The following is a 57,671-nucleotide window of genomic DNA, read 5'->3' on the forward strand; positions in this document are numbered from 1 at the left end:
GTTATGATTTAATTCACTTTTTTATAAAAATACAATGAGGAATGATGATGAAAAATATGCAAGGAAGAACAGTTTTTATTACAGGTGGTAGCCGTGGAATTGGCAGAGCGATTGCCATAAAAGCTGCTCAAGCGGGAGCAAATGTTGTGATCGCGGCTAAAACAGCAGTGGAAACGGCGAAGCTATCTGGAACAATTTATAGTGTTGCTGAAGAAATTGAAGCAGCAGGCGGCAAAGCACTTCCTTTAATTTTAGATGTGCGTGATGAACAACAAATTCAGCTCGCCATCCAACAAGCAGCATCAACTTTCGATGGCATTGACGTACTCATCAATAATGCAGGTGCAATTGCTCTCACTGATATCGAATCAACTTCGTTAAAACAATATGATCTAATTCAGAATATTAACCATCGCGCGACATTCATTTGTGCGCAAGCGGCTTTGCCCTTCTTAAAACAATCGGAAAATCCACATATTCTTAGTCTATCTCCACCCGTAAATATGTCACCCAAATGGTTAGGTATGTTATCCCCTTATGCACTGTCAAAATATGGAATGACGATTCTCACTCTAGGCATGGCTGAGGAATTTCGCCAATATGGGATTTCTTGTAATACCTTATGGCCAGAAACCTATATTGCAACGGCAGCTGTATCAAAGAATTTAGGTAAGGAAAATACACAACACGTCAGTCGTAAACCCGAAATTATGGCTGATGCAGCCTATACAATTTACACCACGGCAAAAGGTGAGCTTAGTGGACATAGTTTGACTGATGAACAAGCATTATCTAGAGTCGGTATCACTGATTTTGGACATTATGCTTGTATTGAGGGAAATACTAATCTACAGAAAGATTTTTTCCTTGATTAAAAATAAAAACGACCTTAAAACACTGGTTTTAAGGTCGCCGAATCGTGTTCAGATTAAACCAATTAACCTGGGAAAATACCACGTTCTTTACGCGCTTTTAAGATACGCTCACAACCTAAAATGAAGGCTGCAGTTCTCAACGTACATGCTTTTTCACTTGAAGTGTGCCATACGTCATTGATCGCTTGGATCATTAACTTATCAAGTCTTTCGTTAATTTCTTCTTCAGACCAGAAGTAGCTCGACATATCTTGTACCCACTCGAAGTAAGATACAGTTACACCGCCAGCATTACAGATTACGTCTGGAACAATCGTTACACCACGTTGAACTAAAATATCGTCAGCTTCAGGGTAAGTTGGACCATTTGCACCCTCAAGGACTAACTTCGCAGTTAATTTTTGAGCGCGCTCTACAGTAATCTGACCTTCTAATGCAGCTGGAATTAAGATATCCATCTCCACATCCCAGAATGCTTCATCACTGATTGCTTGCGCACCAGCAAATCCACCAACACCAGGATTGTTTTCAAGATAGGTTTTCAATGCAGCTACATCAATGCCTTCAGGGTTTGAAATCGTACCCGTATGATCTTGGATCGCAACAATTTTAGATTTTGAATCAGCAAATAAATAAGCTGCTTCACTACCTACGTTACCAAAACCTTGAACTGCAACCTTAGCACCTTCTAAAGGCAATTTAATTTTTTCAGCAACTTGTTGACCCGTGATAAATACACCACGACCAGTCGCTTTAATACGGCCTAAAGAACCACCTAAATGAACTGGTTTACCTGTTACAACGCCAGTCACAGTGTGACCTTGACCAGATGAATAAGTATCCATGATCCAACCCATTACGTTTGGATTTGTACCTACGTCTGGTGCTGGAATATCTTTTTGAGGGCCAATAATGTGACCAATTTCACTAGTATAACGACGTGTTAAACGCTCTAACTCACGAGGAGATAGTTGACGTGGGTCAACACGAATACCACCTTTTGCACCACCAAATGGTAAGTTTACAACAGCAGTTTTAATCGTCATCCACGCAGAAAGCGCCATGACTTCATTTAAATCCACATCAGGATGGTAGCGAATACCGCCTTTACCCGGACCACGAGATAAGTTGTGCTGAACACGATAACCTTCAAAATGACGAATCGAACCATCATCCATTACGATTGGCACATCAACGATTAAAGCACGCTTAGGACGTTTCAGTGTGTCAATGTAGTCTTTGAGATCATCTAAATATGGCGCAACACGATCGATTTGTTCGAGGTAAGTTTGCCATGGACCGTCATTTTGGGAGACATAAGATAAATTAGACATTGTCTATCCTTATAAAACTAAAATTGATGGATCAACGCAGCCGATCCATCAATCGAATAAGTAATTAAAAATAATATACGCGGCTAATTTGGCTGTACGATTGTCCAAATCAAACCGTGGATTGCATTCAGCCACATCAAAAACACGAATTTTTCCTGTTTTCTTAATGGCTTGTAACAATGGTTCAAAGACTGTTAGATCAATTCCTTTGACCGCTGGCGCACTGACACCGGGAGCAATGCAGGCACTAAATACATCCATATCTACTGTAATGTATAAGTGGTCGATTTTTTCTATAAAACTGTTAATTTTTTTGTTCAAATGATCAATATTTAGTAAGTGAAGTTGCTGATCGTATATATATTCGCAATTCAGTCGATCAGCGGTTTCAAACAGCACTTTTGTGTTTGAATGTTTTGCTACACCGATACATAAATAATGAAAATCTTGCTGATGTTGTTCGGACAATTTTGCAGCGTTTAAGAATGGTGTACCTGAAGTAACTTGTTCAGCTTCACGTAAATCAAAATGCGCATCAAAGTTGATAATTCCAATTTTTGCATTTGGCTCGTTGTTACGAATATATTGAAACAATCCTGAGAAACTTCCAAATGCAACTTCATGACCACCACCTAACACCACAGGTTTAATGCCTTGTTGCAGCGTTCTTTCTACGCAATCAGCTAATTCAGCTTGAGCTTGTTCTAATTTACCCTGATCACAAACTACTGTGCCCAGATCAGCAATACTAATCGACTGATGAACTGGAAGATTAGCGAGTTGTGCACGAATCATATCAGGCGCATCTGCCGCACCGATTCGCCCTTTGTTACGCTTTACCCCTTCATCCGAACTAAAGCCAATCAATGCATATGAAGGATGCTGGCTTGTATTGACCACTTGATGTAGGCGTAAGTGAGCTTCACCCTCGCCATCATTTCGACCTTGCCACTTAAATGAATGGTTCATAATGCTTCACTATTTTAAATTGTGTTAGACCTTAAACTGAGATTTCATTGCCATGACGAACAATACGCTTAGATAAATCGCCACCGAGCCAATAAACAACCTCAGAAGGATGTTCAATATCCCAAGCAATAAAATCAGCGACCTTACCCTGTTCCAACGAACCATGCGTGTTTTGCAATCCAAGCGCACATGCGGCATGAAGCGTGACACCAGCTAAGGCTTGTTCAGGCGTTAAACGAAATAAAGTGCTGCCCATATTCAACATAAGACGCAGCGATAGTGTTGGCGAAGTCCCCGGATTTAAATCCGTTGATAGTGCAATACGTACCCCATGCTGATGCAAAAGATCTAATGGTGGGAACTGCGTTTCACGTAATAAATAAAATGCACCTGGTAATAACACCGCAACTGTACCCGCAGCAGCCATCGCCTTGACATCATCTTCAGTCATATATTCCAAATGATCGGCTGACAATGCATGGTAACGCGCAGCTAGACTCGAACCACCTAACGATGAAAGTTGTTCGGCATGAAGCTTCACAGGTAAATGAAGCGTTTGAGCTGTCTGAAATACACGTTCAACTTGCGCTGGAGAAAATGCCAAATGTTCACAGAATGCATCTACCGCATCAACTAAACCTTCCTGATGCAGTTTAGGCAGCATTTCTGTACAGATATGCTCAATATATGCATCGCTCTGATCTTTATATTCAGGCGGTAAAGCATGTGCAGCTAAACAAGTACTTTTCACTGTCATCGGTAGCGTATCAGCGATTTGGCGAATCACACGGAGCATTTTTCGCTCGTTGGTGTAATCCAAACCGTAACCGGATTTAATCCCGATGGTTGTTACACCATCTTGAAGTAAACAGCGAATTCGTTTCAATGCAGATGCAAGTAATTGTTCTTCGCTCGCCTCGCGCGTTGCACGCACTGTACTGGCAATCCCGCCCCCACTCGCAGCAATTTCAGCATAGCTCACACCTTGCAAGCGTTTTTCAAATTCAACGCTACGATTGCCACCAAAGACACTATGCGTATGGCAATCAATAAAACCCGGTGTTACCCAAGCACCAGCTAAATCTACTATCTCTGCATAATCATTAGGTGGAATATCTTGTTGCGAACCTATCCAGTGAATGATTTCACTATCAGTAACGATTGCAGCATTTTCGATACTGGAATATTGTCCATTTTGCATGGTTGCAATATGACAGTTTTTCCAAAGCTTTTTCATTGACTATTCCTCAAATGACTCAAGCGCAATCTGCGCTCAAGTCATTCTGTTATTAGCTTTCCATTTTGATACTTGGTGATAGATGATCATCAACTTTGACAGCATTCGGTTTAGGTTTGACCCAAATGTTGTATGCAATACAAAGTAAGATTAACCACGTAATGCCCACATAAATTGCTGGTCGTGAATCAGGGAAATATCCCATCATTGCCAAGATAAACACCATAAATGCAATTGCAAATGCAGGCGCATATGGCCAACCAATCACAGGGAAATCGAGCGCTTTGATTTGAGCAGATGATAATTTACGGCGCATCGCAACTTGTGAAAGTAAGATCATCAGCCATACCCAAACTGTGGCAAATGTAGCGATTGAGGCAATGATGATAAATACATTTTCTGGGATCAGATAGTTCAATACCACGCCAATCAACAATACACCCGCCATCACCACAACAGTCATCCAAGGTACCCCATTACGAGAAAGCTTTTGGAAAACTTGTGGCGCTTGACCACGATTTGCCATACCGAACAGCATACGACCTGCACCAAACACATCACTATTAATGGCAGATACAGCTGCTGTAATCACCACAATATTTAAAATCGTTGCTGCTGAACCAATACCTAAATTTTCAAAAATTTGTACAAATGGGCTGCCTTGGCTACCAATTTGATTCCACGGGAAAATCGACATTAAGACAAAAATTGTTAGTACATAGAACAATAAGATACGTACTGGAACTGCATTGATCGCTTTAGGAATAGAGGTTTTCGGATCTTGAGATTCACCAGCAGTAATCCCAATGATTTCAATACCACCGAATGCAAACACCACGACTGATAAACACGCAACTAAACCTGCGATACCATTCGGCATAAAACCTTCATGTACCCATAAATTTTGAATACCTGTAGTGAAACCGCTGTGATCCGCATGGAATCCGTAGAACATGAGTCCTAAACCACCTAAAATCATCGCAACAATCGCAGTGACTTTGACAATCGATAACCAAAACTCGAGTTCACCAAATACTTTGACATGTATAAGATTGATCGCTCCTAGGAACATAATCAGCGATAAAATCCAAATCCATCGAGGTACATCGGGATACCAGAATCCCATATAGATCCCGAAAGCAGTGACATCAGCCAAAGCGACAATGATCATTTCAAAAACATAAGTCCAACCCGTAGTAAAACCTGCCAATGGGCCAATGTATTGAGAAGCATATTCACTAAATGAACCAGAAACTGGATTTTGAACAGCCATTTCACCTAATGCACGCATCACGATATAAATTGCAATCCCTGCAACGATATATGCGAGCAAAACTGAAGGGCCTGCCATTTTTATTGCTGTTGCAGAACCGTAAAAAAGTCCCGTTCCAATCGCTGAACCTAAAGCCAAGAAACGGATATGACGGGTGTTTAAACCCCGCTGTAATGTGGAGCTCTGTGACATTATTATCTCCAATCCTTAGGAAATTTAGTTAGATACGACCACTCCTAGTGGTCGTTTTATAGATCACATTTCAGTTAAGCTAAGCTTGGAAGTAGCTTTTCGATCAGTAATTCGTTTAAGCAGCCACTAGCTAACAATTCACTTGCTTGCTCAATATCAGGTGCAAAGAAACGATCTTCACTGTAGTAAGGAACTTGATCACGTAGCACTTTGCGCGCACGTTCAAGTTTAGGAGAGCTTTTTAAACCTTCACGGAAATCTAGACCTTGGCATGCACCAAGCCACTCTACCGCTAAAATCCCGCGCACATTATCAGCCATGTACCACAAGCGTTTACCCGCATTCGGCGCCATCGAAACATGATCTTCTTGGTTTGCAGAAGTTGGTAAGCTGTCAACACTTGCTGGATGCGCCAGTGCTTTGTTATCACTTGCCAAAGCTGCCGCTGTCACTTGCGCAATCATAAAGCCCGAATTCACACCACCATTTGCCACCAAGAATGGTGGGAGTTGTGACATATGGCGATCCATCATCATTGAGATACGACGCTCAGATAAAGAACCAATTTCAGCCAAAGCCAAAGCCAAGTTATCCGCTGCCATTGCGACAGGTTCAGCGTGGAAGTTACCACCTGAAATCACATCGCCTTCAGCTGCAAATACCAATGGGTTATCTGATACAGCATTGGCTTCGATTTCCAATACTTCTGCGGCTTGACGAATTTGAGTTAAACAAGCACCCATCACTTGTGGTTGACAACGTAATGAATAAGGGTCTTGAACTTTGCTACAATCTTCATGTGAATGTGCAATTTCACTAGACTCAGTGAGTAAGTCACGATAAGCAGCTGCCACATCAATTTGACCACGTTGACCACGGACTGCATGGATACGTGCATCAAATGGCGCGCGTGAACCCAACATTGCCTCTACACTTAAGCCGCCACATACTGTCGCAGCAGCAAAAAGATCTTCTGACTCAAATAGACCACGTAATGCATAAGCAGTGGAAACTTGCGTACCATTAAGTAATGCCAAGCCTTCTTTTGCAGCAAGTGAAATCGGCTCTAAACCTGCTTTTTTCAAAGCTTCAACCGCAGGCAACCATTCACCTTTGTAACGTGCTTTACTTTCACCAAGTAATACCAAAGACATATGCGCCAAAGGTGCTAAATCACCAGAAGCACCAACAGAACCTTTTAATGGGATATGCGGATAAACTTCTGCATTAATCAATGCAAGAATGGCATCAATCACTTTACGGCGAATACCTGAAAAACCACGCGCCAAGCTATTTGCTTTGAGTAGCATAATTAAACGTACCATCGCATCATCCAATGCTTCACCAACACCAGCTGCATGCGAAAGAACCAAAGAGCGTTGTAATTTTTCTAAATCTTCAGGTGCAATTTTAGTCGATGCAAGTAAACCAAAACCAGTGTTGATACCGTAGGCAGTACGCCCTTCATTTACGATTTTTTCGACGCAAGCGACACTGGCATTGATCGCATCCGATGCGCTGTCATCTAACTTAACTTTGATCGGATTTAAATATGCTTTGCGGAGATCAGCTAGCGTAAGTTTGCCGGGTTGAATAAGAAGTTCCATGTTGGCGTCCTGTTTTGCACTCTATTGTTCTCTTACGATGCTGCTTGCACAATTGCAAAAAGCACCGTAATCGTTATCCATGTATTTTTATTGCGTGATCATTGGCAAGTTCAAACCTTGCTCTTTCGCGCAATCAATCGCGATGTCATAACCTGCATCAGCATGACGCATGACCCCTGTTGCTGGATCATTGGTGAGTACACGAGCAATACGTGCTGCTGCTTCATCGGTACCATCACATACAATCACAACACCAGAGTGTTGAGAAAAGCCCATCCCTACACCACCACCGTGATGTAATGACACCCAAGTTGCGCCGCCAGCTGTATTTAATAAAGCATTGAGTAATGGCCAATCCGAAACGGCATCTGAACCATCTTGCATTGACTCAGTTTCACGGTTAGGACTCGCAACCGAACCTGAGTCCAAGTGGTCACGGCCGATCACGATTGGTGCTGAAAGTTCACCACTACGTACCATTTCATTGAATGCTAAACCTAATTTTGCACGTAATCCTAGACCAACCCAGCAAATACGCGCTGGTAGACCTTGGAAGCTAATACGTTCACGTGCCATATCTAACCAACGATGCAAATGCTCATCATCAGGAATTAACTCTTTTACTTTTGCATCTGTTTTATAGATGTCTTCTGGATCACCTGAAAGTGCAACCCAACGGAATGGACCTACACCGCGACAAAATAATGGACGAATATAAGCAGGAACAAAGCCTGGGAAATCAAATGCGTTTTCCACGCCTTCTTCTTGCGCCATTTGACGAATGTTGTTGCCATAATCAAATGTAGGTACACCCATTTTTTGGAAATCCAACATTGCTTGAACATGCTTCGCCATAGATTGTTTAGCAGCTTTAACAACTGCTTCAGGCTCAGTTTTCGCGCGTTGGCGATATTCTTCCCATGTCCAACCAATTGGCAGGTAACCATTCAATGGATCATGTGCGCTGGTTTGATCCGTAACCATATCAGGATGGACACCACGACGAACCAGTTCAGGTAAGATTTCAGCAGCATTGCCATGCAGTGCAATCGAAATCGCCTTGCCTTCTTTTGTATATTTTTCAATACGCGCTAAAGCATCATCTAAATCAGTCGCTTGCTCATCGACATAACGGGTACGTAAACGGAAATCAATACTGGCTTGTTGGCATTCGATATTCAGTGAACATGCACCAGCAAGTGTTGCAGCCAAAGGTTGAGCACCGCCCATACCACCTAAACCAGCAGTAAGTACCCAACGACCAGTTAAATTACCATTGTAATGTTGGCGACCAGCTTCGACAAAAGTCTCGTAAGTTCCTTGAACGATGCCTTGACTACCGATATAAATCCAAGAACCCGCTGTCATTTGACCATACATTGCAAGACCTTTGGCATCCAATTCGTTGAAATGCTCCCAGTTTCCCCAATGCGGTACTAAGTTCGAGTTTGCAATTAAAACGCGTGGCGCGTCTTTATGTGTTTTAAATACACCAACAGGCTTTCCAGATTGAACCAATAAGGTTTCATCAGTTTCTAAGTTTTTCAGTGTTTCAACAATCTTGTCAAAGCATTCCCAGTTACGTGCAGCACGACCAATCCCACCGTAAACAACAAGCTCTTTCGGATTCTCTGCAACGTCAGGGTCAAGATTATTCATCAACATGCGTAACGGTGCTTCGGTCAACCAGCTTTTCGCATTGAGCTTTGTACCGCGTGGTGCGCGAATTTCTATGTCACGAAATTTTGTTGTCATTGTAGTCACGATCGGACTCCTTCCTTTGAGATTTGAACCGCAAATTAAACTGCTTTTACTGTATAGCAATGTATTAACTTGTATATACATCCATATACTACACAAATCTTTTATCTTGAAAAGATGCATTTCATTCCATTCTTAAAAATAAATTTCAAAGCAATGAAATAAAAAGATTTATTTTTTAAATCTCAATAAAAAACCCATACAACTACAAATTGTATGGGTTTCAAAAAAGTAAGGAAAAGTTAAATTTTTGTGAGTTCGATTAGACAAGTTTGCTTTAATTGCTGTTCAATTAAAACAATACTTTTCAATCGTTTTTCTTGGTCAATCAAGAGACTTTCTTGATGTTTAAGATGGAAGATTTGTTGATCAATTATAATTTCCAATGCTTCAAGACTTTGATTAAAAATGAAAACCAGATCAGCCGAGCTGAAAATCTCAGTTGTTGGAGTTTGAGTAATCCAGTGATAGCGAGCAAGCAATTTTTGCGGATCATAAATCAAATTAAAATCACGGACTATTCCTGCAATTAACTCACAACTCACGGCACTACTTCCGCTGAATTGCGCGGACTGCAAAGTATTGAGTTGTCTAGCCTCACCGTCAATATGCAACACAAGTCCCTGACCCTCTAGCACCGTCAAGATACGTTGTAGACCAGAAAATTTAGAAAAGTCACCCGATGTTTTGACATCAGCCATCGAAATACGCCAGTCAAATGCGTCTAAGTCATCACCTGCACTTCGGGCAAGCTCAAATGTATAGCCAGCACCATTTTTCCATCGCATCTTTTTATAATGAGTTAAGTCTCGATGCTCAATCATTGGGTAAACTTGCCTTCAAGGTAATAGCGGCTACCCGGATAAATCAATCGTGCACTAGAGATGAGTTGTTTGTTCGACCATGTACGACGACGAATCAACAAACAAGGTTCAGTTTTATTGATCTTTAACCATTTACTTTCTTGAGCAGAAGCCAAAATTGCCGTGACTACATGCTCACCCTCCGTAACAGGCGCTTTTGACATGAGATATGCATTGGGAGTAATCGCAGTAAAATCTTGTGCCAAATATTCAGGAATCAAAACAGGATCAACCAAACGATCCTCTATTTGCACAGGCACGTCATTTTCATAATGCACAATGATTGAATGGAATAACTTTTGTCCCTCTCGTATTTGCATCAAAACACTTTGTTCAGTATTCGCTTGAATTTTCTCTAAAATCAAAACCTCTGCACGATGCTTATGATTACGCGCAATAATTTCTTCAGCAATATTATTCACATGAAATAAAGCAGTTCGTCCTTGCCCTTCGGCAACAAAAGAACCTACGCCTTGGATGCGTACAAGCAAACCTTCACTGGTGAGTTCACGTAACGCACGATTGACAGTCATACGACTACAACCCAGTAACTTTACCAATTCACTTTCAGAAGGAATCTTTTTATTTACCGTCCACGTTCCTTCGTAGATCTTCTGTGAAATCATTTGTTTCACACGTAAATACAAAGGAACAGGACTGTCTTCAGCTAAAGACAAGTCCAGATCAGTCTGCTTGGAAGCTGTTGACATCGACTAAAACTCATACAAAAATACCCGAAGTCATTGTAAATGAATTTTTAAATATTTGTATATACAAGCTTATACAAATAAATCATCTGGATTGTGTGTTAAATCGTAAATCTCCCATTGATGAATGAGGGATTGTTGCAAATAAATAAGCGCTTTTTGATGCGAATCGAAAATGATTTCTATAAAGTAAATGATTGATCGTTAAACCGTATAGCGTTTACTTAGCCCCCATTCAGCCAAAATACGACGATACATTGTTGATGAGCGATCGGCTTCAAAATGTGCTTCCATACTAATATCTAAAGGCAACTCTTCAGGCTTCTGAGCTTCCACCATTTCTTGATCTTCAGCAAAAATCTGTGCATTAAAATCATAGACGGCTTGTAAATCCCCTGTCTTATCAAAATTACGGGTCAAAGGCACAAATAAACGCGTTTTGTTGTGCGACATCGGGCAACAAGCATTTAATATTTTTAATACACCATCATTTGGGAAATGAATCGTCAGCACTGCTGAAAACGGCGGATACACGTCAAAAATACGCTCCCATAAAAAATTATCGGGTGCTAGATGCTGCATCCCATGTGGGTAATTACTCACATTACTGACATATTCAGTGTGTAAACCATAATCGGTACGTTCTGTCGAATATTTCGGAACAACTGGATTTTCACGGTCTGCAAAAGCTTCATGATGCACCCATGCAAAATGTGCTACATCGATAAATCCCTCTAATTGACGACCACTTGAACCCGCAATATCAACATAAGGTGGCAAAATCGCTTGATGCTGATCGCTGTCCCACGTTTCTAGTGCTGGGAAATTCGCAGCGCTTTCATCTCGACCTAAAATGCTCGTCCACACCAAGCCATATTTTATAACGACAGGAAACTTGGTTAGGGTGAAACGATCTGAAATTTTAGTGAGATCAGGTTGCGCAGGAATCTTGGTACATTTGCCTTCTTCATTGAAATGTAGTCCATGATAGGGACAAATTATCGTTTCCCCATTCACCCAGCCTTTGCTTAATGGCACACCTCGATGTGGACAAATATCTCGAACTAAATGGATATTGCCTGACTCAGTTTTATAAATTGCCATATTCAGATCAAGCAGTGTGACTTGACGAGGCTTCGTGGTCACATCTTCAACACGAGCAACAGGATACCAATGTTGCGCCAAGATTTGCCAATCTTGATCATCAAATTGACTATGGCATGGCTTATTTGGCAGGTTAATCAGAGGAATCGCATTCATGTTGTGCTCACACTATTTTTTCTGTAGATCATTGATCTCTTTGTCTAAAAATAGTTTGGAGGATATCTTATTTTTCGTCTATTAGAATGATCTCAATGAAGCATTCTAAAAATTAGAACAGATCGGCACTAAAATTGCTTTTCTCTCCGCAATGCTTTTATCTAAAGAGAATGTGCAATGGCATTACCATTTTCACGTTTTGCTGAATATTTTATTGCGGTCGCTAAAACAGGAAGCCTGCGAAAAGCTGCCGATCAACTTTATATTTCAGTTTCAGCGGTACACAGACAAATTGTTCTCGCGGAAGAAGAGCTTGGCGTTGCATTATTTGAACGGCTGCCGAATGGTTTAAAACTCACATTAGCTGGTGAGCTTCTCTATGCTGATTTACGCAGTTGGCAAAAAGATTTTCAAATGACACAAAAGCGTTTGAATGAAATTCAGGGGCTACAGCGTGGCACGATTGAGTTTGGAATGATTTCTGCTTTAAGTGAAAGCTTTGTGACGCAAGTCATTCAATCCATACATCAACAATATGCATGGATCAATTTCAATATCCGCATTTTGGATAGCGATCACGTGGCTGAAATGGTGATGAATGCCGAACTTGATTTTGGATTAATCCTAAATCCTAAACATCAACACCAATTACATGTGAATGCTTTTATTGAAATGCCACTTGGAATTGTCATGTCCAAACAACATCCTCTTGCTACAAAAGAGCACATCTATTTTTCAGATACACTTGAATCTAATCACATTATTCCAGCTGCACCTTTAATTATCCATGATCATGTCACTGCTTTATATAAGAAACATGACTTTAATCCAAGACATCAAATTGAATGTAATGATATTCGGATGATGATTTCTTTACTCAAGCAAAACTTGGGGATTAGCATCATGAGTTATCTTGATATTTACCCATTTATAGAAAGTGGCGAGTTTGAGTTTAGAACAATTAAAGAAAATGGATTGCACCCCATCACCCTTGCATTATGTGTTGCACCAAAACGGCAACTTTCAAGAATTTCTCAAATCATGATGAATCAAATCATTGAAGAAATGGAAGCACTAAAATCGGGCATGATGAAATATTCCACTTGAATAAAGCAAGATATTTGCACCAAATTAAATCAAATAAGCATATGATTTAAATAAATTTATTATTTGACACCAAAATAGATCATCGAGTAATTTGATGTGAAGTTTCACGTACTATGAATCATCAGGCATCCACATGACTATCTCAGAAAAATCGCCTCATTTCACTGCTCAATACCCTCGGGATATGCTCGGATATGCCAATCACCCTCCTCATGCGCAGTGGCCAAATCAAGCTAAAATTGCGGTTCAATTTGTTTTAAATTATGAAGAAGGCGGTGAAAAACATATTCTGCATGGTGATGATGGTTCAGAGCAGTTCCTCTCTGAAATCAGTGGGGCTGATAGTTATCCTGCTCGTCATCTTTCGATGGATTCCATCTACGAGTATGGTTCACGTGTTGGGTTTTGGCGAATTCAACAGGAGTTTGCTAAACGTCATTTACCGATGACGATTTTTGCTGTTGCGATGGCATTACAACGAAATCCTTTAGTGGTTGAAGCAATCAAACAAAATCACTATGACGTTGTTTCTCATGGCTTGCGTTGGATTCATTATCAAAATATAGATGTTGAAACAGAGAAAGCGCACATGGCTGAGGCGATGCAAATTTTAAGAGATTTATTCGGTGAGTATCCGACAGGTTGGTACACAGGTCGTGATAGCCCTAATACGCGTCAACTGTTAGCAGATTATGATCAGATTCAATACGACAGTGACTATTATGGCGATGACCTACCTTTTTGGTCATCATTGACGAAAGAGAATGGTCAAACTCGTCCACATCTTATTATTCCCTATACCCTCGATACCAATGATATGAAATTCGCGTCTCCAACTGGCTTTAATCGGAGTGAGGACTTTTTTGAATATTTAAAAGATGCTTTTGATGTGTTGTATGCAGAAGGCGCAACATCCCCAAAAATGTTATCGATTGGGATGCATTGCCGTATTTTAGGTCGTCCTGCGCGTTTTAAGGCATTGCAACGCTTTTTGGATTATGTTCAAAGCCATGATCAGGTTTGGATATGTACGCGTCAGCAAATTGCAGATCATTGGTATAAACATCATCCTTATCAAGGGTAAATCTATTGTTAGACTGGCGGCATCATTGCCGCCCCAAAAGATAGTAATCAACGATATAAATTCAAAAAGCTTAAGCTCTACCAGGGTCTGTTGGCATTTCACCTTGCGAGCTTTCAGCTCTCATTGCGACAGTGGGTGTTTTTTAGACGATACAAGGCATGTTTTGCGAAATTTAGTCATTCTAAATAATGAGAAACACTGTTTCGCAAGATAACGCAGTATGAGGAACAACGTTCCGCAAGTAAAATACCCCTGTCCTCGAGCTTCGCCTTGCGCTGCGATCAAAGCAGTGCTTTGCTCTTGCTCAGGGTTATGGCTAAAACTTCCTCAAACTTCGTTACGAAACTTGACAAGGGGGATACCATTGCCTGCGTTTCATGCCTTGTTTGTGTCGTTTTAACCTATAACGCAATGCATGTCTGAAATGTCAACAGACCCTAAAGCAAATCATAGCCTAGTAATATTACATAACTGCTTAGGCTATTTTCGCCATTTCCACACTCCTCTGTTGCAAGAGTTTTACTGCATCCTTAGCTTGTGCAGCCAATTCCATCATATCTAAATCAGGAATTTGATCATTTTCCATCACCATTTTCCCTGCGATAAACATTGCTTGGATATGTGCCCGACCACTACTTGCAACAGGGCCAATTGCCATATCATGTAAGCCGAAATAACGAGGATCATCTAAACGATACAGCACTAAATCAGCTTGTTGACCTACTTCAATCGTACCCACTTGATCTAGGCCTAAGATTTTAGCGCCTCCAACTGTGCCCCAACGTACAATATCTTCAATAGTCGCAGCATCAGCCCCGCCTTCAAATTGCCCACCCTCGTACTGTGGGACAGCCAACATCCCTTTTCGAGCACGTTGCAATAACCACGCTGCATGTGTTTCTGACAACATATCAGCAGCCTCATTTGATGCTGCTCCATCCACACCAATCGAAATGGTCATGCCAGCTTTTTCTAAAGTCACTAAATCAGCAATACCACTGCCCAAACGCGCATTACTTTGTGGGCAATGTGCAATACCTGTATGGGTTTGCCCCAAGATTTGAATTTCTTCTGGTAATAGCTTCACGAGATGCGCAAACCAAACATCATCTCCCACCCAATCATTTTCGGCACAATATTGCACAGGCGTCATGTTAAATTTGGCTTTTGCCGCATCCAGATAATCTACCGTTTCAGATAAATGACTATGCATTCGGATACCTAGTTGACGCGCGATCTTGGCACTTTCCCGAAACTGTTGCGCTGTCGTTGAGTGCAAAGTCGATGTCGGCGCCATCACAATTTTACGAAAAGCATGACCATCTGGTTGATGATATAAATGCACTAAGCGCTCAATATCCACCATATAGTCATCGAACTTTTCAGGCCGCAACGCCTGTGGTAATTCACTTTCTAAACCTCGCGTGAGTGTTGCACCACCTCGACACAACACAAAACGCATGCCCAACTTTTCTGCTTCATCAAATAAGATCGCAGCGCCATCAAACGGCATTTTTGGCCAATATAAATAATGATGATCGGCGACTGTTGCACAGCCTGAACGTAATAGTTCAATTAAGCCAATACGAACTGCAACTCTAAATGTTTCTTCATCAAATGCACCACGAAAACGATATGGGGTACTAGCAAGCCAAGCTGTTAAGCTTTGATTTAAGCCTTGTGGTTCACCTTTCAGTAAAGATTGAAACAAATGATGATGTGTATTGACCCACGCTGGATAAATAACGCAATCTTTTGCACTCACCACCTGTTCATGTGGTTGTTGCGTAAGCTGACCTATTTCCTTAATTTTGCCATCTTGAATCCGAATATCAGTGGCGGAAGACCGCGCGGCATTCGCTGATAAACCTGTCAAAATCGCATGGGCATTTTTAATCAAATAACTGTGGTTCATCATACTTGTTCACTCTCATGCCATTTATTTAAGAAAATACGACTCAACAAAGACATGACGACAAATAATCCTAGACCTGTACAAGTAATTAAAAATAAAGCGGCAAACATTAATGGTAAATCTAACTGGAAACCCGCTTGTAAAATTTGATACGCCAAGCCAGCACTAGTACCACCTGCTCCTGCAACAAACTCAGATACCACTGCACCGATCAAAGCCAAACCACAGGAAATTCGTAAACCACCAAAGAAATAAGGCAATGCATTTGGTACACGTAAGCGCATTAAAATTTGCCAACGGCTTGCTTTATTAATCTGAAATAAGTTGAGCAAGCCTTTATTTACGCTGCGTAAACCGAGAGTTGTATTGGTTAAAATTGGAAAAATTGCCACTAACATTGCACACACAACCAAAGCCAGAGTTGTATTTTGAATCCAAATAATTACCAATGGCGCAATTGCAACAATCGGCGTAACCTGAAATAAAATTGCATACGGCATAAAACATGCCTCAAGCACACGACTTTGTACAAATACGAAAGCAACCAAAGTTCCAATGATGACTGCACACGCAAACGCCAACATCGTAATTTTCAAAGTGACCCATAAACTACCAAATAGCAAACCAGATTGATTGATCATGCTCATTGCAATGTCACTCGGTTTCGGCACGATATAAACAGGAATATTCATCTGTTGAAAACTCAGTTGCCAAACTAGAAGTAACAACAAGCCTAAACTCAGTGGTGCAGCAATACGTTGGATCGCAGGATTTTGCAATAAAGGTTTAATCATGATCATGACCTCCACTTGCTTCGGCTAATAATTCAGAAAGATGAGAGCATTGTTTGATAAAGCCTTCAGAGGTTCTAAAGGATTCATCGCGTTGATACGGTCCATCCACAGTTAGATCTGCAACCACTCGCCCTGGGCGTGCACCCATCACAATCACACGTGAAGACAAATAAACGGCTTCATAAATACTATGGGTAACGAACACGACCGTTAGATCACGCTCTGACCAAAGTTTGCGAATGTCACTATCTAATTTATGCCGCGTAAACTCATCTAAAGCGCCAAAGGGTTCATCCATCAGTAATAAATCAGGTTCTGTAACCAATGCTCTTGCAAGTGAAGCACGCATTTGCATACCGCCAGATAGTTCTCTTGGATAGGCTTTAGCAAATTTATCCAAACCAACAGCTTTTAAAGCTTCGTGGACTTTTGGCGTACTTTCTGATTTGGCAACATGCCTTAAATCCAAAGGTAAACGAACATTATCTTCAATATTTGACCACGGCATTAAGGTGGCTTCCTGAAATACCATCGCCATTTTGCATTGTGACTGAATATCGGCCTTGCCGTTCCAACGTACATGACCCGCAGAAGGCTGCTCAAGGTCGGCAAACATTTTTAATAAGGTACTTTTGCCGCACCCCGATGGTCCAAGTAAAGAGACAATTTCACCACGCGCAATATTGAGGTCTAGACGTTGTAACGCATGTGTGCCATTTGGATAAGTTTTTTCTGCGCCTCTGACCATAATCATTGGCGTTACGAAATTTGATGATTCTTTGACTGGAATATCAACAGATAAAGCTGAATTCATATGGTTTCCCCTTCATGCAAATGCCCTATTTTCTTAACCGATTCAAAACAGCTTATTTCTTCGCAGTATTGACGAACTGTGTTGTATAAGCCGATTTCCAATTGGTTTTGGCATTGAGTAAACCTGCACCCACCATAAAGTCACGCGTTGCTTTCCAACGGGCATCGGTCATCACACCAACACCCATTTTTTTTGCATCGCCACCGTCAATTAAATTGCGTTTACGCATTTGATCTACAGCAAAAGCCAGTAGCTCATCATTCATATTTGGATTTTCTTTTTTAATTACTGCATTTCCTAATTTCGGATCTGCTAAATAATTTTTCCAACCCTCCATCGAGGCTTGAACAAAACGGCGCAGCACATCTGGCTTTGCTTGAATCACATCATTGCGTGTAACCAAAATACCGCCATAAGCAGGATAACCAGCATCGGCAAATAAGAAGAAATTACTTGAAGGTTCAGCTTTTTTCGCTTGTAACACTTCTGAAGTCGCATAGGCTTGTTGCGCAACATTTTTCCCTGCAAGGAATGGCTGCATGTTAAATGTATATGGACGTGCTTGAGCTGCATTTAAATGATATTTGCCTTTCAACCAAGGCCACCAACTTGCTTGACCGCTCGTCGAGACAAGAATCGTTTTTCCTTTCAGATCAGCTAAAGATTTAACATCGCTATGTGTGAGTATGCCTTGTGGATCAAATTGAAATGGTGCAGCAATCGCTTTGATTGGGAAATTGCTTTCAATTCCTTTAAGAACTTGTAAATCGTAATTAATAATAAGGTCTGCACGTTTTGAGAGTAATAAAGTCATATTGTTGACTTGTGGCCCGCCGATTTTAATATCGACATCTAGACCATATTTTTTATAAATCCCTTGTGCTAAAGCTTGATAGTAACCACCTTGTTCAGCTTGTGCATACCATGTGGTTTGTAGAACCAATTTATCGGCAGCTTGAGTAAATGAACTGAATAATAATGCGCTTGCAATGACAGTTAATCGTCCTTTGCCTACATAGTGCTGAATTTTCATAAGTAAGACCCCTAAATATGTATGAACTCATTTCGCTATTCTTTTAGGGGAATCAAAACCAAATGTATAAAAGCACACAGATTCTCTCAAAGCCAAATAATGACTTTGTCCCCAAAAGAGGAACAGCTAACGCTGTAGAGCAATGTCCCATGTGTAATACACACTAACCGCTTATACTCACTTATGATTTAGCAAACACCATGCCAGTATTTATTTAATAGATATTTTTCATATAGATAGATTAACAGACTAGATTGCATATTGATGTTAGCTATTCATTCTTCACTAACATCTGCGCTTTATTCTGAATTATTTTAGATAAAAAAATAAAATGCACCATTTTAAGTCCATGCCATGCGCAAAAAAGAATCAAATATTAAATTAGCCACCAAACCTATTGATTTATTTTTAGCTAAACAGTCGAAAATCTAAGACTTTTTATATAGCAATCTCGTTCATGACTTATTTATAAACATTGGTATAGAAAATGCTTATATAGATTTGTCAGAGTAGAAGCGTTCAGCATATATCTAAAAATATATGTGGGTCATTGCTCAGAAATAAGCTCACTTTCTATTGATTTAGAAAGTGTTGCTCTTTTTTGAAATAATGACCCAGTCACCTTCCATTCAATTTGATTGGGTCATGGTCTATCCAAAAATTGAGGTGAAATATGAATGCAAACATGACCAACTTAGCCGAAGAAAATAACTACAACCTCGAAGAACTCCAGAAAGAATCTCGCATGGGCGCTTTAGGTCAAGAAACATTTGAACGTGAAGTTCGCGTGATTGATTTATCTGACTTCGAACAACGTAAGTATGACATAGCAGATCAGCTCTGGTCAGCCGCAACAGATATTGGTTTTTTTCAAGTTTCAAATCATGGCATTGATTTAGATCAAATCAAAAATGCCTTTGAAATGACTGAAAATTTTTTCAATCTTCCTGAACACATCAAAGCACAATACCCATTGAACCGTAATGCGGGCTGGGAAAGTAAAGCGCAAATTCGACCATCCACCAGTACGCCTGATCAAAAAGAATCTTATCAAATTACTCGTCCACGCATGGCAGGCTTATATCCAAGTGAACAAGAATTACCGACATTTAAAACAACCATGCTAGAGTTTGAAAAATCTTGCTGGCAAGTCGGTATGAAAATATTATCTTGCTTCGCCTACAAACTTGGCTTTGCAGATAATTTCTTTGCGCTTGCGCATGACCCCGACCAAGAAACCTATCAAAGTACCCTGCGGATGTTGCACTACTATGCAATCGACCCAGCCATTAAAGATCAACTTGGTTTATGGCGTGCAGGTGCACACACTGATTTTGATTGCTTAACTTTATTGTTCCAGCGTAAAGGTCAAGGCGGCTTGCAAGTCTGTCCTGGTAAAGATATGGAACAACAACAATGGACTAGCATTGAACCGAGAGATGATGTCATTACCTGTAATATCGGCGATATGCTGATGCGTTGGAGCGATGATCAATTGCCATCTAATTTCCATCGTGTAAAAAATCCTGAAGCTCATGAATATCAAGGCGCACGTTATAGTTTAGCTTTCTTCTGCCAAGCCAATGAAGATGTGGTGATTGAAAGTCCTAAAAAGAAATACCCTGTGATCACGGCTAAGGAATATTTAAAGCAAAGAATTAGTGCAAATTTTGAAGGAAAATACTGAGTAAATTTGCGGTCAGAGACTCACTATCTCTGACTGCAACTGTTGTTCAATAATCCAACATGACTGAGCCAAATGATGCACATCACAATTTTTGCCCTCACCGATACGATCCACCACTAAAAAATCACTTTTGGCTTCTAAAGTAATGAGTGGATGGTGCCAAATCCCTTGGTGATAAGTCACACCCTGCTTACCGTTGGTGAGAAATGCATAGATTTTTTGTTCATTCGGTTGCGTTTGATCTAAAGGAAGCGCCACGATGACTATAAATTTTTGCTGCTGTAGTGGGATAAACGACTGTGAACCATAAGGATGACGCTCCAGCATGTCGATTTTAAATGGAATCTCTGTTGCAGATAAATTATGGAAAACACTGATCCCCACAGCAACATTGTCGCCAAACACTTGTGCAATAGATAATGCATGATAGCGCTCTGTTAAACCTTGATTAATCGGAAAAAAATCATGATTTTCTTTTTCAATCACATCGCCAAAAGCTGCGAAGTTGGCTTGAGTTAATGGCTGAATCTGGATACTTTTCTTCATAGATTGATTTTCACTTTAATACCTTGAATTTAATTTAAAAGTTATCTAATTCTTGAAAAATGATTAGCAGAGTCATTCTGAGATATCATCAAATCTCAGGATAAACCTGCGGTTCGCCCTACCTTACGAAACGTTGTTTCTCATTTCGGGAAAAGTAGGCAAAACCATTTGTTAGAATGACATTACGTCCATGTAATGCAGTCCAACGGGTGGCATCCATGCCGCCTACGCGATAGTAAATAAATACCTAAATTTCATATCTAATACTACTTAATAATTTTTCCCCATAAACGAATGCGACTAATCCCACCATCAGGAATCATATTTACACGGATATAATTCACTTTTTGATGCTGTAAAACTTCTGCAAGATATTCATGAATTGCATCCATGGATAAAGGTTGCTGCTCCAATAAAAAAGACCAAAACATACTTTGAGGAATCAATTGCGCATCGGTTGCATCCTTAACATACGCAGCTTGGATTGAACAAAATGCAGGATAATTTCCTTTAAAATAAGCGGTATCAACTTCAATTTTTTCAACATGACCTGCCTGCCCTAAAGCAATAATGCACCAATCAAATCCGGGTTCACGGCGACGCTTGGTTTCCCATCCATCACCCATATTGATGCCACGATCAGGACTTAATAAGTTATCGGGATGACCAAAATGTGCATCACTATAGGCAACAATTCGCCCACCATTTTTCAATCCAATTAGATCCATTTGCTGAGTCGTATCTACATGCTCTAAAATGACATTTCCATAGACACGTAAACGGGCAATTCCCCCGTCTGGAAAAATATTGATGCGGATATGCGTAATCTTTTGAGGATGACACTCAAAAAAATGATGATGATCAGGTGACAATACTGAGTTTTCTAATAATGAAATCCACTCCACCTGATCGAGTTGCTCATCAGGTGCATAACATCCTTCAATTGACGCCGATGCAGGATAATTTCCTGTGAAAAATGAAGTATCAATGTCAAAACCAGAGACTGTTCCAGTAACTCCTAAACGGACAACACACCAGTCATAGCCTGCTTCGCGTTTACGTCGTGTTTCCCAACCATCCATCCATTTACCATTGTCATCATATTTACCTTCGATGAATTTGGCTAGTTCAGTTTGAAGCATTCTTTTGGCTTCTGCGAAAAAATCATCTGAACAAGACACAATGGTTGCACCAATTCGGGTATCAGCCAAATTCGTTAAACCCTGTAAATGATCTGGTAAAGTTACTGTTTTCGCTATATGCACCGTCATTGATCAATCCTAAATATTTTTACTTCAATTCAATTATGCAAAATCCAGTCCAACTGGTCTGACCTGTTATAAAAATATTCCTAATTTTTAATTGAGTCACTAAAAAAATCGTAATTTTTGTGTAGAATCAAACTGTTTATTATTTTTGGATGCGTCGCCAATGAACCCACAAGCTGTGCTCAATGGAAAATCATCTCAGGTGACTGAGCAAGCTGTGGAAGTGATTCATCAACGCATTCAACAAGGCAGCTATGCGATTGGATCAGCCTTGCCCTCGCAACGTGATTTAGCGGCACAACTCGGCATAAGCCGCGCCTCTTTACGTGAAGCCCTGACTCGTCTTGCAGCCTTAGGTCTCTTAGAAATCAAAGCAGGTAAAGGCGTTTATGTCATCTCACAACATAGCCAAGCGGCTGAACAATGGGATGGAGAACATCGAGTTTCATTAAAAGACTTTTATCAATTACGCTATGTACTTGAAGGCTTTTGTGCCCTACTTGCATGTGAATATTTAACTGAACAAGATAAAACAATATTGCAGCAATATTATGAAAATCTAGCACATGCAATCAAAGAACAGGACTGGCAAGCCGCTTCTGAATTTGACTATGCGTTTCATCAACATGTGATCGAGTTGAGTCACAATCAATCTATTATTCAAACTCTTAAAATGCATACTGAATGGATTAAAAAGAGTCAAATTCTTCCATTTGTTCAACCAAACTTAGCATTCAAGACCATTCAAGAACATGATTTGATATTGCAAGCACTTTTCCAACAAGACGCACCTGCTGCTGAAAAAGCCATGCGCGCACATATTATTGGTGCTGCACAAAGAGCTGGTGTTTATTTTTCTCGACATGATAGCTAAACGTACGCAAATTAACTTTGAATATGTCTAGCCGATAAGATCAGTACAAGTTGCACCACTTTATTTCACGTTCTGAACAATGATATTGCGCCTCACCCTATCTTGCATTTTAATGATGCAAAACAACTGGTATGACCAGTAAAACCAGTTTATAAAATTGGCACGCTTCTCGCTTAATACTCCTTAGAAATTTTTGATGTATTGATAAAATATTTAAGGTCTTAAAAATGAATATTGCGATTGTTGGTGCAGGTATGGGCGGTTTAACGGCTGGTATCGCTTTAAAAAAGTTTGGTCATCAAGTCACGATCTACGAACAAGCTGCTGAGATTCTACCTGTTGGAGCTGCGATTTCACTTTGGTCAAATGGTGTAAAGTGCCTTAACTATTTAGGGCTGACTGATCAGATTCAAGCATTGGGCGGAGATATGCAATCTCTTGCCTATGTTGATGGACTGAATCAGCACACCATGACTCAATTCAGCTTAACTCCACTCTATAAAGAAGTTGGGCAACGAGCCTATCCTGTTGCTCGTGCTGATTTACAACAATTATTGATGCAGCAATTTGGTCTGGAAGATATCAAACTCGGTATGAAAATGATGGCAATTGAAGATCATGCTAATCATGTCTGTTTGCATTTTCACGATGGTTCTCAAGTCCAAGCTGATCTTTTAATTGGTGCAGATGGCACACATTCAATTACACGTAAATTTGTTCTTGGCTATCAAGTGGAACGCCGCTACGCAGGCTATGTAAACTGGAATGGTTTGATTGAAATTAATGAGGCTATTGCACCAGCACAACAATGGACAACTTATGTAGGTGAAGGAAAACGTGTATCTCTCATGCCTGTCGCGGAAAATCGATTCTATTTCTTCTTTGATGTACCCATAGAGGTCGGTTTACCTAACCAACGTGATCAATATAAAACTGAATTAAAAGAGCATTTTCAAGACTGGTGTGCACCTGTGCATCAATTGATTGATTGCTTAGATGAGCAAAGAACCAATCGTGTCGAAATTCATGACATTGAACCTTTTATGAATTTTTATAAAGGTCGCGTGGTGTTATTAGGCGATGCGGCGCACAGTACGACTCCTGATATAGGTCAAGGTGGTTGTCAAGCGATGGAAGATGCGATTTACTTGGCACGCGCTTTGCAAATAAATACTTTCGGATTGGATGATGCGCTTGAGCGTTATCAAAATAAACGTAATGATCGCACCAAAGAAATGGTACTACGTGCGCGTAAACGTTGCGATGTAACACATATGAAAGATCAAAAAGTGACTGAAGAATGGTATCAATCACTCTATACAGAACAAGGATCACACATCATGCAAGGAATTATTAGCAATATTGTGGGAAATCCTTTAGATTGATAACAACAAGTTTTAACTCCCCCCTTCAATGGGGGCTTTTTTTGTCTAAATAATTCTAAAATATCATTTTCACTAAAACTCCATCGCAAGTAGAAACTACTCACTATTTCACCTCAATATCCATCATCATAAGATATATTGGAAGCAAACAAGTCGACTTCTTCTTTTAAAATAAGTGGTTTTAGTCGTTTAACTTCATTGTTATCTATGATTGCTATTGCATCCATAGCTTTTTTTAGTTTGGGTGATCTTATCCAATCATTATTCCATAATTTGATACTATTCTTTCCTAGAACTAAATCACAAATTGGCTCGTTATAAGAAATATTCTGATCAATAGGTAATGTTGCTCTCTGAATCCATATTTCCATGTGACCAGTATTTGGAATCTTAGAAAATTTAGCCTGTATCTTTAAAATTAACATTTTCTTTTCTTTTTTATCATTGATGAAACTAATTAATAGACTTAAAATTGCGACACTTATTGAATAAGTACGGGGGTTTTTATATGCAATATCTATGATTATTGAAATCAACACTAAAGGTTGATGTATCACTTTTGTTCTAACAAGTCTACTATGAAAATAATTTAATGCTGCGCTAAGGCTCCCTGAGTTTGGAAATTCAAGTGCATGATCATATATAATTAATAAATGTTTCTGTATATTCTTATCAATCTGTTTTTTCTTTATCCACGATAATTTATCTAACTTTATAGAAGAATAAATAACATTGTCATTTGACCTTGTCTTAGACTGATTTAATTTCAAACCTAAATCAATCATTATTTCAGTCAAAAACTTGACAATTTTTTCACCATCCTGTGGATTATTTACAAAAATACGGTAATCATCTCTATAACGTAAAATTGAATAATCTTTTATTTCTTTACCATCTTTTTTAATTCGATCGGTTAACTCACTATCAGCAAAACCTAAAACAATCTCTGCTATAAAATCCATTAATACAGAACCCTGAGGTATACCATTGGTTTGACCATGACGCATGTCTTGAATATGACCATCAATAATATTACCTATTAAGGTTTTGTCTAACCTCTTAGCTTTTGCAACTTCTTTCTTATGCAATGCCCATGCAATTGAATGAGTATAAATAGAGCTATAGCAATCAGTTAAGTCCGTTTCTAACATATACTCATAATCTAAAGATTGCTCTATTGAATGCTGTTCAATCTCCTGCCACCAATTTAATATTTGCTCTGCTTTATCTACTTTATTTGATAAAGATTGTACAGGTATACTTAGGCATTGGATTTTTTCATTTTTTCTAAAAAAGTTAAATCTTCCTTTTATCTCATCCCACACATCTTCTTCTGTTATCTTATGTACAAGTGATACATACAATGCAGGGTGGATAAGTTGTAATGGTCTCCATGCATATCTTCCATCTTTATTATTCAATATAGAGTAATTTACATCATCATAATCTCTAGGATTTTTAGATTGCATATCCTTTAAATTTTTTCCAATTAATATTTTATTGACTTTAGTTAATAGCTTTTCAAAGCATATATACTTAGGAAAGTCAATATTACAATAACTTTCTTGTTTTAGAAAAAATTTTCTAGCCTCAATATGATCTAAATTAAGAACTGATTCGCTTCTCAAAGAACTCATAAAAATAATCTGTTTCAATTTATTTGTTCTTAAAATATCAAATTTCGAATAAATCTAATAGAAATATAATCAATTTAACTTTTCTAATAATTCTAAAAGCCCATTTCATAGCTGAAATAGGCTCTTGTGATTTCAGAAAAAATTAAAACTTATAGCTCAATGTAAAGCGGTTTTGTAAAAAGTCTTTTTCATAACGTGGTGAAGTTTGGATACCAAAGAAATTACTCACACTGAAACCTTTTAAAGCACCTGTAAAATTATAGATCCCGAAAATCATATATTCAGATTGATTTCGACTTGCTACATTCTCTTTTTCTTTCAAATCCATAAATGAATAACGTGCCCCTGCGATTACTTGATCAGTTACTTTACCTTCAAGTGAAAGCATAAATGCATTTCCTGCACCGAGATCTTGTGTGCTGGTAAAAAATGGTTGTGCGAAGATTTCCCCTGAAGAAGTTTTGGTTGCGTACGGCGTTAATAAAGCACCATTTAAATAACTTTCGCTGTCTGGTTTGATGTAGTTATAGGCCACTTTCAAACTCGCTTTAGACAATACTTTCAACGCAGCTTGTGCACCAAAAATTTGACTATTCACCTCACCTGCCAATGCTTTGCCTTGATCTTTACCTGAAATATATTGCACAGAAAACTCTGGCGAATAATTTAATTTGGGAAAAGATAGATCGGCTTGAGTATAGATCAAACGCGTGTAATCATCATAATCTTGATACCAAAGCTGCGCCTTTAATTTTTTATCACTGGCTAAATCAAAACTTTTACCCAGACCAAATGACCATAAACCATCTGTTTCGATATTTGAGTTTTGACGAGATGTCTTGGTAAATTCATCTTCGCCATAGCTTTTGTATTTATTCACCTTAGTTAGACGTAAAAAGTCAGTATTATTGCCGACCTGAACATCTGCGGCTTGGTATAAATACATCAAAACACGACGGTCTGCATAATCTCCCATAAACGGTAAATTCAAACGTTGATTACCAATGGTGACTCGCGCAAGATCATTTTTCCAAGTCAAATATGCTTCAGCTAAACCATCACGATCTTCTTTTAACTCGTCAACTTCATCATTTTGATTTTTATCATCTAAACGACGTTGTAAGTCATAACCAACCGCTGCTTGTACACCGAGAAATGGCGCTGTTTCATATCGAACATAACCACCAATGGCGACCGTATCTTGGTTCAAATTATTGACAAAATAACCATTATTTAACGAGTAATAGGTCGATTTCACTACACCATGTAGCGTTCCACATCCCAACATTGCTTGTACGGATTGCACTGAATTATCTTGGACTTTACAGTCCTGTCCTAAATTAAAGAGTCCATTTAAGCTGGTATCCGCAGCCCAAACCTGATTCATACTCCCCATTGCAATCAGCAAAGTTGCAGATTTCAAAGTAAAATTTTTCATAAAGTTCCCCGAATGATGCATTTAAAAATCAACTCAATCCATTTTTTAAGTTGTCAAAACCCCAACTTTTAACTTTTTTGAAGTCAAAAGCTCCCCAAGACCTATTCAAAATTGAATAAGCGATTTTTAAATGGTTGATGATTAAAATTAAAAACGTTGCTTGTTAAAAACTGAGGTCGTTAAGATTGAAATTAATGACCTGAATTTACAGGTAGTGTTGCAACTTCCGAAGACTTCTTGGTAAACGGTAAGTGGTTAAACACAATATTTAAGAAAATTGCAGTAAGACAAGCGGAGCTAATGCCTGAATGAAGAAGTGTTTGTACTCAAATCGGAAACTGTGCATAGAACTCATGATTTACGATTGGAATCATCCCGATAGCTAACGAAGTCGCCACAATAATTAAGTTCTTGTGATCGTTATAATCAACTTTCGCCAAAGTACGAATACCACTCGCCGCCACTGTACCAAATAACACGATTCCCGCGCCCCCAAGTACTGGCATTGGTATCGAAGCCACTAAACGACCTACGATTGGCAATAATCCCAACACGATTAAGATTCCACCCGCAGTTGCAACTACAAAACGACTTTTGATGCCTGTAATCGCAACCAGTCCTACATTTTGGGCAAATGCGGTTTGCATAAATGAACCAAAGATCGGTGAAACTGCACTCGACAACATATCTGCACGCAAACCATCGCCGATACGTTTTGAATCAACTTTAGTGCCCACGATCTCTCCGATCGCAATAATATCCGCTGTTGTTTCCGTCATGATGACTAAAGTCACGATAGTCATAGATAGAATTGCAGAGAATTCAAAAACTGGAGAACCAAAGTGGAAAAAGCTAGGTAAAGCAAAAATAGAACCTGATGCAACTTTTGAAAAATCTGCAAAGCCAGCGAAATAAGCCAGAATCGTACCCAATACAATAGCAATTAAAATTGCCAGTCGACGTAGAATTTGACTGCGTAACATACTAAAGATGATCACGATTGCCAAAGTCATAACAGCAAGTCCGACATTTGCTGGATCACCCCAATTTTCTGCCTTTGGATTTCCCCCCATAATCCAACGAATCGCTACAGGTGTTAGAGATATACCGATCATGGTAATCACACAACCCGTCACGACGGGCGGAAAGAATCGAATGATCTTGGCAAAAAAAGGAGTCAGAAATAATCCGATAATCGAAGCCACAATGACAGCACCAAATGCAGATGGTAGCCCACCACCAGTACTGACAATGGCAAGAATCGTGGCAACCCCTGCAAACGATACCCCTTGCACAATAGGTAATTTCGCCCCGAAATGTTTAAAACCAATGGTTTGTAAAACTGTGGCAATTCCCCCGACAAACAGTGCTGCAGCAACCAATAATGCGATTTCCGAACCGTCTAAACCTGCAGCTGCACCAATAATCAGTGGTGGAGCGATAATTCCGCCATACATGGTCAACACATGTTGCAAACCATAGATGATATTTTTGTTCATCCCCAAATATTGATGTTCTGCTGAAACATCCATATCGACATCACTGTGCACTTTGTCTTGATGCATGAAGTTATTCCTCAAATAAGATTAATCATGTCTACATCGGTTAATTTCTAAATTAGCTGCCACGGTAGGTTGAGTAAGAAAATGGACTGATTAATAGCGGTACGTGATAATGCTGTTGTGTATCAAGCACTTTAAAATCAATGCACACTCTCGGATAAAAACTCTCTGTATTTAACGATTGAAAATAGTCTGAAATTTCAAAAATCAGTTGGTAATTCCCTTGCGTAAAAGACTCAAACTCAAATGCTTTAATACGTCCATCAGCATCCGTCTGTTGCTCATCAGATAGCATGTATTGTTGCTCTACTTTTCGAAACAATTTGACAGTAACTCCAACTGCTGGTTTTCCGAGTGAAGCATTTAGAATGTGTGTACTAATACCAGCCATTATTGAATCTCCTGTTTTAAGCGAATAAGTGCAATCTCAGCCAATTGTTGCTGAACTTCTTGCTGCTCCTGCACCACACTATTGTTTAAACGGCGTTGTAGCTCAGCTAACATTTCTGCGCCAGTTCGCCCTGCCGCACGAATTAAAAATATATGTCCAAATTTAGATTCGTAATCTAAATTGCCCTGATACAGTGCTTGTTGAAGCTCTTCATCTGTCCCAAGTTGCCCTTGCTCTTTGGCTGAAAAGCGCTGTTCTTTTTCAGACAATGCACTCGCTGCTTTTTTCTCACCGATCCGAGGGTGCTGCGCTAAAGCATTTGCTATCTCAGACCATTGCCAAGTTTGAGCTTGAACTTTGGCAGTCTGATACAATGCATCACGAGTCGAATACGGACGATGTTGAACTAAATGCTCAATCCATGAATGAATATGGACACATGGGCTTAATGCCGCTTCGGCATGCGCTGTATCCAATTGATTGAATTGTTCCAAGTCCATTTTTGCTCCAATTTATTGCATTGTCTGACTGGTCTGACCAGATGTGTTTATATTAAGCAATGAATATGCCAATTTTATAGTTTGGTTTCATCTTTTTGATTATCAATTATGAGATTTTATAAAATACATGGCTTGCATGATTTAAATAAAAAAGCCTGCAAAAATAAAATTTTGCAGGCTTTAGAACAGATCAATTAAACGCTTAATTTAAGCTATAAGCAATCACATAATCACCATGATCTGGCGATTGACGTGCACCACCAGCGGTAATCAATACATATTGCTTCCCTGATTTAGGGGAAACATAACTAATCGGTGTTGCTTGGCTACCCACTGGTAAACGAGACTTCCATAAGACTTTACCTGTAGATGAATCTAAGGCACGTAAATAGTAGTCTTGTGTCGCAGCAAAGAAGACTAAACCACCTTGCGTTGCCATCGGCCCACCGATCGTTGGCATCCCAATTGGTGCTTTAAGCCCCATTTTGATTCCCATTGGACCAGTATCTTCTACAGTACCCATTGGAACTTGCCATGCAATTTGACGCGTTTTCATATCGATTGCAGTCATTGTTCCATACGGCGGTTTTTGGCATGGAATATTCAACTTGGACCAAAAGCGATCTTTGTTAACTTTATATGGTGTACCTTTCATTGGTACTGCACCCATACCTGTATTCACTTTCTCACCACCATTGGCTTCAAGCGCTAAATCTTCAGGTGTCTGTTCAATTAACTGAATCCATAAACCTAAACGCATGTCATTCACAAACATGTATTGATGACTTGGATCAAACGCAATACTGCCCCAATTCATACCACCCAAGGAGCCTGGGAAACTTAAAGATTTGTCTTTGCCAGGTGCTGTATATAAGCCTTCGTAACGCATCGATTTAAAATTGATACGACACATCAGCTGATCAAAAGGTGTCGCACCCCACATATCAGACTCAGTCAAGGCTGCATTACCAATTTGTGGCATTTCAACTGATCGAGGTTGCGTTGGGCTATATTGTTCACCTTCGATGTCCGCTGGCTTGACAGGTTGTTCAATCACTTTTGTCAAAGGCTGACCTGTTAAGCGATTTAAGACAAAGAATTGACCTGATTTAGTTCCAATTACAACAGCAGGTTTATTGCTGCCATCTTTCATCGGGAAGTTCACCAAACTTGGCTGCATCGGTAAATCAAAATCCCATAAGTCATTATGAACCGTTTGATAAACCCATTTTTCTTTACCTGTTGTCGCATCTAAAGCTAAAACAGATGAATTGTATTTATGATCTAAAGGTTGACGATTGCCACCCCAGACATCGACAGATGAGCTACCCATTGGTAAAAACACAGTATTCATTTGCGGATCATATGACATCGCTGCCCAAGAGTTCGCTGAACTACGTTTGTATGTTTCACCTTCTTTAAGCATATAGTTTGGATCAGGATTTCGTGGATCAAACACCCAACGCAATTCACCTGTAATGACATCGTATGCACGAATTACCCCACCCGGCATATCTGCTGCAAAGTTATCTGCAATTCGGCTTCCAACGACGAGCACTGTTCCCGCAATCGTTGGCGCTGAAGTTACTTCAAAACGTGGCGCTTTGGTACCCTCGCCTAAACCTTTGAGTAAGTCCACCGTACCGTTTACACCGAAGTCTTTGCAGCGTTCACCTGTATCCGCATTTACTGCAATTAATCGCCCATCTGGTGTATTGGTATACACACGTCTTAAACATGCTGTATCTGTTGCAACCGTTTTAACGGGTGTCGCACCAGCTAATATTGGCTGGGCTAAAGGTTGAGTCGAATCAAAATAAGCAACACCACGACAACGTTCCCACGCATCCGCTTTTGAATTAACTTCTGCTTTCCACAATTGCTTGCCAGAGTCAGCCTCTAAAGCAAAAATATTGTTATGTGGTGTACACAAGAAAATCTTATTGCCGACTTGTAAAGGTGTCATTTGATCCTCTGCACCATTGCCTGTACCCGTCGTAAAATCACCTGTACGAAAACGCCATACTTCTTTTAACTGATGAACATTATCTCGAGTAATTTGATCTAATGCGGCAAAGCGACTACCTCCCGAATCCTGTCCATAATGCTGCCAATTGGTTTGCTTCATGTCTGTTTTAACTGGAACTAATGGTAGCTCCTGACCTGAAGCCGAAACTGTCGCATGAGGTTGGAACATTTGGTAGAGACCGACGCACATGCCTAGAACAGTCAGCATACCAAAGCCATAAGCAGCTAAATCAGCACTCGGTTGAATTTGATAACGACGAATCGAGGGTAATGTAAACATCAACGCCGCAAACAAACCCGCTGGGAACATCAAACGTGAAAATAAGGGCCAAAATTCCCAACCCGCATCAAGAAGTGACCAAATAATCGTACCGATGAACACTAAGCTAAATAGCCAAACGCCAACTGCTTTCTTTTTAAAAATGAAAATTGCTGATGCTAACGTAAATACACCAGAGATCACGAAATACCATGATCCTCCTAATGTTACTAGCTTAGCGCCACCGACTGTAAAAAACAGTCCTGTGAGCAATAATACTAAGCCTAAAATCAGACACCATATCTTCAGTATGGTATGTGAGCTTGAAGATTCAGACATACGTCATACTCCTATATTAGAAATTCACTCGCATGCTCAATCCAGCAACCCAAGCATCATCTACCTCTTTTACACCCGCAGGTTGATGAATATATTGTAGGTTTGGTCTTAACATGACTGCTGGTGACCATTGATAGCTATAGTTCAGCTCAACATTGAGTTCATCTCGTTGAACTGGGACATAATCTGTTGCGAATGCATCATATTCGTCATAACCACGACTCGTATTCGTTGCGATTTGACGATCTTTATAACGGTCATTGACTAAATAATTTGCAATACCAAAACCAATCGAATCATTTGGACGACTATCAAAAGCCCCTTTGTACCAAAGTGCGAGTTGCTGAGTGCTTTGAACTGCCGTAGTGGCTTTATCATTCACAACGACATTAAAACTGGCGTATAAACCGCGTTTTGTATCGTCGCCTTTCTGCGTGAGTTGCTGCTGAGTATTCAACCAAAAACTATGCTTGCCATCATGGACTTTATCGGTCGTCGCAATATCATTTGCTTCAGCAGTCGAATACAACGCACCAACCTTATATTCTCCCGGCAAACCATTAAATATCGTAAGTTTAGGTCGCCACGCTAGTTCTACTGGAATCGTTGCGCCTTTCACGTTATCCATATCCAAATTAAAACCGTCACTGTCTTTTTCGGTTTTTACATTGTCAGGATTTACTTCATAGACACCGACTCCAAGCGTCCATTCAGGGGAAAACTGATACTTGAAATTGGTTCCCCAAATCCCTACAGGCCAGTTGTACCAAATAGATCCTATTGATTTTCCAAGCTGGCCACCGCATAGCAGTAGATTTTGGAATTCACATTGCGAACTATTAAAGTCATCAGACATGCCCATACGTCCAATCTTGAATTGAACCGTATTATCAGCAAAACCTTTTTTTACCCATGCTTGGGTTAAACGCCAGATTTTGCCTCGACCATAAATTTCTTGTGAGTTACCTAATGCACTTGAGCGTGGGTCTTTAATCTGCTCAAGAGTCAGCGCATTACCATCACGTTTTGTAATGACAATATTGGCTGTTGTATCTTTCCATCCTGCAATTTTTTCTAAATCAAAATTTGCACCCAGCGCTAACTGTGCTGCATTTTTAAATGTGTTGGTATCGCTATATCCGCCATCTAGATTGGTCGCCCCTTGGCTCATAATCGATGCAGTAAACTTATAACCTTCTTGTTCAAGTTGTTGGCGTTGACCATTCCAATCACCAAGTAGCCATTGACGATCTTGTGACCACGGTTCATTCGCAAAGCTGCTTTGCGCTGTACAGATAGCAACTGCCAAACAGCTTAATTTAATCAATAACTTATTTGAGTTCATAAAAAGCCTCCGTGCTTTCTTATTTCATTTTTAGCGCTGTACTAAGTTCAGATGTTGCACCGAGTTGATCCGTTACATTTGCAGTTAGAGATGCTACTTTTGTTGTTGGTTTCCATGAAACATTAGCCTCACCTTGTGCATTGGTCGCAGCAACGATTGAACCTAAGTAAATCTCTGCTTCATTTGAACTCGTTAAACGATTGCCAAATAATTCAACTTGATAGCGCTGGTTTGGTTGCCCTATTACAACCACATTCACTTGTCCTTTTGAGAAACTCAATTTCGGTGCTTGAATTGCTTGGTTAGGCTGCGCATTACAGCCTTGCTCATTTGGCTGTTGGCAAGTTTTCTGTAAATTTGCAGGATCAATCTTCACACCATGCCCACGAGAACCCACAAAATGCGCATGTTCTAAGCCCGGAACATCAAAAACTATCGCGCCTAAACGTTGATTTGGAACACAACTCCCACCTGCCTCACAGCGTTTAATATCTTTGGCGTTATCCCAAATTAGATTTTTAGTCAGTGTGATATGTGCATTTGCATCTTTTTCTGAACGAATGGCGATTCCTATACGATTGCCATGCACTTTGTTGCTATCCAAAATATTGCCATCACCCGTCAAGTTAAAACCATTTGAGTTATTGGTGAGTTCGTTGTAGGCGATATAGTTACGTTTACCCCAGTTGATTTGTAAACCATCTGAATAATTCTCAAATTTATTCCCAACCACAGCATTATCATTCCCCCAAAGAATTTCTATGCCTTGTGACGGCTCTGGGTTTGCTGAAGTTGAAATAAAATGATTATTTGCGACTAAGTTAAATGCCGCACCACGTGTTAACTCAAGCCCATCACCATTGTCTTGGAAATAGTTATCGAGCACTTTATTGTTATTGGTCGTCGTTGCAGTTGGATTGCCTTTGCCATCATCACCCGTCAGCATTACTCCTGCACCACCATAGTTATGCATAATGCGGTTGTTTTGAATGACGTTATTACTCGCACGATTCATCAAAATACCAATACAGAAATGACGAATCTCTAAACCTTGGATAGTTACGCCATTAATGTCACGTAAAACAATTCCCGGTAAAGTTGTCGTTCTAACATTAGTACCAAATTGCCCTGCAACTGCTCCTGGACAAGCTTCTACTCCTGTGCCTTTAATATAGTTTGAACCATCAATCGCGATATGCTCACCAGTTTTGGCCCACTGTGTACCAATAATTTTTACTGGTGCTTTAATTTCTGGAAGCGGACTACTGACCTTAATTGCATAAGGTGCTTTTCCTACCGCTTGGATCAAAATTTCACTGCTTACAGTCGGCTGAGTATTTGCCTGCTCTATCGCCCAACGTAATGAGCCTTTTTCAGCATCATCTTGATAACGATCAACCACATACGTTTCTGCTGTAGCCAAACTAGATATAGCCAAACCCATCGCTAAAGTACTTAAACGTAAAGAAGTCAATTTCATGTCTAACAAATCCTTTTCAATTATTGTGTCGGTTGAACCGTTTTTAAAAACTGCTTTAGTTGAGTTACATCAATTTGACCTGGTGCTGAAGCTTCGCCAATCATGCCAAAACTAAAGCTACCGCCCATATTTGCTGTTGCAATTCGGGAAATCGTTCCAAGTCTTCCCATTGACATTGTGAGTAGTGGCTTCTTGGACAACTCACTCACTTTTAAAGTTGCATTCATCAAAGTGAAGACATCTTGTTTGCTTTGTGGCATGACTGCGATTTTTAAAATATCTGCCCCGAGTTCATCTTGTTTTAATAAGCGTTTAACGATCTCATCTTCACTTGGCGTTTTTTGGAAATCATGATTCGACATGACGATCAGTACATTTTTATCATGCGCCAATTTCACGATATTTTTGAGAATCTGTTGGTCACGAAACATTTCAACATCCAACATGTCCATAAGAGGATGTTTTAAATAAGCTTGGTAAGTTTTTCCATAATCAACATCGCTAATCGTTAGCTTGCCACCTTCGTTATGCGTACGAATCGTCGCAATCATAGGCTTATTGCCTAGAATCTGTTTTAGCTCCTGACCCAATGCAATCACTTGTTTAGTTTCATTCGCAAAATCAAGTAAATCGATACGAAACTCAGCCAAATCTACATCTGGATTTGCCGCAATCACTTTTGCTTGTGCCAAAGCCTGATCTTTAGTTTTCGCTGTGATCGGTACAATTGTTTTAACAGGTGATTTCACCAACTCAGCCAATTGAACTGGGCTGTGCGCATTTTCTTGTGCCTGTACCATTTGAACCGCAAAAAAAGGGCTTACAAGCAGTATAAACGCTGCCAGTGTTTTCATTTTCATTTTCATCTTCATCATCCTTAATGGATTGCCCGTCTTTCCCAAGACAAAGCAATCTTTCGTTATTAACTCTTAAATATCAAAAAACACAGTTTCATCTTCACCTTGAATACGGATATCAAAGCGATAAACAATTTCACCATCGACTTCTGTACGTTTTGCAATCAGTGTCTGCCGACGTGTAGCCCACTCGATGCTATTTAAAACAGGATCGTTCGCATTGGCATCTGCTTCATCTTCAAAATAAATACGCGTATGCAAACCAATGTTGATACCACGAGCAAATAAAGCCACTGCGATATGCGGTGCTTGGATCGTACCTTTACGTCCTGAAACTGAACCCGGTTTTACGGTGTTAAAACTCCAGAAACCAGTTTCAAAATTTGCGCCTGTGCGTCCCCATCCATGAAAATTTGGATCAGCAGTTTTTGCTTGTGTATCAGCCTGACTTGGATAAACCCCATTGGCATCTGCTTGCCAGATTTCCAGTAATACATCTCTTAATGGCAAACCAAGCCCATCAAACACTTGACCTTCAAGACGAATACGCTCGCCCTGAGTTTGATCATTTACCAACTGATTATTGAAGTTATGTTCAAAGACTTCGATATTGGCTTGTTGAGGTAATAAACCGATATGAACATAAGGACCACCTGTCTGTGATGGTGTCTCTTTAAGTTCCTGAAAATTCCACGCGTTCATTCTGTCACTCCATTAAGTCAAATCATTTTCAAAATAAGTCGCACGACGACCACGAAGATGAATATCAAAGCGGTAGCAACGGCTATCTGATTCAATGAAATTATTTTTGTCTTCCAACGCGATCAAAGCACGACGTTGATCCTCAGATGGAATGGTTTTTAAAATTGGGCATGAGTCAATTAAGGTATCGCCTTCAAAATAGAACTGCGAAATCAAACGTTGTGCCCAACCATCAGCTATAAGAGAAAAATGGATATGTGCAGGTCGCCATTCATTGATACGGTTACGCCAAGGATATGGGCCGGGCTTAATGGTACGGAAAATATAGAATCCATTTTCATCAGTTAATGTACGACCACACCCACCAAAGTTAGGGTCCATTGCACCAATAAACTTGTCATTTGGATGACGATAGCGACCCGATGCATTGGCCTGCCAAACTTCTAATAAGGCATTTTTTACAGGGCGACCAAACTGATCACGCACATAGCCATGAACGATGATTCGCTCACCAATCGGCAGACCTTCTTTGGCATAATTCAAAATCAAATCATTGTCTTTAGGCCCAAAAATACTTGGCTTAAAATGCGGTGAAGTCACCTCAGTCAATGTTTCATTAATCGAAATCAATGCATTATTTGGCGAGCGTAATACACTGGTTTTATAGCCCGGTGTATATGCTGGCGGATGATCCTCTGTATCGCGTTGCGGATATGCACCCAATGTGTGATTTAACATGACAGTCTCCTTAATCTTTAGCTTGTACTGAAACGGGTTGCACATCTATTCCAAGCTCTTTGAACACTTCTTCAGCCATATGCATGGCCGCATTTGCGGCTGGTAACCCTGCATACAATGAGCTATGTAAAATCAGTTCTTTAAGCTCATCCTTGGTCACCCCGTTGTTAAAGCAAGCACGTAAATGCATTCTCAATTCATCTTCTCGTCCCAAGGCCAATAAAATGGCGATGGTGACTAAACTACGGGTATGGCGTGGTAAACCTTCCCGTGACCACACTTCCCCCCAAGCAAACCGACTAATAAAATTCTGGAAATCTTGATTAAAATCATTCAGGTTCTCTAAAGAACGACCGACATGTTTTTCACCAAGTACTTCTGTACGGACTTTGAGTCCTTGTTGATAACGCTGCTCATCATTCATTGGCGTTGTCCTGATATCGAGAGATTTAAAGTTAGGTTGCATCTGTATGAGCAACTAAAGATTTCACAAAGATCGCGACCGCAGCTGCTGTTGCAGGGATCATTAAGAGGCTTAAAATCGCGGTAAATGACCAATCATTACCTAATAAAACTGCGCCAATCCAAGCTCCAAATACTGCTCCAAAGCGACCAATACCTGTCATCCATGCCACGCCTGTTGCACGGCATTGAGTAGGATAAAAGCGAGCACTTAAGGCAGGCATAGACGATTGCGCACCATTGATTGCAATACCTGCGCACAATACGAGAATGGCCAATAATGTTGGATTGCTAAGGCTTTGCCCAACCGCCACTGCAAACAATCCAGCAATAAAATAGAAACCTGAAATAATCCGATTTGGATTAAAGCGATCCATTGCCCAACCAATAAACAAGGCACTCAACACGCCACCAAATTGGAATAAGCCACCAATAAATGCTGCACGCTCCATAGTCGCACCTGTTTCACGCATCAAAGTTGGCAACCAACTGGTGAGTAGGTAAATCACCACTAATCCCATGAAATAAGTTGACCACAACAAAACTGTGCCTTTGGCATATTGCTTAGAAAACAGCATGCCAAATACATTTTTCTTTTCTGCAACAGCAGATTGCTCTTCTGGAATATGGAAGCTTTCAGCACGCTGTACTTTTTCAGGTGCAATATGATTCAGAATGTTGCGTACTTTCTGAGAGTCTTTACCTTTGACGATTAGGAAACGATATGATTCTGGCAAAAGTACAATCACCAATATCATGAGGATTAATGGAGAAACTCCCCCGACCAAAAATAGACTGTGCCATCCAAATGTTGGAATTAACCAGCTGCTAATGAAGCCACCAATCGCCATGCCAAGGTTATAACCACAGAACATACAAGTGACGAGTAAAGACCGGATTCGTTGCGGGCAATACTCTGAAAATAATGTGGTTGCATTTGGCATTGCAGCGCCTAAACCAACACCCGTTAAGAAGCGCAATATAACTAAACTATTCAGATCAGTTGCAAAGGCAGATGCCAAAGTAAAACCACCAAAGATCAACATTGAAATCGTTAAAACAATTTTGCGACCAAAACGATCCGCAGTTGGGCCTGAAACCAACGCACCAATGATCATCCCGCCAAGTGCAGCGCTCATTACAGGACCGAGTTGAGAACGATCAATTCCCCAATCCTGTGCTAATGCTGGTGCAATAAAGCCCATTGCAGCAGTATCGATTCCATCTACAAATACAATGAGAAAACAAATAATTGCAATCATCCATTGATACTTGCTTACTGGTGCATCATTAATCAGTGCTTGTGCATCCATACTGTTTTTTGGGGCAGCAAATTCCTGTGCCATAGTTGCCTCCTTGTAGGCGAATTCCTTTCTAACCTTTGCGGTTATATTTTTTGAATAAACTTAGCCAATGCCTGATTGAAAACTTGAGGTTGTTCAATATTGGACAAATGAGACGCTGCCAAGATTTCAAGTTGACTGTTTGCAATAGACTGATGCATGAACTCTGCATCATGAACCGTAGTAACAGGGTCAAATTGACCTGCGATAATTAAAGTTGGGATTTGAATCAAGCTCAGCTGTGATTGCACATCTGCATTTGCCAATGCTCTACAAGAGTTGGCATATCCCTGTGCTGGTGTAACAGCTAAACTCTGAATTGTTTTTTGAGCCAGAACATCATGTACATAATCAAAATGTTCACTAAACCAACGGGTATGTGTCGTTTTCACGATGTCTGCTAGACCTGTTTGTTCAACACTATCTGCCCGCATATTCCATGCGTCGGCTGTACCAATTTTGGCAGCAGAATTCGCAACGGTAATACTATGAAAACGCTCAGCATGATAGATCGCTAATTCAAGCGCTGTGATGCCACCCATTGAAATTCCACAAAAATGGGCTTTTTCAATTGTTAAGGCATCTAAAATATCCACCACATCTTCAGCAAGATTTTGCAAAGTTGTATCGGCAATTACATCGCTATCACCATGCCCACGAGTATCATAAGTAATGACATGATAGTACTCAGCAAAAGCTGCAACTTGCGCTTGCCACATCCCATGATCAGTACCCAAAGAATTTGAGAACATGAGTACAGGTCCATATTGCAAACCCGATGTTTGAACAGCCAATTGATGGCCTTGACGATTGCTTATTTTAATCATCATGCCGAATCTCCTTGTGCTGCTTTTAGAACTGCATCAATCTGCGCCTGAATATTTCCGAGGTAAGATGCAGGTTTGAAAATCTCATTCAGTTCACTTGGACTCAAATGTACGTTGACTTCATCCATCACGGATAACGTGATTTTTAAATGCTGTTGCTGATTAACGGCTTGCTGACAAGCTTGCTCAATTAGCTGGTGCGCATTCAATCGCCCGATTTTGCTTGCAAGTGCCATCATCACCGCTTCAGCCATAATCAATCCATTGGTACATTCAAGGTTGCGCTGCATGGCATCAGGATTGACTTGCATATTTTCAAGCACGTCAGTAGTCCGCTCTAATGCGCCTGCACATAACTGAAAAATTTCAGGAATCGCCAACCATTCCGCGTGCCAAGCACCTAGAGCTCGCTCGTGCTCTTGCACTATGCTTTGATAAACACTAGCCATTAATGCTGGTAAGCGATTTGCAGCTGCAAGAACTGACGCTGCTGCAACAGGATTTCGTTTGTGAGGCATTGTCGATGAACCACCACGCCCTTTCGTTGTCGGCTCATATACTTCTGCAATTTCTGTTTGCATCAGCAATGACCAATCTTTAGCCATTTTTCCTGTATTACCAACAATGATTGCGAGCGTGGCAGCCATTTCAGTTATACGATCACGCTCACCGTGCCACGTACATTCAGGAACAGTTAGATTTAACTCAGCTGCAAAAGCTTGAACGACTGCCGAGCCTTGATTTCCTAAAGAGGCCAATGAACCCACTGCGCCACCTAACTGAGCTGTTAGAACTCTAGATTTCATAGCTTGTAAGCGATCTAAATCACGTTTAAATGCTGCTGCCCAACGCGCAAATTTATGACCCAAAGTAATAGGTAATGCCTGCTGCAACCATGTACGTCCGATCATGACTTGATTACGATATTGCTGTGCCTGTTTAATCGAAATGCGATAAGCAAATTGCAATTGTTTTTCGATCAATAGCAATGCATCACGGCACTGCAAAATCATCGCTGTATCAATAATATCTTGGCTAGTCGCACCCCAATGCACATATCGAGAAGCATCTTGATCTTGTTGTTTTACGATTGCTGTAAATTGCTTCACAAAAGGAATTGCAATATTTCCAGCCAAACCTGACGCAACGGCTAAATCATCAAAATCAATAGCTTCTAATGCATTTTTTGCAACTTGCTCGATGATCGTTGCAGCAGATATCGGAATGACTTCAACCTGCGCCTGAGCTTTTGCTAAAGCAACTTCAACTTGAATCATGTAGTTCAACAAAGCACGATCACTAAAAATGTCCGTGACTTCAGGCTGATAAAACAAGCTGGCATATAACTGGCTCATATCAAACCTCACTCAACACGTTGAATAATGAGCGCAATGCCTTGCCCTACACCAATACACATCGAACACAATGCATACTGTCCTTGAATCTGCTCAAGTTGATTCAATGCGGTGGTGACTAAGCGTGCGCCTGACGCACCCAAAGGATGACCTAAAGCAATCGCACCACCATTTGGATTGATACGTGCATCATAATCCGCTAAACCTAAATCACGAGTTACCGCTAATGCCTGAGCTGCAAAGGCTTCGTTTAACTCAATCACATCCATTTGCTCTAGTGTCAGATTGGTCTGTTGCAGTAATTTCTTAATCGCAGGTGCAGGCGCAAATCCCATAATGCGTGGTTCAACACCCACTGTAGTTGCGGCAATAATTTTGGCGCGTGGTTTCAGTTGATATTCAGCAACCGCTTCATCTGAGGCGATCAAGAGTGCTGCTGCACCATCATTAATCCCTGATGCATTACCTGCTGTCACTGTTCCATCTGCTTTCACCACACCTTTGAGTTTGGTTAAGGCTTCAATCGTGGTTGATGCACGCGGATGTTCATCGCTATCCACCACAATCGCATCACCCTTACGCTGAGGAATAGTGACGGGCACGATCTCTTGTTTAAAAAAGCCTTTGGCTTGCGCTGCTGCAGTACGTTGTTGGCTCACCAAGGCAAACTGGTCTTGATCGGCACGATTGATATTGAATTGTTCTGCCACGTTTTCAGCCGTTTGTGGCATGGGGTCTACACCATACATTTCTTTGAGCTTTGGATTGATAAAACGCCATCCCATGGTGGTGTCTTCAATCTTTTGACTACGTCCAAATGCGCTCTCTGATTTACCCATCACATAAGGCGCACGGCTCATGCTTTCCACACCACCAGCAATGATCAGGTTTGCTTCATTGGCTTTGATCGCACGCGCTGCCATAGCAATGGCATCTAAAGATGAACCACATAAACGGTTCACTGTAGTAGCAGGCACTTGATAAGGTAAGCCTGCTAATAATGCTGACATACGTCCCACATTACGGTTGTCTTCACCCGCTTGATTGGCACAGCCATAAATCACATCATCCACTTGTTGCCAATCTATCGTTGGATTTCGTTGTATTAGGGCTTGGATTGGAATCGCACCAAGGTCATCTGCACGTATAGGCGCTAAACCACCTGCATAACGACCAAATGGAGTACGAATGGCATCAATGATATAAGCGTTTTTCATAGTCTTACACTTCCATATTTCAATCTGTTGTGACCACTGCCACAAATTGCGGGTTCAGTCATACTTCCTTTGCGTAAGTAATGCCTCACTTTTGACAGGGCAAAAGTGACAAAACCCATTGTTGAACAGAGGAGGCTTCCTTGCCTCCCTGTCCAACGGACGACATCCATGTCGCCTGTCACGATAGTTAGTTACTGGAAAAAATCTAAATATAAGTGAGTAAAAAACTGCATTTAAACCATTCCAATCAATATTTCACGGTGGCGACATGGATGTCGCCTCGTTACTCAGCACAACACGGATGTTGTGTCTGAGTAACAAAGGATTTTTGTTACTTTTTATCCTTAAAAAGTAAGGCAATGCCTATACAAAAACTTTCGCTTTAACCCGTAATTAGTGGCTGGTCAACATTATCCCTGCGTCGCATCAATCAATTGAGCACCCGTCAAAGCCTGTAACTCCTCAAAGCTCAGACCATCCACTTTTTCAATCACCTTTAAACCTTCTGTGGTCACATCAATCACACACAGATCGGTATAAATACGATCAACACATTTCAGACCCGTTGCTGGATAAGACAGCTCTTCAACAATTTTAGGTTCACCTTGTTTGGTGACATGATCAGTCGTGATAAAAACTTTCTTGGCACCAACGGCTAAATCCATTGCACCACCCACAGCAGGAATGGCATCGGCTGCACCTGTATGCCAATTGGCAAGATCACCGTTGGCTGCAACTTGGAATGCACCGAGTACCGCGATATCCAAATGTCCACCACGCATCATGGCAAATGAATCACCGTGATGGAAAAAGCATCCACCTGTTAGCATAGTGACGTATTCCTTACCTGCATTAATCAGTTCAGGATCTTCTTCACCTTTGGCTGGGGGTGGACCAAAGGCCAACAAACCATTTTCAGAATGCAGAAACACATCTTTATCCGCAGGTAAGTATTTTGAAATCTTGGTCGGTAAACCAATGCCTAAATTGACATAAGCTCCATCAGGAATATCTTGTGCAACACGTTCAGCAATCTGATCACGGTTGAGTTTTTGATAGCTCATGTTGTTCTCCTTATGCTGATACAGGTGAAGTGGCTTCAACGGCAACTATATGTTGGACAAAGATACCTGGGGTAATGATGTGCTCAGGATCAAGCTGACCCAGTTCCACCACTTCAGAGACTTGAGCAATGGTGACATCTGCTACCATCGCCATGATTGGACCGAAGTTACGTGCAGATTTATTGAAAACCAAATTACCCCAACGATCGCCTTGATAAGCTTTGATCAAAGCAAAGTCGGCTTTGATTGGGTATTCCAGTACATAGTCTTTGCCATCGATATGACGGGTTTCTTTACCTTCTGCCAATAACGTACCAAAACCAGTAGGGGTGAATACGGCACCTAAACCCATGCCTGCGGCTTGGATCCGGCAAGCGAGATTGCCTTGCGGGACAAGCTCTAATTCAATCTTGCCTGCACGGTACAGTTCATCAAATACCCATGAATCAGACTGACGAGGGAAAGAACAAATGATTTTACGAACAGCACCTGTTTTTAGCAGTTTTGCCAAACCATAATCGCCATTGCCTGCATTGTTATTGACAATCACAAGGTCTTTCACGCCCAGTTCAATCAGACCATCGATAAGTTCAGCGGGTTGTCCTGCTGTTCCAAAACCTCCTATCATGATGGTTGAGCCATCTTGGATTTGGGATAGAACCTCGGTCAATGAGGTGTTACTCTTATCAATCATCTGACTACTTCCTGTACTATGAATTACTCAATTTTTCATCCTGAAAACCGATGAAACTAAGCTGAGTATTTTGTTCGGATTTCTAATATTTATTCTTGATAAGTTTTCGTTAGAGTTCTACAGCACAAAGTTCATTTTGTTCGATTATTATTTTTTATGTTCGATGATCGAACATTATCCAAGTAAAATAGTCGTGTTTGGATTAGAATCAATTTTAGAAAATGATTTTTGAATGAAAGAGCACATTATGGAAAATGATCAGAATAAAGAGCCAAAATTGATTCATCATTCTGAAAATAAAAAAACGATTCGTCATGAAGACTTTATTGCGGGAATCTCAAAAGGCTTGGCGATTTTGGAATGTTTTGGACCTGAACGGCATCGCTTGAACATGAGCACTGCCGCTGAAAAAACAGGCATGACACGTGCGGCTGCAAGACGGCATTTACTGACCTTAGAATATTTAGGTTATTTGGATTTTGATGGTCACTATTATTATTTAACCCCTAAAATTCTAAAATTTTCAGGTGCTTATTTAGATGGCTCTCCACTACCAAAAATTTGCCAGCCTTTATTAAATCTACTTACTAATCAAACCTCACTCATCTATTCAGTTATGGTTTTAGATGGTTATGAAGCAATTACGATAGCGCGAAGTGCAGCACACCAACAAACAGACAGAGTAAATCCATATGGATTGCACTTAGGTAATCGCTTACCCGCCCATGCGACTTCTGCTGGAAAAATTCTGCTTGCTCATCTAGATGACGAAGCACAAAAACAATGGTTAGAAAAATATCCACTTAAACGTTTAACCAAATATACGCATACTGAGAGTGAAATTTTTTTAAAGTTATTACATGAAATTAAAGAACAGGATTGGTGTTATTCATGTGAAGAACATGAATTGGGCGTACATGCTGTTGCAGTACCGATTTATGATGCAAATGCCGATGTCGTTGCTGCCCTAAATATTGTTTCACCTACCATGCGTACAACAAAAGATTATCTCATCACTCATATTTTGCCACTATTACTAGAAACAGCACGTGATTTAAGACAGGTTGTTTAGATAGAGTTATTTCAAAATAGATATTTTTCTCTGCTCGTACTTATAGACGTATATGTTTTACTCGCTTTTAAACCAAATTTATTTTAGATGTTAGCTAAGTCTTTTAAGTTTCCAAACAATTGTTTCATTGAGTAAGTTTATTTTACTTTTCGTTAAAAAACTTATTTCTAAATGATACAAATCAAATGCAATGATAATAATTTTATTTAAATCATTACATTATATTAATCCAAGTAATTTACTCAATAAAATCAATATATTTGCTCTTATTATTGATGCATAGTATTTTAAAATGCACATGAAAAATAAATAAATTTCATACTCAAAGTTATACCAAACAATAAAAGAGAGATATAAAAATGATTGAATGGTTACAGAGTGAATTGAAACATAGCCCCGAAATATTACTATTCCTATCTCTAGCGATTGGCTTCTGGATTGGTCAGTTTCAATTTGGAAAATTTCAGTTCGGCGGTGTTGCTGGTTCACTCCTAGTTGCAGTGGTACTGAGTCTAATTGGTGTACCTATTGATAATGGTGTTAAAGCAATTTTGTTTGCACTGTTTATTTATGCAGTTGGTTTTGAAAGTGGCCCACAATTTTTCAAATCGCTAGGCCCTCAATCCATTAAAGAAATTCTACTCGCGGTATTCATGGCAGTTTGTGGGCTTATTACCGTACTTGTGATGGCTAAAATCTTTAACTTAGATAAAGGCTTAGCGGCAGGTCTGGCCGCTGGAGGGATGACTCAGTCAGCTATCATTGGTACAGCGGGTGATGCGATTTCTCGTCTAGACCTCCCTCTTGCTGAAATCCAAAAACTACAGGCAAATGTAGCGATCGGTTACGCAGTGACTTACATCTTTGGTGTACTTGGCGCCATCATCATCTGTGTGAATATCTTACCTAAATTTATGGGGCGAGAAATTCATGATGATGCATTAAAAGCGCAGTCAGAACGTTTAAAAGGTGCTTTCGAGCTTGCTCCAGGTCAAGAATTAGCTATGCCTGAAATCGTTGGTCGTATTTACAAAGTCAAGCAAGCCAATGGTATTGCAATCGCTGAACTTGAAAAAACACAACCGAGTATCACAGTCGAACGACTTAAACGAAAAGATCAGTTTATTGATGTTGCACCTGAAGTGACCTTACAAACAGATGATGTCATCTTAATTGTAGGCCGTCGTGCAAATGTCGTTTCAATCTCGGAGCATATTGGTACTGAACTTCAATCATCTCAAGGTATGGAGATGATTATGGATACCTCAGATGTGATTTTAAGAAATTCAAAATACATAAATCGAACATTGGGAGATATTAAAGCCAATACACCCGATTATTTGAAACATGGCATCTATGTACTTGCAATCAAACGTAATGATGAATCTCAAACATTGAGTGACGATACCATTTTGAAGCAAGGTGATTTGATTACTGTTTACGGCACAAAAAGTGATTTAGATCGTTTAGTCAAAGAGGCTGGTAAAGCACTGCCTGAAAGCTTAAAAACAGATTGGATTTTTCATGGTGCTGGCTTAGTGGTAGGTCTCATTGTTGGCTTATTTGTTGTTCGAATTGGTGATGTTCCCCTCACGCTCGGTGCAGGTGGTGGTGCATTACTATCTGGTCTTTTATTTGGATGGTTACGTAGTCGAAATCAAGTACACGGCAATATGCCATTAGCAGCGTCACAACTGTTAAAAGATCTCGGGCTAGCAGGCTTCGTCGCGGCTGTTGGTCTGCAATCGGGCTTACAAGCCATCCAAACCATCAAAGAAAGTGGCTTATCGCTTTTCATGATCGGGGTCGTTGTTACACTCGTTCCTCTTATTCTTTCAATGCTTTTTGCCCGCTATGTTTTACGTTATGACAATGTTGCAGTCATGGCTGGTGCACTATCAGGTTCACGAAGTGCAAACCCTGCTTTTGGTGGCGTCTTAGACAAAGCTGGTAACTCTATTCCAACGGTTCCTTTTGCGATCACTTATGCCCTCGCAAATGTATTTCTTACTTTGTTAGGTCCATTAATTGTGGGCTTAGCTTAAAAACTAACAGTTATAAACATTTTAACCGCTTCACTATAATTAAGGAGACTTCCCATGGGGAACGTTGATTACACTAAATATTCAAAACTGAGTCCATTCGAGCTAAAAGATAATCTCATTGAGTTAGCACAAAGTAGAACCGATCGACTTATGCTCAATGCAGGTCGAGGAAATCCAAATTTCTTAGCAACGATCCCCCGTCGAGCTTTTTTCCAACTTGGTTTATTTTCAACCACAGAATCAGAGTTCTCTTTTTCTTATATGCCAGAAGGTCTTGGTGGATATCCACGACCTGTAGGTTTGCAATCACGCTTTGATAACTTTGTGATGCAGAATCAAGATAAACAAGGTGTTATTTTCTTAGGAAAAGCTGTTTCTTATGTTCGGGATCAACTTGGTTTAGATCCTGACGCTTTCTTGCTTGAAATGGTTGAAGGAATTTTAGGTTGTAACTATCCCGTTCCAGACCGAATGCTACGTATCAGTGAAACGATTATTAAAGAGTATGTTCTGCGTGAAATGGGCGTACAAGGTATGGCCAAGCAAAACCTTGACTTGTTTGCTGTTGAAGGCGGGACAGCAGCGATGGCCTATATTTTCAACTCATTGAAAGAAAATAAAATCATTTCAAATGGCGATCGTATTGCAATCGGAACACCGATTTTTACGCCATATTTAGAAATTCCAAAGCTCAACGACTATCAACTTGAAGAAGTATTTATTGAAGCTGATCCTAAGCTCGGCTGGCAATATCCAGAGTCAGAACTTAGAAAATTAGAAGATCCTTCAATTAAAGCATTCTTCTTGGTGAACCCAAGTAACCCTCCTTCAGTAAAAATGAGTGATGAAGGACTAGCAATCTTGGCTGATATCGTTAAAAAGCGCTCCGATTTGTTGATTTTAACAGATGATGTTTATGGTACTTTTGCAGATAACTTCAAATCTTTATTTGCAATCTGTCCTGACAATACCATTCTTGTTTATTCATTCTCGAAATATTTCGGTGCTACAGGCTGGCGTTTAGGTGTGATCGCGCTCACCAACAATAATATTCTTGATAAGAAGCTTGCAGCATTATCGAAGAAAGATAAAAAAGAGTTGGAAGAGCGTTATTCTTCACTCACAACAGATCCTTCAAGTATTAAGTTTATTGATCGTTTGGTCGCAGATAGCCGAAATGTGGCATTGAACCACACGGCAGGCTTATCGACACCGCAACAAGTCCAAATGGTGCTATTTGCATTATTCAATATGATGGATTCACGTCAAAATTATAAGAAAGCTGTTAAATCTGTTGTACGTGAACGTGATGCTGCACTATATCGACAACTTGGCGTAGAAGTTCCTCAAGATCCAAATGCCGTTGATTACTATACTTTAGTAAATCTGGAAAATACGTCTCGCACGTTATATGGTGATGAGTTTGCAGATTGGGTCATGAAAAATAAAAATCCGACCGAGCTATTATTCCGTGTCGCTGATGAAACAGGTGTGGTTTTACTTCCTGGATCAGGTTTCGGTGTTATGCACCCTTCTGCTCGCGCATCTTTAGCAAACTTGAATGAATACCAATATGCAGCGATTGGTGATTCTTTAAGACGCTTTGCTGAAGAATCCTACCAAGAATACCTAAAAACTAAGAAAGGCAAAAAATAAGCTTTTCCTGTCGATCGAAATAAAGCCACAATTTAGTGGCTTTATTTTTTGTATGTATCTCAAAAAAGCAGTTCACATCACATTCACATTCCAACTTTTAAGATAAATCTAAAATGGAATGAGATCATCAACATGAAATTGCTCAGAACGCTCGCAGTCTCGACACTGACCTTACTTTCTTTGGCTGCTTGTAAAAGTGTACCGAGTTACACCGCTGACTATGAAAAAGCTAAAAAAGAAATTACGGGAATCATGTTAGATGATCAACAAGCTCAAAAAATTGGTCAAAACTTTGTTGCAGCTTTCAATACGATGGGAACTGAAAATTTTGTCAAAAATGCCAGTCAACTTTATGCAGATCAATTATTTATCAATGACACACTTTCCCAATTCTCAAATAAACAGGATCTCACTAAACATTTTGAAGGTATGAATGAACACGTCAGCAATGTTTCAGTGACATTAATAAGTGCGACTCATAAACAAGACTCTGCATATATCCATTGGCACATGGTCTATGACTTTAAAATGTTTGGTCGGACAAAAACCATGTCTTCGTATGGTATTAGCCAAATCAAAATTAATCAGCAAAAACTAATTATCTTTCAACAAGATTTTTGGGATCCTGCAAATGGTTTATATCGCTCACTGCCATATGTCGGAAGTGGCTATTCTTTGACCTTGCCGTTCAAAAAATAGTATAAAATTCAGCCACAAAAAAGTGCAGAATAAATTATGGACAATCATTCATTATTAAAACGATTAAATAAAATTGAAGGTTTAATTGTTTTAGCTTTGGTCGATACCTTCGATGGTTCTATTTTAGAAACCATTGGTGATGAGTTCTTTAATATTGATCTTGCCGCTGCTGAAGGCGCAAATTTATTTAATTACCAAAAGCAATTAATGAATGAAATTGATCCAGATGATTTTCTAGAAAGTGTTTTGATGAGTACTGACAACCAGTACCACATCATTACACCGCTAGAAACCAATCATAGCCTGTTTCTATATGCGGTTTTAGATCGTGAACATACAAATTTAGGCTACGCACGTCATGAAATTCAAAAACTAGAACGTAATTTAAATTTCTATACCTATTAAATCTGAAGGTTAAACAGCTATAACTAAATAGGCAGCAAATATTGAGGTAGTGAATGAATACTCGTTTAATTTCGATAATGACTAGGTTATGTATTTTATTCCTTCTCATCCCGATTAAATTAGCACATGCAAATATTCAAATTTGCAAAACTGCCCCCCTTTTAGTAACGAGTAAAAATGTGGGTTCAGTCAGTTATTACGCAAACAACTGCCATCAAAATTGGGAAAATCAAAATATTCGCCTAGATTTCACTTATACTCAGAATATTCCAGAATGGGCATTTAAACGGGCTGCAACACATTTCCTGAAAAAGAATGTGACCAATTTTTCTAATAATTCCGTTCTAAATCAAATTACTGAATTATATAAGCCTGTAAAAAAAGGTGATTTATATTCATTAAATTATAATCAGCTCAACAAAACATTAAGTCTTTCTCTCAACCAAAAACCATTAGGTTCAATTACCGATCAACAAGCCAATCAATACTTTAAAATATGGTTTGGTAGTTCTCCATTTAATGCTAAATTAAAGCAACAACTACTAAATCAATAACTTGATCAAACGATTATGAGCAATCAATTTATTCTTATGGTCGAAGACCATTACGAACTTGCCGCTACGGTTTGCGAATTTTTAGAGGAACATGGTTTCGTCATTGATCATGCACGTAATTTAGATGCAGCACGTAATTTTCTAAAAACTCAGCCCTACCATCTCCTATTACTTGATATTAATTTACCTGATGGTTCTGGATATGATTTATGCGAATGGCTCAGAACGGATCAAGGTAAAGACATTCCTATTTTAATGCTCACGGCACGAGATACCTTGGATGACAAATTAAAGGGCTTTAGTGCTGGCACAGATGATTATTTAGTCAAACCTTTTGATTTTAATGAGCTTGTAATGCGTGTCAAAGCATTGATCAAACGTTCATTGGGTGAAGTATCATCCAGTAAAATCCAAATCCATGATCTTATTCTAGACAGTTCAACTCAAACTGTAACCCGTGCTGGTCAAGCTATAGAATTACCGCGTATTCAATTCAAATTACTTAAAATTTTGATGAGAAACTCGCCAAAAGTCATTACAAAACAAGAAATTATTATCGAACTTTGGGGGGATGAAGAACCTGAAAGTGATGCGTTACGCAGTCATATTTATAATTTAAGAAAAATGGTCGATAAGCCATTTGAAGAAAAATTAATTCACACCATTTCAGGTGTCGGGCTTAAAGTTGCTTTCGATACTGAAGCTCATTAATTGAAATACACAACCACGATAAGACCAGTGGTATTTTCGAGTCTTAGATGCGGATGTGTATTTAAATAATATTGCCGATCAAACAATTCAACTCTCCACCCTAACTGATTACAGAGTTTTTGTACCAGTTGTAATCCTATTCCATGACCTTTGGCAGTCAGTTGTAATTGAGAAGTGCTCAATTCCTGAACTTTAGAATCATTCGGCATGGTAATGCCAATCCCATTGTCTGCGATTACAATACTATTCTTGCGTTGAATGATATGAATATCTGTACCTTGAGAATAATTCAGTGCATTTCGTAGGATATTACTTAAAACCATTTTAGTCATCGAAGGATGAATCAATCGCGGAAACTCATGTGGGTCATATTGCACCTTGATTTCCATTCCTTTGGTTTGACTCACGGGTTCTAAGTCATTGACTAAATCTTGAATAATGTTCGACAGTAGCATCTGTTCAGCAGTCAGTGTATTGGTGGTATTTCTAGCGATTGCTAATAAGGTATCAACCAAAAGCTGCATATCTTCAATGGTATTTGAAATACGATTCAATGATTTATCATGGCCATATCGTGCCTGACAAAGCTGCACATTGCCTTTGAGAATAGTTAAAGGTGTACGTAATTCATGGCTCACGTCACCTGTAAACTCTCTTTCACGATTAATAAACTCGCTCAGCACTTGATGATATTTTTCTAAAGCCTGTTTTAGATACTCAGCCTCCATATTGCCATTGGTATTTATACCTAAAAATGGTGAAGCTTCTTTATTTTGATGCGCCCAATCAATATGTTCCAAAGCATTTGCTAAACGTGTGATTGGAGAAAAATAGCGACGCGCTCTGCGATTCGACCACCATAAAAAACTGTACAGAACAATCAAACTAAACATGAGTGGTGCAAGACCAAACATCCAGACGATTTTATTAACATTACTTTCGCCGAACACCAGCAGCACATGTTGCCCTTTTCGCTCACCGTAAACCGTCATCCGCTCTTTACCATCGACAAAAATTCGATGTACGCCTTGCTGTAATACTTGATTTTTAAATGCTGGTGGCGGGGTTTGTGTTTCCCAACGATAACCATACAGATTTTTAGTATCTGGTAAATCTGCATTTGGATTGCGATCAACTCGCATCCAATAATGTTCCATCTCTTGCTCAAGTGCCGTTTTAAGTAACGAACCTTTGATTACCCATGCACTACAAGCAATACCGATGATAATCGAAAGTGCGATCAACCCAATTTGCAGCCAATAATGACGATTAAACATCTCCGTGAGTGGATGTGTACTTGTCTCATTATTTTTGCTTTTCAACATAGGTTGACCGTTCAATAGAATCTATTTTTAATTATACTGTTTTCTTTTTGAACAGGAAGTGTCCAACGACCCACTCCTGACCTTGTTCAAAACCAAACATTTCAGCACAAGCCATAAAGAAAATACGCCAACGTTGCCACCATGCTTCGGCGTCTTGGCCATAAACTTGTTCAAACAATGGCTTTAATTGTTCACTGTTTCGATCCATATTTTCCAACCAAGCATTTGCTGTTTTTTCATAATGTGTGCCTGACCACTGCCAATACCGTTCAAGTTCTAAGTGTTCCTGAAAATGCAAAAAGGTTGACGTCGCTGGCATTAATCCGCCTGTAAAGAAATAGCGTGACATCCAGTCATATTCACTTTTTATTTCAAATGGATAATGTAAAAAACGATGGCAAAAAATATGACACCATAACAAACCATCTGCCTTTAACCACGATTGTATTTTGGCAAATAGCCGTTGATAGTTTCTGACATGCTCAAACATTTCAACCGAAACGACCCGATCGAAAGAATTTTCCTGTAACTCCAGTACATTCACATCACAGGTCAACACATCAATATTATTCAAACCGCGCTTTTCTGCTTCCGCCAAAATGTGCTGACGTTGCGTTGCTGAGTTTGAAACTGCAGTTATTCTTGCGTTGGGATATTGCTCAGCCATCCATAATGTCAATGAACCCCAGCCACAACCAAGCTCTAATATCGATTGACCATCATTTAATTGAGCACGATCACTATAGATTCTGAGCGCAAATTCTTCTGCCTCATCTAGTGATGTTTTGTCATGCGGGAAAAAGCACGCACTATATTTTAGTCGCTTTCCTAAAACAGCCTGAAAAAAAGCCGTTGGCAGCTCATAATGCTGTTCATTGGCTTTGTCAGTTTCGATGGCAATTTCACTGTGCTTCAGCATGTTGAGCACATCCATATAGCGCTGAGCACCTTGTTCAGGATCATAGCGTCCTTCCTGAATCAGGCGTTTTTTACTCAAGGCGCGTATGGCTGCACGAATCGCTTGATCTGGCACCAAACCGCTTTCTACAAGTTTTAATGATTTTTGAATAATAAAGTCCATGAGCGTACCTACTGTTTGGGCTTCCACGGAATAAACATAGAAGTTCGTTTTTGATAATCGGAATAATTTTTTCCACGATTTTTTAATGCTTGTTGTTCACTAAATGGAATCCCTGTGATGTAGTACAAAAATAACCACATCAATAATGGATAGATCCATAAGCTATATAGTCCAGCAGCTAAACCTAAGATCGGATAAGCAAACCAATGCATCCATTCAAAAAAATAATTTGGGTGACGTGAGTATCTCCACAAGCCTTGATCCATGGTTTTACCGTGATTTGTTGGATTTTGTTTGAATCGATATAGCTGTTGATCTGCAATCACTTCACCAACAAATGCAATCATCATGATCATGCCAGCGATAATCACATAATCATTCGTTTCAACACTCCAAGCAGCTTCAGGCACATTCAATAAGCTCCACATCGGAATGCTAAATAAAATAGCTAAACCTGCTTGGAACATGAAAAAAGTAAAAAAGCCCAAATGCTGATATTTTCCCATTGCTCTACGCATGTTGGCATAGCGACGATCTTCCTCATCCTCAGCCAAATAACGACGCAATAGATGCCAGCTCAATCTCAGAAACCAAATCGAGCTCATAACACCAATAAATAATCTAATTTGTATCGGTGCTAACTCAACCCATAAAGCGGTAATGAAAATATTGAGCGCAATACAAAAACTCCATGCCACGTCGACAATACCAGCACGATGATTTTTTGTTGCCCATAACCAGCATAAGCACATCACCACCACATCAAGTAAAAACAATTGCCATATCATAACTGCCTCCTTGATGTTTAAAATTTATATATAATTAATAAGGACTTGCTTCAAACAACAGGTGTACATCACTGATCACGCCTTCTTTGAAGCCACCTTCGCAATAACAAAGATAAAAATCCCACATGCGAATGAAATTCTCATCAAAACCTAAAGCTAAAACCTGTGATTTGGCTTCTAAAAAACGCTCACGCCATTGATGAATGGTTTCTGCATAACTCAAACCAATATCTTCAAGATGTTTCAAACGTAATCCCTGCTCAGAAGCAGCTTGTGTGAGCACGCTAATACAAGGAATAAAACTACCAGGGAAAATATAGCGCTTAATATAGTCCACCGTATTAAGTGCTTTCTTATAACGAGCATCTTCGATAGTGATGGCTTGAATCAAACCCAAACCATTTGGTTTTAACAATGATCGACATTTATTGAAATAAGTTGATAAGTATTGTTCGCCTACTGCTTCGATCATTTCAATCGAAACCAGCTTGTCAAACTGACCGTCTAATAAACGGTAATCTTTTAACTGAACTTCTACGCGATGGCTTAATCCCGCCGCTGCAATACGCTGAGTCGCCTCATCAAATTGCGCTTGAGAAATAGTAATCGTCGTCACTTTACAGCCATAATGTTGAGCTGCATAAATTGCAAAACCGCCCCAACCACTCCCAATTTCTACCAAATGATCCATCGGTTTTAATTGAAGTTTCTGACAAATAAGTTCTTTTTTATAATCAGATGCTTGTTCCAATGTCATATCTTTATTTTTATAGACTGCACTGGAGTACATCATCGAAGGATCAAGAAACAATTTAAAAAAATCATTACTTAAGTCATAGTGTTCCGCGATGTTTTTACGACTACCCGTTAATGAATTCTTTCTAGTTTTATACCAAGCTTTAAGAATCATTTGGCTAGCTTGAGAAATAACATTTTGATTTATTTTGTCTAAAACATGACGATTGCGTGCCAAGATTTGGATCAGCTCGACCAACTGTTCACTGCTCCAATAGCCTCGAATATAGCCTTCAGCCGCACCTAGAACACCGTTTTTAAAAATCAGTTCAATTAGATCTTTATTATGAATGTCTATCGTAGCTTCTAAATCAGATACCTCACCGACAGAACCATTCCATTCTCCACGAAAATGAATTTGGCCATGACGAAGCTTCATCAGACTTTTTAAAACAAACGGCAACGAATCTTGTTCACCGAAAATAAGCGTTTTCATCATTTTGTTCTAAGTCCTTATCTTTTTTAGGGTGACGATAAAATGGAACCTTTTTTCGCCAGAGATGAAAAGCTTGTACATAAATCGAAGCCAACATCTTGAAAGGTTCAAAGACATGATGAATAGCATAGCGATTTAGCTGTGAAGGAACTGTGATGTCCTCTAGTTCATAGCGCATCGTTGCATCAAAAATCAGCTTTTGGGACTGGTAAAGCTGCATATAAATCACATTTTGTTGATCTGAAAAATTAAATTTCCACTTATATTGAATATCCATCGGCATAAATGGAGAGACATGGAATGACTTTTCAAAATCAAACTGAAAACCTTGATATTGCTGATGATCAATGTATTTCTGCCGACAATCATGCACATACACTTTTGTTTCATTCCACGGCGTGTTAGTGATCTCACTTAATATAAATTGGGGTTCATAACGAGTGTTGAAAATGAAATAAAAAACCACTGAGTTAAAGCGAAAACCTAAGGTTCTGGGTAATGCCAAGACTCGAATATGAGATTGTGCCGATAAAATCGTATCGTTTTGCTGCAAAATTATTTTTTTGATTTTTTCCCGAATATTTCCCGTGTAGCCTTTTAGAAAATCATCCTCATCCAGCGTTAAAACATTCCAAGCTTTGGTCGAACTTAGTTTGGATTCTTCAAAGCGCTGTTCAACTTCATCAGGATCAAAATATAAATAGCTCAGACATGACTTGAAATCATGTGATTTAGGAAAAAAACGGCGATGACGAATATGCGCTTTTGCAATCGCAAGCGAAGGTTGATGCATTATGCCACCTCCAATTTCTCTACCATCTCTAAGATTTCTGCGACAACACGTTCAGCACTTCTCGCTCCATCCTCATGAAACCCCCAGCCCCAATAAGCACCACAAAAAGAGCTACGATTTCTACCATTAATTTCAGACCAATCTGATTGTGCGGCTATCGCTTTTTTATCAAATACTGGATGACGATAATGGCGTTCTACATACACTTTTTCTCTTGAGATTGGCATATTAGGATTGAGCGTTGCAAAAATCTGTGTCTTACACGCTAAATTCTGCAAATTATTCATCCAATAGGTAAAACCATAGTGGATCTGATCGTTATTGCTATTTCCTTTAGTAACATCTAAAGCAGTAACATGCACATGCCAACTTGCCCATTGCGATTTACGTTTCGGCATAATCGAAGTATCGCAATGCACTACCATTTTATTATCTTGATAATCAAAACAACCAAGAATCTCTTGCTCTGCCGCACTCGGCTGATCAAT

The 57,671-nt window shown here is 39.8% G+C and carries 51 protein-coding genes and 1 pseudogene (1 of these 52 running past the window's edge); 13 read left to right on the forward strand and 39 right to left on the reverse strand.

Annotated features, from left to right (window positions below):
* The first annotated feature begins 47 nt into the window (after nucleotides 1-47).
* Nucleotides 48-875, forward strand: a complete 828-nt coding sequence (locus B4237_RS07260) for an SDR family oxidoreductase (protein ID WP_286942472.1) — start codon at nucleotides 48-50, stop codon at nucleotides 873-875.
* A gap of 62 nt (nucleotides 876-937) precedes the next feature.
* On the opposite strand, the gene B4237_RS07265 is transcribed toward B4237_RS07260, so the two are convergent.
* The 9 genes from B4237_RS07265 to B4237_RS07305 all read right to left on the reverse strand — a co-directional run bounded on the left by B4237_RS07265 (nucleotide 938) and on the right by B4237_RS07305 (nucleotide 12,078).
* A complete protein-coding gene (locus tag B4237_RS07265; protein WP_007482888.1) occupies nucleotides 938-2,209 on the reverse strand; it encodes a Glu/Leu/Phe/Val family dehydrogenase in 1,272 nt (423 codons plus the stop codon).
* Nucleotides 2,210-2,257: 48 nt separating this feature from the next.
* Nucleotides 2,258-3,178, reverse strand: a complete 921-nt coding sequence (hutG, locus tag B4237_RS07270; protein ID WP_004880250.1) for a formimidoylglutamase — start codon at nucleotides 3,176-3,178, stop codon at nucleotides 2,258-2,260.
* A 31-nt stretch (nucleotides 3,179-3,209) separates the two neighbouring features.
* Nucleotides 3,210-4,415 (reverse strand): imidazolonepropionase, encoded by a 1,206-nt coding sequence (gene hutI, locus B4237_RS07275; RefSeq protein ID WP_286942475.1) that lies wholly within the window; start codon nucleotides 4,413-4,415, stop codon nucleotides 3,210-3,212.
* Nucleotides 4,416-4,467: 52 nt separating this feature from the next.
* Nucleotides 4,468-5,880, reverse strand: a complete 1,413-nt coding sequence (locus B4237_RS07280) for an amino acid permease (protein WP_278595617.1) — start codon at nucleotides 5,878-5,880, stop codon at nucleotides 4,468-4,470.
* Between the two features lie 74 nt (nucleotides 5,881-5,954).
* Nucleotides 5,955-7,487: a histidine ammonia-lyase gene (gene hutH, locus B4237_RS07285; RefSeq protein WP_004880255.1), complete on the reverse strand. Its 1,533-nt coding sequence runs from the start codon at nucleotides 7,485-7,487 to the stop codon at nucleotides 5,955-5,957.
* A gap of 87 nt (nucleotides 7,488-7,574) precedes the next feature.
* The gene (gene hutU / locus B4237_RS07290) at nucleotides 7,575-9,242 is read right to left on the reverse strand and encodes a urocanate hydratase (protein WP_019384744.1); all 1,668 of its coding nucleotides are present in this window, start codon (nucleotides 9,240-9,242) and stop codon (nucleotides 7,575-7,577) included.
* Between the two features lie 248 nt (nucleotides 9,243-9,490).
* Nucleotides 9,491-10,072, reverse strand: a complete 582-nt coding sequence (locus B4237_RS07295) for a HutD family protein (protein WP_278595618.1) — start codon at nucleotides 10,070-10,072, stop codon at nucleotides 9,491-9,493.
* Entirely contained in the window at nucleotides 10,069-10,821 is a 753-nt protein-coding gene (hutC, locus tag B4237_RS07300) for a histidine utilization repressor (RefSeq protein WP_278595619.1), read from the reverse strand. Before hutC ends, B4237_RS07295 begins: the two co-directional genes overlap by 4 nt.
* 201 nt (nucleotides 10,822-11,022) lie before the next feature.
* The gene (locus tag B4237_RS07305) at nucleotides 11,023-12,078 is read right to left on the reverse strand and encodes an aromatic ring-hydroxylating oxygenase subunit alpha (protein WP_278595620.1); all 1,056 of its coding nucleotides are present in this window, start codon (nucleotides 12,076-12,078) and stop codon (nucleotides 11,023-11,025) included.
* A 177-nt stretch (nucleotides 12,079-12,255) separates the two neighbouring features.
* On the opposite strand from B4237_RS07305, the gene B4237_RS07310 reads away from it, so the two are divergent.
* Nucleotides 12,256-13,185 carry a LysR family transcriptional regulator gene (locus tag B4237_RS07310; protein WP_278595621.1) on the forward strand — a complete coding sequence of 310 codons (930 nt, stop codon included), beginning with the start codon at nucleotides 12,256-12,258 and terminating at the stop codon, nucleotides 13,183-13,185.
* Nucleotides 13,186-13,318: 133 nt separating this feature from the next.
* Entirely contained in the window at nucleotides 13,319-14,269 is a 951-nt protein-coding gene (puuE, locus tag B4237_RS07315) for an allantoinase PuuE (protein WP_286942479.1), read from the forward strand.
* 475 nt (nucleotides 14,270-14,744) lie between these two features.
* Here the strand turns inward: puuE and B4237_RS07320 are convergent, their stop codons facing one another.
* The 4 genes from B4237_RS07320 to B4237_RS07335 are packed head-to-tail and all read right to left on the reverse strand — an operon-like array spanning nucleotide 14,745 to nucleotide 18,825.
* Nucleotides 14,745-16,187, reverse strand: coding sequence for an amidohydrolase family protein (locus tag B4237_RS07320; protein ID WP_278595622.1), 1,443 nt, complete (start codon nucleotides 16,185-16,187; stop codon nucleotides 14,745-14,747).
* The gene (locus B4237_RS07325) at nucleotides 16,184-16,978 is read right to left on the reverse strand and encodes an ABC transporter permease (protein ID WP_004880274.1); all 795 of its coding nucleotides are present in this window, start codon (nucleotides 16,976-16,978) and stop codon (nucleotides 16,184-16,186) included. Before B4237_RS07325 ends, B4237_RS07320 begins: the two co-directional genes overlap by 4 nt.
* Nucleotides 16,971-17,792, reverse strand: coding sequence for an ABC transporter ATP-binding protein (locus B4237_RS07330; protein WP_278595623.1), 822 nt, complete (start codon nucleotides 17,790-17,792; stop codon nucleotides 16,971-16,973). Before B4237_RS07330 ends, B4237_RS07325 begins: the two co-directional genes overlap by 8 nt.
* Before the next feature lie 52 nt (nucleotides 17,793-17,844).
* Nucleotides 17,845-18,825 carry an ABC transporter substrate-binding protein gene (locus B4237_RS07335; RefSeq protein ID WP_278595624.1) on the reverse strand — a complete coding sequence of 327 codons (981 nt, stop codon included), beginning with the start codon at nucleotides 18,823-18,825 and terminating at the stop codon, nucleotides 17,845-17,847.
* 673 nt (nucleotides 18,826-19,498) lie between these two features.
* Here B4237_RS07335 and B4237_RS07340 point away from each other — a divergent pair.
* On the forward strand, nucleotides 19,499-20,512 hold the full coding sequence (locus B4237_RS07340; RefSeq protein WP_286942482.1) for an isopenicillin N synthase family dioxygenase: 1,014 nt from the start codon (nucleotides 19,499-19,501) through the stop codon (nucleotides 20,510-20,512).
* 12 nt (nucleotides 20,513-20,524) lie between these two features.
* On the opposite strand, the gene B4237_RS07345 is transcribed toward B4237_RS07340, so the two are convergent.
* Both B4237_RS07345 and alc read right to left on the reverse strand, forming a co-directional pair.
* Nucleotides 20,525-21,058, reverse strand: a complete 534-nt coding sequence (locus tag B4237_RS07345; RefSeq protein ID WP_278595626.1) for an ureidoglycolate lyase — start codon at nucleotides 21,056-21,058, stop codon at nucleotides 20,525-20,527.
* A gap of 266 nt (nucleotides 21,059-21,324) precedes the next feature.
* On the reverse strand, nucleotides 21,325-22,329 hold the full coding sequence (gene alc / locus B4237_RS07350; protein ID WP_278595627.1) for an allantoicase: 1,005 nt from the start codon (nucleotides 22,327-22,329) through the stop codon (nucleotides 21,325-21,327).
* A gap of 160 nt (nucleotides 22,330-22,489) precedes the next feature.
* Between alc and B4237_RS07355 the strand changes: the two genes are divergently transcribed.
* Nucleotides 22,490-23,200, forward strand: coding sequence for a FadR/GntR family transcriptional regulator (locus B4237_RS07355; RefSeq protein WP_061519317.1), 711 nt, complete (start codon nucleotides 22,490-22,492; stop codon nucleotides 23,198-23,200).
* A 227-nt stretch (nucleotides 23,201-23,427) separates the two neighbouring features.
* The gene (gene hpxO / locus B4237_RS07360; RefSeq protein ID WP_278394386.1) at nucleotides 23,428-24,585 is read left to right on the forward strand and encodes an FAD-dependent urate hydroxylase HpxO; all 1,158 of its coding nucleotides are present in this window, start codon (nucleotides 23,428-23,430) and stop codon (nucleotides 24,583-24,585) included.
* Nucleotides 24,586-24,698: 113 nt separating this feature from the next.
* Here the strand turns inward: hpxO and B4237_RS07365 are convergent, their stop codons facing one another.
* The 18 genes and pseudogenes from B4237_RS07365 to B4237_RS07450 all read right to left on the reverse strand — a co-directional run bounded on the left by B4237_RS07365 (nucleotide 24,699) and on the right by B4237_RS07450 (nucleotide 44,823).
* Entirely contained in the window at nucleotides 24,699-26,240 is a 1,542-nt protein-coding gene (locus B4237_RS07365; RefSeq protein ID WP_227499172.1) for an RNA-directed DNA polymerase, read from the reverse strand.
* Nucleotides 26,241-26,364: 124 nt separating this feature from the next.
* Nucleotides 26,365-27,660, reverse strand: coding sequence for a hypothetical protein (locus B4237_RS07370; protein ID WP_278595628.1), 1,296 nt, complete (start codon nucleotides 27,658-27,660; stop codon nucleotides 26,365-26,367).
* A 191-nt stretch (nucleotides 27,661-27,851) separates the two neighbouring features.
* Nucleotides 27,852-29,225 (reverse strand): annotated as a pseudogene (locus B4237_RS07375) (nucleobase:cation symporter-2 family protein).
* A 52-nt stretch (nucleotides 29,226-29,277) separates the two neighbouring features.
* A complete protein-coding gene (gene uraH / locus B4237_RS07380) occupies nucleotides 29,278-29,613 on the reverse strand; it encodes a hydroxyisourate hydrolase (protein ID WP_007482939.1) in 336 nt (111 codons plus the stop codon).
* On the reverse strand, nucleotides 29,613-30,113 hold the full coding sequence (gene uraD, locus B4237_RS07385) for a 2-oxo-4-hydroxy-4-carboxy-5-ureidoimidazoline decarboxylase (protein WP_278595629.1): 501 nt from the start codon (nucleotides 30,111-30,113) through the stop codon (nucleotides 29,613-29,615). Before uraD ends, uraH begins: the two co-directional genes overlap by 1 nt.
* Nucleotides 30,114-30,315: 202 nt before the next feature.
* Nucleotides 30,316-32,739 (reverse strand): glucose/quinate/shikimate family membrane-bound PQQ-dependent dehydrogenase, encoded by a 2,424-nt coding sequence (locus B4237_RS07390; RefSeq protein ID WP_278595630.1) that lies wholly within the window; start codon nucleotides 32,737-32,739, stop codon nucleotides 30,316-30,318.
* 16 nt (nucleotides 32,740-32,755) lie between these two features.
* The gene (locus tag B4237_RS07395; RefSeq protein WP_278595631.1) at nucleotides 32,756-34,084 is read right to left on the reverse strand and encodes a carbohydrate porin; all 1,329 of its coding nucleotides are present in this window, start codon (nucleotides 34,082-34,084) and stop codon (nucleotides 32,756-32,758) included.
* Nucleotides 34,085-34,103: 19 nt separating this feature from the next.
* Nucleotides 34,104-35,558, reverse strand: a complete 1,455-nt coding sequence (locus B4237_RS07400) for a right-handed parallel beta-helix repeat-containing protein (RefSeq protein WP_278595659.1) — start codon at nucleotides 35,556-35,558, stop codon at nucleotides 34,104-34,106.
* 26 nt (nucleotides 35,559-35,584) lie between these two features.
* Nucleotides 35,585-36,418, reverse strand: a complete 834-nt coding sequence (gene aroD / locus B4237_RS07405) for a type I 3-dehydroquinate dehydratase (RefSeq protein WP_286942512.1) — start codon at nucleotides 36,416-36,418, stop codon at nucleotides 35,585-35,587.
* Nucleotides 36,419-36,493: 75 nt separating this feature from the next.
* A complete protein-coding gene (gene pcaG / locus B4237_RS07410; protein ID WP_278595632.1) occupies nucleotides 36,494-37,123 on the reverse strand; it encodes a protocatechuate 3,4-dioxygenase subunit alpha in 630 nt (209 codons plus the stop codon).
* 12 nt (nucleotides 37,124-37,135) lie between these two features.
* Nucleotides 37,136-37,861, reverse strand: coding sequence for a protocatechuate 3,4-dioxygenase subunit beta (pcaH, locus tag B4237_RS07415; protein ID WP_278595633.1), 726 nt, complete (start codon nucleotides 37,859-37,861; stop codon nucleotides 37,136-37,138).
* Between the two features lie 10 nt (nucleotides 37,862-37,871).
* Nucleotides 37,872-38,285 carry a 4-carboxymuconolactone decarboxylase gene (gene pcaC / locus B4237_RS07420; protein ID WP_023014361.1) on the reverse strand — a complete coding sequence of 138 codons (414 nt, stop codon included), beginning with the start codon at nucleotides 38,283-38,285 and terminating at the stop codon, nucleotides 37,872-37,874.
* A gap of 31 nt (nucleotides 38,286-38,316) precedes the next feature.
* Entirely contained in the window at nucleotides 38,317-39,669 is a 1,353-nt protein-coding gene (locus tag B4237_RS07425) for an MFS transporter (protein WP_278595634.1), read from the reverse strand.
* Nucleotides 39,670-39,710: 41 nt separating this feature from the next.
* On the reverse strand, nucleotides 39,711-40,496 hold the full coding sequence (gene pcaD, locus B4237_RS07430; protein WP_278595635.1) for a 3-oxoadipate enol-lactonase: 786 nt from the start codon (nucleotides 40,494-40,496) through the stop codon (nucleotides 39,711-39,713).
* Nucleotides 40,493-41,848 carry a 3-carboxy-cis,cis-muconate cycloisomerase gene (pcaB, locus tag B4237_RS07435; protein WP_278595636.1) on the reverse strand — a complete coding sequence of 452 codons (1,356 nt, stop codon included), beginning with the start codon at nucleotides 41,846-41,848 and terminating at the stop codon, nucleotides 40,493-40,495. The genes pcaD and pcaB overlap by 4 nt, the downstream gene beginning before the upstream one ends.
* Before the next feature lie 8 nt (nucleotides 41,849-41,856).
* Complete coding sequence (gene pcaF / locus B4237_RS07440; protein WP_278595637.1) at nucleotides 41,857-43,065, reverse strand: 3-oxoadipyl-CoA thiolase; 1,209 nt, start codon at nucleotides 43,063-43,065, stop codon at nucleotides 41,857-41,859.
* A 410-nt stretch (nucleotides 43,066-43,475) separates the two neighbouring features.
* The gene (locus tag B4237_RS07445) at nucleotides 43,476-44,129 is read right to left on the reverse strand and encodes a 3-oxoacid CoA-transferase subunit B (protein ID WP_061519732.1); all 654 of its coding nucleotides are present in this window, start codon (nucleotides 44,127-44,129) and stop codon (nucleotides 43,476-43,478) included.
* Nucleotides 44,130-44,139: 10 nt separating this feature from the next.
* Nucleotides 44,140-44,823 carry a 3-oxoacid CoA-transferase subunit A gene (locus B4237_RS07450; RefSeq protein WP_278595638.1) on the reverse strand — a complete coding sequence of 228 codons (684 nt, stop codon included), beginning with the start codon at nucleotides 44,821-44,823 and terminating at the stop codon, nucleotides 44,140-44,142.
* A 247-nt stretch (nucleotides 44,824-45,070) separates the two neighbouring features.
* Here B4237_RS07450 and pcaU point away from each other — a divergent pair, with 247 nt between their 5' ends.
* The 7 genes from pcaU (at nucleotide 45,071) to B4237_RS07485 (ending at nucleotide 51,965) form a co-directional block, all read left to right on the forward strand.
* Nucleotides 45,071-45,895, forward strand: coding sequence for an IclR family transcriptional regulator PcaU (gene pcaU, locus B4237_RS07455; RefSeq protein ID WP_004880314.1), 825 nt, complete (start codon nucleotides 45,071-45,073; stop codon nucleotides 45,893-45,895).
* Nucleotides 45,896-46,254: 359 nt separating this feature from the next.
* Nucleotides 46,255-47,940 (forward strand): aspartate-alanine antiporter, encoded by a 1,686-nt coding sequence (gene aspT / locus B4237_RS07460; protein ID WP_286942492.1) that lies wholly within the window; start codon nucleotides 46,255-46,257, stop codon nucleotides 47,938-47,940.
* A gap of 54 nt (nucleotides 47,941-47,994) precedes the next feature.
* Nucleotides 47,995-49,596 (forward strand): bifunctional aspartate transaminase/aspartate 4-decarboxylase, encoded by a 1,602-nt coding sequence (locus tag B4237_RS07465; RefSeq protein ID WP_278595640.1) that lies wholly within the window; start codon nucleotides 47,995-47,997, stop codon nucleotides 49,594-49,596.
* A gap of 132 nt (nucleotides 49,597-49,728) precedes the next feature.
* Nucleotides 49,729-50,295: a nuclear transport factor 2 family protein gene (locus tag B4237_RS07470; protein ID WP_278595641.1), complete on the forward strand. Its 567-nt coding sequence runs from the start codon at nucleotides 49,729-49,731 to the stop codon at nucleotides 50,293-50,295.
* Nucleotides 50,296-50,331: 36 nt separating this feature from the next.
* Nucleotides 50,332-50,700 carry a roadblock/LC7 domain-containing protein gene (locus tag B4237_RS07475; protein WP_007482972.1) on the forward strand — a complete coding sequence of 123 codons (369 nt, stop codon included), beginning with the start codon at nucleotides 50,332-50,334 and terminating at the stop codon, nucleotides 50,698-50,700.
* Nucleotides 50,701-50,777: 77 nt separating this feature from the next.
* Nucleotides 50,778-51,254 carry a chalcone isomerase family protein gene (locus tag B4237_RS07480; RefSeq protein ID WP_374974063.1) on the forward strand — a complete coding sequence of 159 codons (477 nt, stop codon included), beginning with the start codon at nucleotides 50,778-50,780 and terminating at the stop codon, nucleotides 51,252-51,254.
* Between the two features lie 15 nt (nucleotides 51,255-51,269).
* Complete coding sequence (locus B4237_RS07485) at nucleotides 51,270-51,965, forward strand: response regulator transcription factor (RefSeq protein ID WP_061524914.1); 696 nt, start codon at nucleotides 51,270-51,272, stop codon at nucleotides 51,963-51,965.
* Here B4237_RS07485 and B4237_RS07490 read toward each other — a convergent pair.
* The 6 genes in view from B4237_RS07490 to B4237_RS07515 are tightly spaced (at most 34 nt apart) and all read right to left on the reverse strand, a layout consistent with a single transcriptional unit that may run on beyond the window.
* Nucleotides 51,962-53,290 carry a sensor histidine kinase gene (locus tag B4237_RS07490; RefSeq protein WP_278595643.1) on the reverse strand — a complete coding sequence of 443 codons (1,329 nt, stop codon included), beginning with the start codon at nucleotides 53,288-53,290 and terminating at the stop codon, nucleotides 51,962-51,964. The two genes, B4237_RS07485 and B4237_RS07490, sit on opposite strands and share 4 nt — an antisense overlap.
* A 31-nt stretch (nucleotides 53,291-53,321) precedes the next feature.
* The gene (locus tag B4237_RS07495) at nucleotides 53,322-54,371 is read right to left on the reverse strand and encodes an SAM-dependent methyltransferase (protein WP_286942498.1); all 1,050 of its coding nucleotides are present in this window, start codon (nucleotides 54,369-54,371) and stop codon (nucleotides 53,322-53,324) included.
* Nucleotides 54,372-54,379: 8 nt separating this feature from the next.
* Nucleotides 54,380-55,159: a DUF1295 domain-containing protein gene (locus tag B4237_RS07500; RefSeq protein ID WP_278595645.1), complete on the reverse strand. Its 780-nt coding sequence runs from the start codon at nucleotides 55,157-55,159 to the stop codon at nucleotides 54,380-54,382.
* 34 nt (nucleotides 55,160-55,193) lie between these two features.
* On the reverse strand, nucleotides 55,194-56,393 hold the full coding sequence (locus B4237_RS07505; RefSeq protein WP_136459327.1) for an SAM-dependent methyltransferase: 1,200 nt from the start codon (nucleotides 56,391-56,393) through the stop codon (nucleotides 55,194-55,196).
* Nucleotides 56,368-57,183 (reverse strand): DUF1365 domain-containing protein, encoded by an 816-nt coding sequence (locus B4237_RS07510; protein ID WP_136459329.1) that lies wholly within the window; start codon nucleotides 57,181-57,183, stop codon nucleotides 56,368-56,370. Before B4237_RS07510 ends, B4237_RS07505 begins: the two co-directional genes overlap by 26 nt.
* Nucleotides 57,183-57,671 carry the 3' portion of an NAD(P)/FAD-dependent oxidoreductase gene (locus tag B4237_RS07515; RefSeq protein ID WP_278595646.1) on the reverse strand. It continues 801 nt past the right edge of the window, so the window shows 489 of its 1,290 coding nt (coding positions 802-1,290); its start codon lies off the right edge, out of view — the gene reads right to left on this strand; its stop codon occupies nucleotides 57,183-57,185. Before B4237_RS07515 ends, B4237_RS07510 begins: the two co-directional genes overlap by 1 nt.

Source organism: Acinetobacter sp. UBA6526, from assembly GCF_002434875.1.
Classification (GTDB): domain Bacteria; phylum Pseudomonadota; class Gammaproteobacteria; order Pseudomonadales; family Moraxellaceae; genus Acinetobacter; species Acinetobacter venetianus.

What these genes read in the sequence shown, in the direction of transcription:
- B4237_RS07260 (WP_286942472.1), top strand. Translation starts at nt 48, where the DNA reads ATGAAAAATATGCAAGGAAGAACAGTTTTTATTACAGGTGGTAGCCGT.
- B4237_RS07265 (WP_007482888.1), bottom strand. Translation starts at nt 2,209, where the DNA reads ATGTCTAATTTATCTTATGTCTCCCAAAATGACGGTCCATGGCAAACT.
- hutG (WP_004880250.1), bottom strand. Translation starts at nt 3,178, where the DNA reads ATGAACCATTCATTTAAGTGGCAAGGTCGAAATGATGGCGAGGGTGAA.
- hutI (WP_286942475.1), bottom strand. Translation starts at nt 4,415, where the DNA reads ATGAAAAAGCTTTGGAAAAACTGTCATATTGCAACCATGCAAAATGGA.
- B4237_RS07280 (WP_278595617.1), bottom strand. Translation starts at nt 5,880, where the DNA reads ATGTCACAGAGCTCCACATTACAGCGGGGTTTAAACACCCGTCATATC.
- hutH (WP_004880255.1), bottom strand. Translation starts at nt 7,487, where the DNA reads ATGGAACTTCTTATTCAACCCGGCAAACTTACGCTAGCTGATCTCCGC.
- hutU (WP_019384744.1), bottom strand. Translation starts at nt 9,242, where the DNA reads ATGACAACAAAATTTCGTGACATAGAAATTCGCGCACCACGCGGTACA.
- B4237_RS07295 (WP_278595618.1), bottom strand. Translation starts at nt 10,072, where the DNA reads ATGATTGAGCATCGAGACTTAACTCATTATAAAAAGATGCGATGGAAA.
- hutC (WP_278595619.1), bottom strand. Translation starts at nt 10,821, where the DNA reads ATGTCAACAGCTTCCAAGCAGACTGATCTGGACTTGTCTTTAGCTGAA.
- B4237_RS07305 (WP_278595620.1), bottom strand. Translation starts at nt 12,078, where the DNA reads ATGAATGCGATTCCTCTGATTAACCTGCCAAATAAGCCATGCCATAGT.
- B4237_RS07310 (WP_278595621.1), top strand. Translation starts at nt 12,256, where the DNA reads ATGGCATTACCATTTTCACGTTTTGCTGAATATTTTATTGCGGTCGCT.
- puuE (WP_286942479.1), top strand. Translation starts at nt 13,319, where the DNA reads ATGACTATCTCAGAAAAATCGCCTCATTTCACTGCTCAATACCCTCGG.
- B4237_RS07320 (WP_278595622.1), bottom strand. Translation starts at nt 16,187, where the DNA reads ATGATGAACCACAGTTATTTGATTAAAAATGCCCATGCGATTTTGACA.
- B4237_RS07325 (WP_004880274.1), bottom strand. Translation starts at nt 16,978, where the DNA reads ATGATTAAACCTTTATTGCAAAATCCTGCGATCCAACGTATTGCTGCA.
- B4237_RS07330 (WP_278595623.1), bottom strand. Translation starts at nt 17,792, where the DNA reads ATGAATTCAGCTTTATCTGTTGATATTCCAGTCAAAGAATCATCAAAT.
- B4237_RS07335 (WP_278595624.1), bottom strand. Translation starts at nt 18,825, where the DNA reads ATGAAAATTCAGCACTATGTAGGCAAAGGACGATTAACTGTCATTGCA.
- B4237_RS07340 (WP_286942482.1), top strand. Translation starts at nt 19,499, where the DNA reads ATGAATGCAAACATGACCAACTTAGCCGAAGAAAATAACTACAACCTC.
- B4237_RS07345 (WP_278595626.1), bottom strand. Translation starts at nt 21,058, where the DNA reads ATGAAGAAAAGTATCCAGATTCAGCCATTAACTCAAGCCAACTTCGCA.
- alc (WP_278595627.1), bottom strand. Translation starts at nt 22,329, where the DNA reads ATGACGGTGCATATAGCGAAAACAGTAACTTTACCAGATCATTTACAG.
- B4237_RS07355 (WP_061519317.1), top strand. Translation starts at nt 22,490, where the DNA reads ATGAACCCACAAGCTGTGCTCAATGGAAAATCATCTCAGGTGACTGAG.
- hpxO (WP_278394386.1), top strand. Translation starts at nt 23,428, where the DNA reads ATGAATATTGCGATTGTTGGTGCAGGTATGGGCGGTTTAACGGCTGGT.
- B4237_RS07370 (WP_278595628.1), bottom strand. Translation starts at nt 27,660, where the DNA reads ATGAAAAATTTTACTTTGAAATCTGCAACTTTGCTGATTGCAATGGGG.
- uraH (WP_007482939.1), bottom strand. Translation starts at nt 29,613, where the DNA reads ATGGCTGGTATTAGTACACACATTCTAAATGCTTCACTCGGAAAACCA.
- uraD (WP_278595629.1), bottom strand. Translation starts at nt 30,113, where the DNA reads ATGGACTTGGAACAATTCAATCAATTGGATACAGCGCATGCCGAAGCG.
- B4237_RS07390 (WP_278595630.1), bottom strand. Translation starts at nt 32,739, where the DNA reads ATGTCTGAATCTTCAAGCTCACATACCATACTGAAGATATGGTGTCTG.
- B4237_RS07395 (WP_278595631.1), bottom strand. Translation starts at nt 34,084, where the DNA reads ATGAACTCAAATAAGTTATTGATTAAATTAAGCTGTTTGGCAGTTGCT.
- aroD (WP_286942512.1), bottom strand. Translation starts at nt 36,418, where the DNA reads ATGAAAACACTGGCAGCGTTTATACTGCTTGTAAGCCCTTTTTTTGCG.
- pcaG (WP_278595632.1), bottom strand. Translation starts at nt 37,123, where the DNA reads ATGAACGCGTGGAATTTTCAGGAACTTAAAGAGACACCATCACAGACA.
- pcaH (WP_278595633.1), bottom strand. Translation starts at nt 37,861, where the DNA reads ATGTTAAATCACACATTGGGTGCATATCCGCAACGCGATACAGAGGAT.
- pcaC (WP_023014361.1), bottom strand. Translation starts at nt 38,285, where the DNA reads ATGAATGATGAGCAGCGTTATCAACAAGGACTCAAAGTCCGTACAGAA.
- B4237_RS07425 (WP_278595634.1), bottom strand. Translation starts at nt 39,669, where the DNA reads ATGGCACAGGAATTTGCTGCCCCAAAAAACAGTATGGATGCACAAGCA.
- pcaD (WP_278595635.1), bottom strand. Translation starts at nt 40,496, where the DNA reads ATGATGATTAAAATAAGCAATCGTCAAGGCCATCAATTGGCTGTTCAA.
- pcaB (WP_278595636.1), bottom strand. Translation starts at nt 41,848, where the DNA reads ATGAGCCAGTTATATGCCAGCTTGTTTTATCAGCCTGAAGTCACGGAC.
- pcaF (WP_278595637.1), bottom strand. Translation starts at nt 43,065, where the DNA reads ATGAAAAACGCTTATATCATTGATGCCATTCGTACTCCATTTGGTCGT.
- B4237_RS07445 (WP_061519732.1), bottom strand. Translation starts at nt 44,129, where the DNA reads ATGAGCTATCAAAAACTCAACCGTGATCAGATTGCTGAACGTGTTGCA.
- B4237_RS07450 (WP_278595638.1), bottom strand. Translation starts at nt 44,823, where the DNA reads ATGATTGATAAGAGTAACACCTCATTGACCGAGGTTCTATCCCAAATC.
- pcaU (WP_004880314.1), top strand. Translation starts at nt 45,071, where the DNA reads ATGGAAAATGATCAGAATAAAGAGCCAAAATTGATTCATCATTCTGAA.
- aspT (WP_286942492.1), top strand. Translation starts at nt 46,255, where the DNA reads ATGATTGAATGGTTACAGAGTGAATTGAAACATAGCCCCGAAATATTA.
- B4237_RS07465 (WP_278595640.1), top strand. Translation starts at nt 47,995, where the DNA reads ATGGGGAACGTTGATTACACTAAATATTCAAAACTGAGTCCATTCGAG.
- B4237_RS07470 (WP_278595641.1), top strand. Translation starts at nt 49,729, where the DNA reads ATGAAATTGCTCAGAACGCTCGCAGTCTCGACACTGACCTTACTTTCT.
- B4237_RS07475 (WP_007482972.1), top strand. Translation starts at nt 50,332, where the DNA reads ATGGACAATCATTCATTATTAAAACGATTAAATAAAATTGAAGGTTTA.
- B4237_RS07480 (WP_374974063.1), top strand. Translation starts at nt 50,778, where the DNA reads ATGACTAGGTTATGTATTTTATTCCTTCTCATCCCGATTAAATTAGCA.
- B4237_RS07485 (WP_061524914.1), top strand. Translation starts at nt 51,270, where the DNA reads ATGAGCAATCAATTTATTCTTATGGTCGAAGACCATTACGAACTTGCC.
- B4237_RS07490 (WP_278595643.1), bottom strand. Translation starts at nt 53,290, where the DNA reads ATGTTGAAAAGCAAAAATAATGAGACAAGTACACATCCACTCACGGAG.
- B4237_RS07495 (WP_286942498.1), bottom strand. Translation starts at nt 54,371, where the DNA reads ATGGACTTTATTATTCAAAAATCATTAAAACTTGTAGAAAGCGGTTTG.
- B4237_RS07500 (WP_278595645.1), bottom strand. Translation starts at nt 55,159, where the DNA reads ATGATATGGCAATTGTTTTTACTTGATGTGGTGGTGATGTGCTTATGC.
- B4237_RS07505 (WP_136459327.1), bottom strand. Translation starts at nt 56,393, where the DNA reads ATGATGAAAACGCTTATTTTCGGTGAACAAGATTCGTTGCCGTTTGTT.
- B4237_RS07510 (WP_136459329.1), bottom strand. Translation starts at nt 57,183, where the DNA reads ATGCATCAACCTTCGCTTGCGATTGCAAAAGCGCATATTCGTCATCGC.